Here is a 57,671-nt window from a genome sequence, read left to right as displayed (position 1 = left end):
CTCCCCCCATCGAGGCCTTTTCAGCAAAGTTGCTGAGATCAAGCAACTGATCTGGAGACAGACCTGTAGTGCCTATGACCGGATGAACCCCATAGGCAAACGCCGCCCTGGTGTGCTCGTAAACCACTGAAGGATGAGTGAAATCAACAAGCACAGCACCTTGTCCAAGGCCAGTCCTATGAAAAGACTGGCTGACAGAACAAAGACAAGCCTCAATGTCGGACGTCAAAGCAACATCAAGAACACCAATTCCAAGCTCCTCCCCTACCTCCACGCCTTCCTTGCCTGGCGTTGTGTCCACTGCACCAACCAACTCACAATCCGAAGCGAGATGAACAGCTTTGATGACCTCAGCCCCCATGCGGCCCAGTGCGCCAGCAACCACAACAGGAATCAACTCTGGAGGGACTGAGGTCATGGGAGGGCGATCGCTGAATAAAGCCTATGGGTCGACTCATGTAACACCCAGGCAGCGAACTTCACTCTGAGCCCCAGACAACCTAGGCTTCATCAAATTACTTTGCAGTACGCCAATGTTCACGCAGGTTCGCTCAGCCGATCGCCGAGTTGCTCCTGCTGAGAACCACAGCCATCAAGCTGTCATGAAAGCGGTGTATTTGGTACTCGAGCCTCAGTACCAAAGTGCGCTTTCCCAGGCCGCAAACAGCCTCAATGCACAAAATGGAGCCATTGGCGTTGAACTGAGTGGCTACCTCATCGAAGAACTGCGCGATCCAAGCAACTTTGCAGACTTCCAAGCCGATGTAGCCGAAGCCGATGTTTTTATCGCCTCGCTGATTTTCATTGAAGACCTAGCTCAGAAAGTGGTAGACGCTGTCACACCCCATCGCGAGCGGCTCAAAGCCATTGTTGTTTTTCCTTCCATGCCGGAGGTGATGCGGCTCAACAAGCTTGGCACCTTCACCATGGCCCAGCTGGGACAGAGCGATAGTGTTATCGCCAACTTCATGAAAAAGCGAAAGGAATCAAGCGGTGCTGGATTCCAAGACGCAATGCTCAAACTATTAAATACACTCCCCAACGTTCTTAAATATCTGCCGGTTGATAAAGCACAAGATGCAAGAAGCTTCGTGCTCAGCTTTCAATACTGGCTAGGAGGTACGCCAGACAACCTGCGCAACTTCCTATTAATGCTGGCGGATAAGTATGTCTTTCCAGCGACAGAAGGGGAAGATCGTCCGAAACTAGACATCGTGGAGCCAGAGATCTTCCCGGACCTGGGCATCTGGCATCCGATGGCCCCTTCGATGTTTGAAGATCTCAAGGAATACCTCAACTGGACGACCAGCCGCACGGATCTCTCAGAAGAAGCCCGCAAAGGCCCAATGATCGGTCTTGTCCTGCAGCGAAGCCACATCGTCACTGGTGACGATGCCCACTATGTCGCTGTCATTCAAGAGCTTGAATTCCGTGGTGCACGTGTCCTCCCCATTTTCTGTGGTGGGCTTGACTTCTCTAAGCCTGTCAATGCTTTCTTTTTCGACCCAATTAACCCTGACCAACCTCTAGTCGATGGGGTGGTTTCCCTGACTGGATTTGCCCTTGTGGGTGGCCCTGCCAGACAGGATCACCCCAAGGCTATCGAATCTCTCAAGCGCCTTAGCCGCCCTTATATGGTGGCGCTCCCGCTTGTCTTCCAAACAACTCAGGAATGGGAAGTTAGTGACTTAGGCCTGCATCCAGTTCAGGTTGCACTACAAATCGCCATCCCAGAATTAGACGGAGCCATCGAGCCAATCGTGCTCTCTGGTAGGGATGATGCCACCGGCAAAGCCCACACACTTCAAGACCGGGTTGATGCGATTGCTGAACGAGCAATCCGTTGGTCATCTCTAAGAATCAAGTCAAGAGCTGAGAAGAAATTAGCAATTACTATTTTTAGTTTCCCTCCAGACAAAGGAAATGTTGGGAGTGCTGCCTACCTCGATGTTTTTGGTTCCATCCATCGTGTTTTGGAGGAAATGAAGGCTCAGGGCTACGACATCCAAAACCTCCCAAAAGACTCCAAAGCACTGATGGAGGTGGTAATCAATGATCCTGAAGCACTAGAAGGAGCACCAGAACTGGCCATTGCACACCGTATGAGTGTGGCTGAGTACGAGCACCTGACACCTTATTCAGAGCGCCTTGAAGAAAACTGGGGCAAGCCGCCAGGAGAACTCAATAGTGATGGTCAAAACCTACTGATTTATGGACGTCACTTCGGCAACGTCTTTGTAGGCGTTCAACCCACCTTCGGCTACGAAGGAGACCCAATGCGCTTGCTCTACTCAAGAAGCGCCAGTCCTCATCACGGCTTTGCTGCTTACTACACCTATCTCGAAAAAATCTGGAAAGCTGATGCTGTGCTCCATTTTGGCACCCACGGCTCTCTCGAATTCATGCCAGGCAAGCAGATGGGCATGAGTGAAACCTGCTATCCAGATTCATTGATCGGAGGGCTGCCAAATCTTTATTACTACGCAGCGAATAATCCCTCCGAAGCAACGATTGCAAAAAGGCGTGGTTATGCCTCCACAATCAGCTACCTCACTCCTCCAGCAGAAAATGCAGGCCTCTATAAAGGCCTCAAAGAACTGGGCGAACTGGTGGGGTCCTACCAGCAACTGCGTGAAGGCGGTCGTGGTGTGCAAATCGTCAATACCATCATTGAAACCGCACGCCAATGCAATCTTGATCGCGACGTAGACCTACCAGAACAAGACTCGGCAGAGCTAGATCTCGACCAACGGGATGCCGTTGTAGGCGCGGTGTATAGCCAATTGATGGAAATCGAGAGTCGCCTTCTTCCATGTGGACTTCACACGATCGGCAAACCACCCACGGCAGAAGAGGCGATAGCAACTCTGGTAAGCATCGCCGCACTTGAACGTGAAGACGATGGTCTTCGTTCGCTTCCTGGGCTGTTAGCAGAAGCGATAGATCGCAAAATAGAAGATATCTACAAAGGAAATGATGACGGCAATCTTGTTGATGTAGAGCTCAATCGCACTATCACTGAGGCATCTCGTGTCGCCGTTAGAGCGATGGTGCAATCTCTCACGGGACGAGACGGACGCGTCAATATGAAAGATAATTCCAATTGGTATTTGGAATGGTTTTTTAATCTACTTCAGCGTTTTGGTGTAACACGCCCCAATGCATGGTTGCAAGCCTGTAGCAAAGCTGGATTCGGCAAAATTGATTCCATTGAGCTTGACAAACTGTTTGCTTATTTGCGCGGTTGCCTTGAAAAGATATGCGCAGACATGGAAATGCAGAGCCTCATTCGCGCCCTTGATGGAGAATATGTACTTCCTGGTCCAGGTGGAGACCCAATTAGGAATCCAGGGGTTCTGCCAAGTGGCAAAAACATTCATGCTCTCGATCCACAGGCCATCCCTACCAGAGCTGCCGTTGCTGCAGCAAAAGGAGTCGTCGATAAATTAATTGAACGTCAACGCCAAGAACAGGGCGATTGGCCAGAAACAATTGCCTGTGTTCTTTGGGGTACAGATAACATCAAAACCTACGGTGAATCACTGGCGCAAATCCTCTGGTTTATTGGTGTAAACCCAGTACCAGACTCTGTAGGTCGTGTTAACAAGTTAAAACTCATTCCCCTTGAAGAGCTTGGTCGACCAAGGATTGATGTGGTCGTGAACTGTTCAGGAGTATTTCGAGATCTGTTTATCAACCAAATGGCATTAATCGATCAAGGCGTCAAGATGGCAGCTGAGGCCGATGAACCACTGGATCAAAACTTCGTACGCAAACACTCCCTTGAACAAGCAAAGGCACAAGGCACAAGCCTTAGGGATGCAGCCTGCCGTGTATTTTCCAATTCAAGTGGAAGTTATAGCTCAAACGTAAATCTTGCAGTTGAGAACTCAACATGGGAAGAAGAGAATGAACTTCAAGAGATGTATCTTTCACGCAAGACATTTGCCTTTAATGCTGACAACCCAGGAGAGATGAACCAAAACAGAGAAGTGTTTGAATCTGTCATGAAAACAGCAGATGTCACATTCCAAAATCTTGATTCTGCTGAAATTTCGCTTACTGATGTCAGCCACTACTTCGACTCAGACCCCACAAATTTAATCAAGGGTCTTAGAGATGATGGCAAAGCTCCAACGAGTTACATCGCAGATACAACAACAGCAAATGCGCAGGTCCGCTCTCTGAGCGAGACGATTCGATTGGATTCCCGTACAAAGTTACTCAATCCAAAATGGTATGAAGGCATGGTCAACTCAGGCTATGAAGGCGTTCGCGAAGTCGCCAAGCGCCTGAACTTTACCCTCGGCTGGAGCGCAACTAGCGGACAGGTAGATAACTTTGTCTACGAAGAGTCAAACGAAACCTTCATCAATGATCCAGAGATGCGTAAGCGTCTCATGGAACTTAATCCGCATAGTTTCCGTCGTATTGTTGGTACCCTCTTAGAAGTCAATGGCAGAGGATATTGGGAAACATCTGATGAGAACATCCAGCAATTGCAAGAGCTTTACCAGGAAATAGAAGATCGAATTGAAGGAGTAACAACTCCAGACAACCAATCATCTGGCGAATGATTAAATAGTAACTAAAGCCCCTATTACCACAGCCTTCTAGCCATTTGAAGGGTCTGATGGATTGGGCCCACATCATGCACTCTCACCATTGCCGCCTTCGCCTGCAGACAACGGCAGGCCACGGCGGCAGTACCCCATAGACGAGCCTCTGGGTCCGGTTGGTTCAAAACATCTCCGATGAAGCGTTTCCTTGAGGGGCCAACTAAAACAGGGAAGCCTTCAGAGCAAATCCTCTCTAGATGCTTCAACAAAATCAGATTTTGTTCAGTGGTTTTAGCAAAACCCAAGCCTGGGTCCCAAATCAACTGTTCAGATCGGATACCAGCCGCTAAAGCCTGTTCCGTTCGACGAAGTAGTCCAAGACGAACCTCTTCAATCACATCGCTATAAGTGGCGAGTTGATCCATGGATTGACTGTTGCCACGGCTATGCATCAACACATAGGGACATCCTGCTTCAGCAACAACCCGCAGCAACTCTGGATCACGCCTGCCGCCACTGACATCATTGATCCAATCTGCACCTGCTTGCAGAGCTGCCTCCGCCACCTCAACCAGGAATGTATCCACAGAGATCAACGCCTGCGGGTGAGCTGCACGTATTGCATGAAGAGCAGGCATCATTCTGTTCAACTCCTCTTGCCAGCCAACCTCCTCGGCCTTAGGCCTCGTGCTCTGGGCACCAAGATCAAGGACATCAGTTCCTTGCTTTAAAAGAAGAGTTGCCTGTGCAAGGGCACTAGCAGGGTCTAGATAATTGCCACCATCGCTAAATGAATCAGGAGTGATATTAATCACCCCCATCACATTCGTTCGCTGTCCCCAACCCTGAGGCCAAGGAGATTTAACTGGTTTGATAATTGGCAATGCGAGCAAAACTCTCTGGGTCAAGGGAAGCACCACCCACCAACACTCCGTCGATATCACTCATCGCCATCAACTCATCAATATTTCCTGGTTTGACCGATCCGCCGTACTGAATGATTAGTTCTGAAGCCCCGACCCAACGACGAATGAGGCCACAGATACGATTCGCCTCCGATGCTTCGCACGTCTTGCCCGTGCCAATGGCCCAGATGGGCTCATAAGCAACCACAAGTTTGTCTGGATCGGTGTCTTCCAGTCCCTGTTCCACCTGTCGTCGAATCACACGCTCAGCCTCTCCTCGTTCACGCTGCTCATCACTTTCACCCACGCAGACAATCGGGATCAGACCATGCGCTTGGGCTGAACGAGCACGACGGTTGATCTGTTCGTCGCTCTCACTGAAGTATTTGCGCGGTTCACTATGGCCAACAATCGCGTATCGCACTTGATGCTCCAGAAGCATCGTTGGCGAAACCTCTGCGGTATAAGCACCATCATCCTCCCAATGCACATTCTGGCTTGACAATTCCAGACGACTGCCGCCAACGGACTCTGCCATTGAGGAGATGGCGGTGAATGGTGGGGCAATCACTACATGACGGTCATTGGGAGTGGCTTCGATTAATGGCAGGAACATGGCCGTGTACTCCCGTGCCTGAGCACAGGTCATGTGCATCTTCCAGTTGCCAGCGATCACGGGTTTACGCACGCTCGGGTCCTCTGAAGTTCCGCAGGGGCTAACTTACGGCCCTGTCGAAGCATTGCCGACAAAGACCGCCTCATCTGTGCCCAATCGAACCCGGTTGCCTGAACTCAAATGGCGGCCACGCCTTGTTTCAACGGTTCCATTGACAAACACTTGCCCTGACTGGATCAGCTGTTTCGCCTCGCCTCCAGTGGCCACCCAACCCTGCCATTTAAGAAATTGATCCAACTTCATGGAATAAGCAGAGGGTTCACGCAACTAGTGTGACTCGATGTTTTCCTCCTCAGAAGCCGGCTTCCGCAGACTGCTTCCCCTCTTACGCCCTCACCTGCGCAGGCTGATCTGGGGAGGTGCGTGCATGCTGATTTACGTAGGCTGCTGGCCGCTACTGGCATGGCTTGCTGGGCAGCTGATTCCAGCGATCGGGGCAGGCAAGCTGGCCCAGGTTGTGCAAGTGATTGCCATAGCACTCACTGTTTTTCTGGTTCAAAAACTGGCTCAATTCGGCCAGGACACGATGCTTGCCGGGCCAGCATTGCGAGTGAGCCAAGACCTGCGTCGTGATTTGTTTGCACAGCTGCAACAAGTCGAACTAGGAGCCCTCGAGAAACTGTCTTCAGGAGATCTCACCTATCGGCTCACTGAAGATGCCGATCGCGTGGGAGAAGTGATTTACAAGACCATTCAAGACACCACACCAAGTGCTCTGCAATTGGTAGCGGTATTTGGCTACATGGTTTTTCTTGACTGGCAACTATCACTAGCCACCCTGCTGCTAGCGCCGATGGTGGCGATCTTGGTAAGCCAGTTTGGAGCAAGGGTCATGAGAGCTGCCGAACGCAGCCAACGTCAAGTGAGCGATCTTGCAGGGCTACTTGGTGAAGCAATCCAAGGCTTGCCATTAGTGAGAGCCTTTGCTGCGGAACCCTGGCTTCAGAAGCGCTTTGATGCCGAAGTTGATCTTCATCGTCAAGCGCGATACCAAACCCTGCGTTTGCTCGCTCTGCAACATCCTGTCGTGGGCTTCATCGAAGCCGCTGGCATCCTCACAGTCTTGGCGATTGGTGCCGCTCGAATTCAAACCGGCGGAATGGATGGGCAAAGTTTCAGCAGCTATGTGGCTGCCTTGCTGATGCTGATCGATCCCATTAGCCACCTCACCACGAATTTCAATGAATTCCAGCAAGGACAGGCCTCACTACGCCGCCTGCGAGAAATTGAACGCGAACCACAGGAACCTCCTGACATTGACCAGGCTGAACCACTAGGGCGCTTAAAAGGTGATCTAGTGCTTCGTCACGTCAGTTTTGCCTATGTCAATGAGCAGCAGGTGCTACACGATCTATCTCTAGAAGTGAAGGCTGGCCAAGTCGTGGCACTCGTGGGTCCATCTGGTGCTGGCAAGAGCACTCTGTTTTCATTACTTTTACGCTTCAACGCGGCCCAGCAAGGAAAGATTCTTCTAGATGGCCATGAGCTCGGCAAGGTGAAAGCCCAGGAGCTGAGACGTCAAGTGGCCTTGGTGCCGCAACGAACAACAGTCTTCTCTGGCAGCGTCGAGGAAGCCATTCTTTTCGGTCGAAGTGCGAGCCAGGACGAGGTCAAAGAAGCAGCAAGCCTTGCCAACGCTCACGATTTCATCGTGTCATTACCGGAAGGATATTCAACTCAATTAGAAGAACGAGGCACAAATCTTTCTGGTGGCCAACTTCAACGCATCGCAATTGCCAGAGCCGTGCTCGGCAACCCAGCCGTACTGCTGTTGGATGAAGCCACTAGTGCACTAGACGCAGAAGCAGAAGCAGCGATACAACTTGGACTACGTCGTGCCATGCAAGGACGAACGGTTATTGTCATTGCCCATCGTCTGGCAACTGTTCAGGAAGCCGATCAGATTGTTGTCCTAGAAAAAGGACGTATCAGTGATCGTGGAAGCCATGACGAACTAATGGCCCGTACGGGTCGCTATAGAGAGCTCTGCGAACGACAGTTCATTCGTGATTTGCAGAGTGTCTCAAAGAGAGACTAAGAGATGGAACGCATCCCATAGAATGAAGATCCAATCTTTGCTTCAATGCTAAAGGTAATGCTCTGTTTCCCCTGAAAATGGCTCCGAAATGGCCCTTAGGTAGGTCCAAAAGTACCAATGACACTCAAGAACAGAACTCAAACACGATGACTGACTCTGCAGCTAACAAGCCTGACCCTGTACTCACTTTTGAAGGTAAGCGTTACGACCTGAATTCACTACCAGATGAATTGAAGGAACTGGTCCGTGGCATGCAAGTTGCTGATGCCCAACTACGCATGCACGAAGACACACTCAAAGTGCTTGCATTGGGGCGTCAGACTCTGGCAATGCAATTGAATGAAAAACTCAAAGACGTCACCCCTCTACCAGACGCATCTTGAAGTGACGTTTTGCAGCCTCACGTCTACCCCCATTCAAATCGGTAGTTTTTACTGGGACCAAAGAATATTCGCAATCGCACTCACTAGAAAGCCAATCAGGCGAAGAACAACCATGAGCCCATAAGGGTATGAGCAACAGCCCAGACAAACCCTCGATCAGCAAGAGAGATTGCACCAGCGAAACCTGAAATAGTGCCAGTGTCATGTCCATGGCCATGGTGGCCAAAAGTTGATATCAGCAAAGTCTGCGAACTATTGTTCTAGCCTCATAAAAGCTAAGGCCAAATGACCCGCATGATCAACATGCAATAACAGTGGCGTATCAAGGGCATAAAGCCCACCCCATCATCATCAAGCTGGCTGTAAGCAAGATAAGGATGACAATTGGTCAACCACAGATGAAACTTTTATTCGAGTCAAAACAATCTTAATTGCGCCTAGAAATAGACAGCCTAAAAAGAATTGATTGGCTTTTTCAACAAAATCAACGCTGTCATCACTGACAATCAAGCAAAGACTGCCTATATTAATCTCAAATAAATTGACAACCATTATCATTTATTTCAAAGTTGTTCAAGTTCTACAAACTTAAACAACTGCTGTTCAGCAGCCGTTCCAGCAAAAGCATCTTTTTTCACTAACCTTTCACTCAATACCCATAAGCCATCATCAGCCAAGGGCACAAAAGTATCAGTGAACTGACTCATACCACTGGTAGGCTCATTTGTTTTTGGGTCGTGGTATTGACTGCTATAAGTATGACTTAGGTAGCCATAACCTGTATTCGTCGTACTTTTTGTAAAAATGGTCACCACTGTTCCGTGAATATGGCGATGAACCATCGTCACCACATCATTTTTGATGCGATAACGATCACCAAGATTTTTACCTCCAACGATCACTTCTAAGCCAACATCATCGTTGTTACCTGCGGTAAAAGTGTTTTCACCATGGGTCTTTTCAAAACTGCGTCGTACTCGATGTATGGCAACTTCCCATAGCTGGGAAGAGACAGCCTTAGCGATCAATTCATCTTCTATACCATCAACATGGGCCTTGAGATCTGCTCCCAACTCAAACTGCCCTTCCACGACGCGATCATCCTTGACCCAGAGACACCGACCCCGATAACCAGAAAAGACCGGATCCCAGGTGTAGCGATTCTCATAAGCCGCCTGAAATAGTTCTCGACAATCACTACCAGGAGCCAAAACAATAGGAGAAGCGTTAGCGATCACAGCAAGAATTTCAGTTGAGCAAGCCTAATGGGAGATCAAACATGGATGTCTTGAAGGGCCGCTACGGATAGTGACTGTTGCTGGAGTGCCGTGATTCCCTCGACAGCAGCTCGTGCTCCAGCAATCGTCGTAAGGGTAGGAACGGAGTAATCAAGAGCTGCTCGTCGCAAATATTTGTCGTCATGAGCGGCCTGACGGCCAATAGGTGTGTTGATCACCAACTGAATCTGACCAGAGCGAATCAAATCTTCGATATTGGGACGTCCCTCATGAACCTTGAGTACTGGCTGAACGTTCAATCCAGCCTGATTAAGGGCTTGAGCAGTTCCGGAAGTGGCCGTGAGATCAAAGCCAAGTTCAATCAGCCTTTCAGCCACAAGTAGTAGCGCTGGCTTATCCCGGTCATGAGTAGAGAGAAAGACAGTTCCATGAATTGGCAGGGGATCACCAGCTGCAATTTCAGACTTGGCAAACGCCATGCCAAAACTGGAGGCTGAACCCATCACTTCTCCAGTGGACCGCATCTCCGGGCCAAGCACCGAATCGGCCCCAGGGAAGCGACGGAATGGCAATACGGCTTCCTTGACAGACTGAAGAGGTGGTTGAGGCTCATGCGTAAGTCCAACAGCCGCCAACGTCTCTCCTGCCATGAGCCTAGTTGCGATCCTGGCCAGGGGTACTCCTGTGGCTTTAGCCACAAAAGGAACGGTACGAGAAGCACGAGGATTGGCCTCGATGATGAACACTTGCTCATCACCCGCTTCATCCCGCTGGACAGCGAACTGCAGATTGATCAACCCCTGAACTTTGAGCGCAAGGGCCAACGCTTCACTCCAGAGACGAATCGTGCGAAGGGCTTGCTCACCAAGAGAGATGGAGGGAAGGCAGCAAGCGGAATCACCTGAATGAATTCCAGCAGGCTCAATGTGTTCCATCAAACCGCCAATCACGACAACTCCATCAGAGTCACAGAGAGCATCAACATCAACTTCCACAGCATTTTCCAGATACTGATCGATAAGCACTGGATGATCGGGTTCGACCTGAACCGCTTCAGCCATATAGCGATTCAATTCTTGTTCATCAAACACCACCTCCATGGCTCGGCCTCCAAGCACATAAGAGGGACGAACAACAACGGGGTAACCAATGCGAAGTGCTACGGCTCGGGCATCTTCTTCACTGCGAGCTAAGCCATTACGAGGCTGGCGAATTTGAAGCTGCCGCAGGATCGCCTCGAACTGTTCACGATCTTCAGCCTGATCAATTGATTCTGGTGATGTACCCCATATACGTGTGCCTGTTGACTTTCCGATCGAACTCTCTAGCCAACGAAGCAAGGGAATCGCCAACTTGAGTGGGGTCTGACCACCAAACTGAACGATGACACCATTAGGCCGTTCAGCCTCGATCACATTGAGTACATCCTCAAGAGTAAGAGGTTCAAAATAAAGTCTGTCACTAGTATCATAATCAGTGGAAACAGTTTCGGGATTACTGTTAACCATCACAGTGACAAATCCCTTGTCCTGAGCTGCAAATGAAGCATGGCAACAGCAATAGTCAAACTCAATTCCTTGGCCGATGCGATTAGGACCACCGCCAAGAATCATCACTTTTGATCGCTCATCCGCAACGACCTCGCTTTCCGGCTCAAGTTTATACAATTGGTCATCAGAATCAAGACGGTACAGGGGTCGCTCATAAGTTGAGTAATGATATGGAGTAGTAGATGAAAATTCGGCAGCGCAAGTATCGACTGTCTTAAAAACAGGTTTGATATTTAACAGTTCACGACGAGCACGTACAGCGAGCTCCTCAGAACCTGTCGCCCAAGCAATCTGACGATCGGAATAGCCAAGCTGCTTCAAGCAGAGTAGAGACTCCTCATCCAATTCATCTAATGTGCGGCCATGCAGATGCGTTGTCTCAATGTTGATCAAATGGCGTAATTTGGCTAAAAACCAAATGTCAATTTTGCTCAAAGCGTAAATATCTTGGTCACTGCGTCCTGCCAACATCGCTGTTCTCACTGCCATGATCCGTTCAGGAGAAGGTGTGCGTAACAAACGCTCAATTTCTGTAGGAGTCAATTCTGGCTCCTGCCGATCACAACCCCAACCAGACCGCCCGATTTCCAGAGAACGCATCGCTTTTTGAAAAGACTCTTCGAAACAGCGACCGATCGCCATAGCCTCCCCCACAGACTTCATTGCCGTAGAGAGAACAGCAGGGCTGCCTTTAAACTTCTCAAACGCAAATCGCGGGATCTTCGTGACGACATAATCAATTGTGGGTTCGAAACAGGCTGGTGTCTTACCTGTGATGTCGTTAATAATTTCGTCAAGGGTATAACCCACAGCAAGACGAGCAGCAATCTTGGCAATTGGAAACCCCGTGGCCTTACTTGCCAGCGCTGATGATCGACTAACGCGCGGATTCATTTCAATAACAACCACCTCGCCATCATCTGGATTGATCGCGAACTGAATATTGCTACCCCCCGTAGCAACACCTATCTCACGAATAATGGCAATGGACTGATCTCTAAGCCTCTGATACTCACGATCGGTGAGAGTTTGCGCAGGAGCAACAGTGATGGAATCTCCTGTATGAACACCCATTGCATCGAGATTTTCAATGCTACAGACGATCACAACGTTATCCGCCAAATCACGCATCACCTCTAACTCGAACTCCTTCCAACCCAACAACGACTTTTCGATCAAGATCTGAGAAACCGGGCTGGCATCAAGACCGCTTTTGCAGATCGCTGCAAATTCTTCAGGGTTGTAAGCAATGCCACCACCACTGCCGCCAAGAGTGAAGGCCGGTCGGATGATGCGCGGAAAGCTATTAATCACTTCACCAACCTCTTCTGCCTCCTTGAGGCTGGAAGCAATCCCTGAAGGACAAACGTTGACTCCTATACGCTCCATCGCCTGCTTAAACAGCTGGCGATCTTCGGCCTTTCGGATTGCAGCTAGATCTGCACCGATCAACTCAACGCCAAAACGTTCGAGTGTGTGATTTTCAGCCAATGCCACCGCCAAATTAAGAGCCGTCTGGCCGCCCATGGTTGGCAGCAACGCATCAGGACGCTCTAACTCAATGACACGAGCCACTACCTCGGGTGTGAGCGGCTCGATATAGGTGCGATCAGCCATCTCCGGATCCGTCATGATTGAGGCCGGATTGGAATTCACCAACACCACCTCAAAACCCTCATCCCGCAAGGCCTTGCATGCTTGAGTGCCGGAATAATCAAATTCACAGGCCTGGCCAATCACGATCGGACCTGACCCCAGCAGCAGGATGCGACGCAGATCAGACCTACGGGGCATGGAATTTCAGGTATTGGCCAATCGCGACTAGCTTCCCACGCAACGTCAGAGATAGCTCAGGGAAAACACCCAGGCGCCATGTAGTCGCTAGCTTTATGAGTACGGAGAGAGATCAAGACCATGAGCGAACTCCAGCGCCTTAAGGGGCAGCTGCCGCCAGAGATGCAGAGCTGGGTGTTCGTGGAGGCGGCAGCAGCGGTTGATCCACCGCTCATCACCCTCGAGGAAATCGGACGCGATGAGGTCGAGATCCAAATCGATCTCGAACAATGGGACAATCTCGCGCTCGACCATCGCAACTTGCTCTTTTGGCATGAAGTCGGTCGAGTCCAGAACGACACCATTCCTCGCGATGGCTGGGAAATGGCTGCTCTAGCCATCGGCCTCGGCGGTGCAATTGGTGAACTCTGGGTTCAAGACGGATTGTTGCTACTAATGGCCCTAGGACTTTCTGGCTTCGCTGGATATCGGCTCTATTTAAAGAACAACTCTGAAAAGCGGCTTCAGGATGCAATCGCTGCCGATGAACGGGCCATCGATCTGGCCTGTCGTTTCAATTACAGCGTGCCGAATGCCTACAAGAGCCTCGGAGGTGCTCTAAAGGAGCTTGTGGAACAAACTCGCAAAAAGAAGAAGCGCAGCTTCTATGAAGATCGATTGGAAGCCCTTAGAAAAAGTGCTGGAAAAGCTCGAGCAGAGATGGCTGAACAGGAAGGATCTCGCCAATCCGTAAGCAGTGAGAACGTCTATGGATAGTGAACAGCTAGCAGAAATGGCCGCTGAAGCCTGCGACGATCGCAAAGCTACAGACATTCAACTGATCCGAATCGATGAGGTCTCCAGCCTGGCGGACTGGATGGTGATTGCCGGAGGACTGTCTGAAGTGCAAGTACGAGCAATTGCCAAATCTGTGCAAGATCGCCTTGAGGTAGAAGCCGATCGATTGCCATTGCGAAGCGAAGGTCTTAATGAAGGGAAATGGGCTCTGCTCGATTACGGCGAATTAATCGTGCATGTTCTACAGCCAAGCGAACGAGGCTTTTACGATCTGGAAGCCTTCTGGAGTCATGGAAAGCATCACGGCTTCATAAGCTCGAATCTCTCTAAAGCATCCTGAGACTTAAAAACACCACTTTGAATGAGTAGCAATTAACACCAACTCGAAGTTCCATTACTTGGTTATTTGGCACGAACCATGGACTTCATCACAAGCTTGTCATCAAAGGGGGCGAGTCTCTGCCAGGCTCTCTGAAGCCCAAAAGTCTGCTTGAGCATGAATCTTCCAACCTGGTTCGGAAGCTCCCAGCGTTCGAGCACAACGCCTCTTGAAGTAAGCCTTAAGCGTGGCTCCAGCGTGGAGTCGATCCATCGCGTGCATGCTGTGGTTTGCGATGGGCGAGGGCGCGTCCTGATGCGAGCGGGCTGTGCAGACTTTGAAACCTTCATCCGTTCAGCTCTAAAGCCCTTTCAAGCACTGCCATTTTTGAGTAGTGGTGCAGCAGAGCAAATGAACTGTGGGGAAAAAGGATTAGCAATCTGCTGTGGGTCACATTCAGGGACAGCCACCCATGCCCGCGAAGCCTTCAGGTTGCTTTGGAATGCCGAGCTAGACCCAAGCCTGCTGCAATGCCCGATCCCAACAGGAGGCACGAGCCCCCTAGAGCACAACTGCTCTGGGAAACATGCTGGTTTTCTTGCGACGAGCAAGAAAATGGGTTGGCCCCTTGATTCATACCTGCAAGGCAACCATCCTCTGCAAGTGGAAGTGAATCGACGCGTAGCCGAACTGCTTGGGCTACCGGCCGACGAGCTCGTAGCTGCCAGGGATGACTGTGGAGCACCAACCCTTCGCCTACGACTAGACCAAATAGCACTGCTCTATGCCCATCTCGGGGCATCACGTCAGGCAGAAATCGAACAAGTGATTAGGGCAATGTTGGCCCATCCTGAACTCGTAGCAGGGGAAGGCCGATTTGACACTGAGCTCATGCGACGAGCTCACGGACAAATCGTGAGCAAGGGTGGAGCAGAAGGTGTCCAATGTCTAAGTCGCGTTGGTGAAGGGATGGGTGTGGCGATCAAAGTAGAAGACGGATCCAAACGAGCAAAACATGCTGTAGCGCTCCACCTACTTCGCCAACTTGATTGGCTCACACCAACCGGACTGCAAGAATTAGAGGAACAGGTGTTGCTCATTGCTCCAGGTGTGCAGCTGGAAGTGGCCGGAGCTCTTCGATACCAGGAAACCTAAACAAAGACCAGGTTGGACAAGCCTCAAAAGGTATGCTTTGAGGGTCACCGCGGGGTAGAGCAGTCTGGTAGCTCGTCGGGCTCATAACCCGAAGGTCGGGAGTTCAAATCTCCCCCCCGCCACCACTTAAAAGCCCCTCTCTGAGGGGTTTTTTAATGTCCTGGACTAGGAAGTTCTAAAACTGACAGGAAGGCCCAACCTGTTCTAGTTGCTCCTATTTGCACCCAGTTTTAACGTTTACGTGGGCACTTAGTGCCCACGTACGGAAAGCTAAAAAGGGGCTTTAAGAGGCACATGGCAGTAGGACGACCAAAAAGATCTCAGAGCACTTGGGACCGCTGTGTGGCCGATTTAGCGGCCAGGGATGCTCAATTCCGCATGAAGGACCGCTATCGGTCGAACATCATCAGCATCCGTGAGATCAAGGACGGAAAGGTAGTTCGTGAGTTCAGCTCGCAGGTCTACAAGAAGACTGAAGACGAGGACATCGAAACCCTGTATCGCTTGTGCATACGAGCAAGTGAGGCGGGAAGTTGGGAAGCCGTCATTGGAGGGACAACCACTGACGAGAAGATGACCTGGGCTGAGTTCGCCAACAGGGTCAAAGCGAACGTGGTTTCACGGGTTGCAAGGGAAGCAAGCCGAAGGGACGTTCAGGGCCACCTGAAGGAGCACATCTCCAAGTTCCGAGGAGAAGTCACTTCAAAGAGATTGTTCAAGTGGGCCTGCGAGGAGGACCCTGTCACTCGGTTCTATCCGTTCAGAAAGCGGATCGAGACGCTTGCTCAGATTCAGGCGAGTGGCCTGCTCGATGTCCAGAAAGAGATTGCTGAGCTGAAGAAGATGAAACCCAAGGGCTCGGCCAAGAAAAGGCAGGAGCGTCTGACTGAGAAGCCGAGGGCTATCCCAAAGGATTCGGAGCTTGAGAAGTGGCTGGACGAAATCGAGGACGACTTAGTCCAGTGGGTTTTTGCGTTGATTGCCACTTACGGCCTTAGACCATCTGAGGCATGGCATGCAGAAGAAATTGATGAAAAAGGATTGATAACAGTCCCAGGCGATGGGCTGACAAAAACTGAATTGCACTACGCGCCACCTGTCCCAAGGGAATGGGTTGATCGATACAAACTCAGAGAGAATTTTAGAGAGATGTCCGAAAGACTTAACGACCGTTGGAAGATCCGCTGGGAAGAACGTGACGGGGTATTGATCCCGGTAAATAACTCACAAGTCTCGAATTCTCTTTGGCGCAATGTGTACAGAACAACAGGGAATGTGACCAAGAAGTTGTTTGCAGCTGCTGCAGAAGGAGACGGACAGGACTGGGTGCGACCTTATGACTTGAGACACAGTTTTGCAATCAGGTGTTTTGATTCAGAGGAGGTGCGTGACTATCCGACCGAGCAGTTCGCTCAATGGATGGGTCACGGTGTGGAAGTTCACAAGCGCATTTACTTGAAGTGGATGCCAGCGGCAAGACGCAAAGAAGCAGTCCAGGGTCGGTTCGATCACTTCGGAGCAAAAGAAAAGGCCCCCATCGAGGAGGCCAAAGAAGAAACGTTTGAACTACCAGCTGACATTCTGAAAAAACTCAAGAAGCTCGAAAAGCTTGAAAAGCTGCTGGGCGACAACGACTAACCGATTGCCCCTATTTTCAGCATGACCTTATGCGAGTGCCAGGTGAAGTCGCCTCTAGGTGAAAGAGGGTTGACCTTCCTGTAGTGCTGGCCTTCACGGAAGAAGCCCGTCTGCTTTAGACGGCTGAGGGTGTTGCGGTGACAACCGAGTAGCTCGGACGTCTCTAAGTTGTTGAACAGCTCGAGAAGCAAATCGCCGAATTGCAGCTTGCACTCCCAGAGGCCAATCCAGACAAAGAGTTAGCGGCCACCAAAGAGTGTCCGCTAGCGCCGGGTGGTGCGGAACCTATCCGGAATGATTTCTAGGGATACAGCGGGGCGGGCAAAGCCCGCTTAAAAACGAAACGCCCAGCTGCCCGCCCATCCCGATTCAGGGGGGGGTCTTTTTTAGGTTCTTAGAAGCAAAAAATGCTTTTGCGAACCAGCCATTGATTGGTGCGAAAGGGTAGTGCTGGGGCGTTCAGAGACCCTTGATCGAAAGGAGCAATTCTTCCTACTGACGCCTTTTTCCTGCCTGCATAGACCTAGAATAGGAGAGCGAAGAAGTTGAAACACTAAAAACCTGCCCTGGACTTGAGGGCAGCCAACGCGGGCGCCCTTCTTATAGCCAGATTTTGCGTCGCCATCAGAGGGAACTCATCACATCCGCAGCATGTGTTCTGGCTCACCAATGGCATTGAAACAGGACACTGCGTTTTGGAAGAGGTTGAGAGGACCTTTCGATAGCGGTGAAGAATGAAAACAAAGGATTTTTAGGATTTCATGGATCGCTTGTATTAATACAATTTAAAATCCAGCAATCAAACATGTTTCAATCATTACTACCTTGTAAATGCCTATAACAGAACAAACCGGCAAGTCACTTCTTGCCAATAATGGTCAAGAGGTCACTGTGCTTAGCATCCAATATAAGAAAAGAGAAGACAAACCTACGTGGAAAGGTAGACCTTATATAGTATATAGGTTGAATTCTACAAATAAAGAAAAGTGTGAGGAATTTGTAGGGTACATCCATTCACAAAGCCTTGACTCAATAAAACAATGTGGAGTACCAAATTTCAAGTCATTGACACCTGGTTCTCAAGTTGAATATCTGAAATATATTTGTACTTCAAACTACTATACTGAGGATTCCAAAAAAATAGCATTTCCATTGGAGTTTTGCAAAGAAGAGGATGGAAAAGTAGTATTTAAATACCTAGATGGAAGATTTAAAGGTTTTTTGGGGAGAAAGCGGTTAGCCGAGTTAAAAGACGGGGTAACTGAGAATGATCCCAGGCCGCTTCTTGAGCGAATGAGGTGGCTCAAACAGGTCCTTCTCCCTGGATGCAAAATAATAACCACTTCATTTCCATCAGGAAAAGGAGGAAGACAGCCCATTAAGTATTTTTGTCCAGAAGGACATTATCAGGAACGTAACATCGGATATGTGTTGCAAAGTTATGGCGGGTTAATACCATGCAATATATGCAACCAACACAAAGGTCAAGAGAAGAGAATGATGGAGGACCCTATATTTGCAAGTGAAATAGTAAATTTATATATTGCCTATTCAAAGGTTCATGGGTACATGGATGAAAGATGCTCATCAATAAAAGAACCTAGTATTTCATATGCCTACAAAATTGGCTTTTATGAAAACGACCCAAAGTTTAGATCTCGAAAATATAAATACTTTATCATGCCCCACAAGCGCTTATCAAGGATGCATGCATATTTAGTTGAGCAAAAAGTTCTTGACCATGATAAGGCTCGTCTTATTTATTCGACTTTGAGCAAAGAAGGACATAAATGTGATGGTTACATGGAAATGATTAACATTGAAAAAGTGTCAAAGTCAGAGCTGGTAAATGAGGTTTTAGCACATATAGAAAGAATAAATAAATTAAACAATGATCAATGCATAGAACAATTTAAACATTCAAGACGGGAAAACTACGATAGATCCAATAGTCAATGAAATTAATAGAGCTTTACTATCTATAAATATTGCATGAATACCTTGAAAATAATTCAGGGCGTAATTCGATCAAATCTTTCTCTCACGCAATAACTGACCACCCAAAACTATAATGTATTCAATAGTTCTCTACTCATTCCCATTGATAAAAAGATCGTTTAGTTGCTGATAAGAGGCTGTAAGGTTTGGGGTAAAACCCTACAATGGAAGCGTTTTTAGAAAGGGAATACTTGCATGACCTCCCAATCCAGATTGGGGGGTTCTTTTTTAGGTTCTTAGAAGCAAAAAATACTTGTGAGATCCAGCCATTGATTGGAGAGAAAGTAAAGTGCTGGTGCGTTTAAAGTCCCTTGATTTTTTATTGAATGATAACTTCTAGACTTCAAGATAAGCGTTATAGGTAGTGGGCAGATGAATTGATCGCACTTTCCCGACGAAATAAATGATCAGTCACAAAGCATGCCAATCGGGATAGCCTTCTCAAGGCGTAGCGGACTGTTCAACAGGCATATCGTCGATCAGGGAAGACGTTGAGCCTTCGAACATTCAACGAATAGTCCCGGTATCTGAGGCCATTGACTTGTTGCTGAAATGCGTTCGACTAGTACTGGCACAAAACCACCATCGTTCTGTTTTGGTGCTGTGATGTAGCTGGACAAGCTCTACAGGTTGAACATGAGACCCTGAAAGGAGCAGGCTTAAAGACATTGGCGTCGATATCGACCCAAAGGCCCAGTTCGCCTATTGCCATACAGGAATAAATACTTAATTCGCCTAAATCGACTGGCAGTACTTCTTGTAGATCAAATGCTTTAAAAATTGACAATGGGAGGGCCCTTTGCAGGCTCAGCGTCTCGCTGGGATCACTACCTAGTGACTGAAAAGACCAGACTACGCTTGTCGCGAGCCAGCTGAGTCTAGGCATGACCACCAAATCCAGTTCGCCAGGATACCGAACTCTCTTTACATCTCTACAACACGCATAACCGAACAATCTCAAGGGTTGATCGAAAGGCAGGTTGCATGGGAAGTTTGAGAAATCCCGACAAATGGCTTCGTGCCATTTAGCCAAGGGCCCCATTTAAAAGGGCCCAGGAGTTAGAAGCTCCCAGGCCATGACGGGATTCCGCTGAAGAATCACCATGAATACGATTCTGCCCTCTAGGGCCTCAAAAACGCAAGCAGGTGTTTCCCTCTAGGGACGTACCTGCCTGTAGTGCTTCTGTTGGATGGGCTTAACCAACCAATGAAGGTGAGCGTTTCATGGTGATTTCTCATTCCGATTGCAGCTCAATTTGCGCTCAATCCTTTTTTCCTTAAATGGAACTTAACTCTATTCAAAGACTTACCATGAAACAACCAACAATTTCAGACAAAGAGTTGCTTGAAGCAGGCTGGCGTTTTTACGACCATTGGGAAGATCATTGTCTAGATGAGGACATTCAAATCCTTTTGTGGAGAAACCCATGGGTATTTAATGCTGTAGGTGTCTACCAGGAACCTGATGAATCAGACCCATATCCAAGTGGATTTATTCAATGGACTGAGCCAAATGGATTTGACAAGGATTCTGACGTTAGAACTAGCGATGGCTGGTGCGGTATGAGCTTTGATGAAAAATGTGAAGAAGTTATTTGTGATGATATTCAAAGTCCTTGGATAAATGGGTGCTGGGGTATTGGAGATTCTGCCCCACGACTTCATGATTTTATAGAGCGGTTAGAAACCCTTTTGTTACTACCACAAAGAATTTGGCCTCCAGAGGTAATAGCACGAGGGTATTCGCGTTTAACACAGGCTCGTCATCTGCAGCGAATGTATCGTTCAGGAGAATTGCCAAAAGAGATGGTTATGGAGGCCATGTTCGCATCGCAAGCATGGGATCCAGAAAGCTTGCTTTCTTCAGATGCTAAACAAGTCATTATTACAAATAATGGTGTCAAAAGTAGCATTGATGTTGAAGTGCCGTAAGGCTCAGAGGTTCAGCAAATGACTAGACACTCAATTAGTAAAAAAGAAAGAGCTAATGAAGAGAAGAGAGCCACTATCAAGAGACTTTCAAGCATCAAAACAGATAATTGAGCAATTTAAAACCTTATTTTGAAATACCCTAATTGAGGGATTTCAACAACTGCTACATAGCAGAAACCAAACAACAACACCATCTTTTCGTGAAATGACCGAAGTAATTTGTCCAAACTGCAGCAAGCCTTTTAAGATAAATGAGGATGAATATGCAAATATTTTAAAGCAAATCAGAGACGTAGAATTTGAGAAGGACTTGCAGTCAAGAATCCAGACCTGCCAGCAAATCCATGAAGCAGAAATTACAAAATCTGAGGCAAAAGCAGAACTGAGTTTGCAAAAGATTTGTGGAGATAAAGATGTCGAGATTGCTGGTTTAAAACAGCAGCTATCAAATGCAGATACTGAGAAGCAGTTGGCCATCGAGAAATCGATAAAGAATATCAATCAAAGCCTTTTAGAGCTTGAGAAGGCTAAGGCAGAGTCAGAAAGAGACTTGAAGCAAAAAAGTAGCGAAAAGGATATTCAGATTAAAGGTTTAAAGGAGCAGGTCTCCAATAGTGATCTAGAGAAAGAACTTGCTATTGAAAGGGCCACAAAATCTATGGATGAAGAGATTTTTGAGCTAAAGAGTGAATTAAAGACTAAGGGCATTGAGGGTGAGTTAAGTGAAAAGATGGTGAAAGAAAAGTATGAGTCAATAATTTCCGATAAGGATGAAGTCATTGAACGACTAAAGGATATGAAGATACGGATGTCAACAAAAATGATCGGGGAGTCATTGGAGCAACATTGTGAAAATGAATTCAATAAAATCCGTGCACTAGCCTTTCCATCAGCTTATTTTGAGAAGGACAATGACGTGTCTTCGGGCAGCAAGGGGGATTATATCTACAAAGAGAAAACTGAAGAAGAGGAGGAATTAATTTCTATTATGTTTGAGATGAAAAATGAAAATGATATGACTTGCACAAAAAAGAAAAACGAGGATTTCCTCAAAGAGTTGGATAAGGATAGAACTTTAAAGGGCTGTGAATATGCGATCCTTGTTTCACTACTAGAGAAGGATAGCGATCTTTACAATACTGGAATTGTTGACATGTCTCATAAGTACCCCAAGATGTATGTTGTCAGACCTCAGTTCTTTATTCAAATTATTACTTTACTTCGCAATGCTGCACAGAATTCTATTTATTACAAGCATGAGCTTGCAAAAGCCAGATCTCAACATATTGACATCACAAATTTTGAGACTGAGCTTGAAGATTTCAAGAGTTCTTTTGGCAGAAATTATGACTTAGCCTCACGTAAATTTCAAATGGCGATCCAAGAGATAGACAAGTCAATCACACATCTAGAGAAGACTAAGTCCGCTCTTATTTCCTCTGACAATAATCTCAGAATTGCCAACACTAAGATAGAGAAAGTTTCTGTTAAAAAGCTTGTAAGTAAAAATCCTACCATGAAGGCGAAATTCGAAAATCTTTCTTCTGAGGATTCCTCTCATGCCTGACTATAGGAAGGAGGAATGCCGAAATTGTGGAACACCCTTTAAGCCTCAATAGGACCCTCAAAATAACGATGCCACAGCTACCTTTGTCTATCGCCTTTACAAAAGAAGAAATCGATTTGCTGACGGATAAGTGGTCGGACAGTGAGATCTCGTCTCACACCGGCTATGCCTACTCACGAGTCTGGAAAGCCCGTCGGCACCACGGAGTTAAAACTTTTACTCAAAAAACAGGCAACATAAAAATCGGCAAGACTGGCGAAATCAGGAAGAAAGGCAGTGTTCGGGGAGCAATCAGGGAAGACAACCTTGACGACCACTATTTTGAGAATATTGATTCACCAGTCAAAGCATATTGGCTTGGTGTTTTATTAGCAGACGGATGGTCATCCCTTCGTGGAGGAGTACCCAAGGAGGTCGGACTTGCCTTGAAAGTGAAAGACGAAGGTCATCTAGAAACCTTTAAGCTTGATACAGGCTATTCGGGTCGGATCACTCGCAAACTAAACGAGAATTCATTGTCTAAAGATGGGAAATCAATAATGTCCTCTATTCGAATCACATGCCAAAGATTCACGAAATATGCCATAAAGGCGGGTATTAAACTTAAGAAATCGGGTCAGTTGGAGATCCCTATAGGTGCATACAATTTCCCTTCTGATTTCCTCAGAGGCTTTGCCGATGGTGATGGATCAATCGGAACTAAGAATTTCACAATCATCTGCGGTTCTCCAGATTTCCAGACCCAGTTGATGTTATTCATCTCTGACCATACTGGTCATGACCTTTATCCTGAGGCACCTCTTAGCCCTACGACTGGAAAGCCTTGCGAACGGCTGACAGGGTACAGGAAAGACAAACCCGTGCTTGATTGGATGTATAAAAATGCAGAACGATATTTACCCAGAAAACTAGATAAATACTATAAATATTGGAAGTAGTTCTCGCGGAAGGGAGATCTAAGTAAAGCACAAAAATAAATGTCTCTACGTCGCTATTCTCTTTCAGCTCAGCAATTGAGTCTTCTCCAATAACGGTGAACCAATTCTCTATAGTACCAGGGTCAAGCCCAATTTATAAATTTTTTGGAATAGTCAAATAAAGCTTTCTTGCTTAAAATCTGCCCATAATTTCCCAGAGTTAATCTTTTCAAGTAGGCTAACTGAGCAATTATGCTTTTCAGCAATTTGCCTTTGAGTAAGATTTCGTTCTTTTAGTTCTCGCAAAATTATAATTTTCTCTTCATCTTTGAATACATTGCTTTGACTGAGCACTTTTTATCTTTTCGTCGGTGCAGAGTACGCACGTCAGATTCGCCAAGGGACTGTTGATTTCCATCGGTCGACCTTAGATCACTTCAATGTGGCGTTCCAGGTAACTGCGACCAAGGACATCTTTGAACTTGAAATACCAATAACCTTCAGGGTCAGATAGCCAGTGCGTCTGGCCATGTCGTGCAGCCCCCAGCATCGAGCGTCATCGATCAGTACTTATGTTCTATAGCAAGAGCCTCGGAATAGCTAAGGCAAGAGAGCTGATCCCCGGGCCAGAGTGGGGAGGGGGCTCGTATCGCATGGGCACTTAACGTGGGCACCTATATTATTGCATCAGTCATGCCAAGGGGTTTAGGCATAGTTCTTCGGGCTCATAACCCGAAGGTCGGGAGTTCAAATCTCCCCCCCCCCCCGCCACCAAATAAAAAACCCCTCTCTAAGGGGTTTTTTAATGTCCTGAACTAGGAAGTTCTAAAACTGACAGGAAGACCCAACCTGTTCTACTTACTCCTATTTGCAGCCACTTTTAGCGTTAATTCCCCCACCAGTGGGGGTGTTCGGAAGGCTAAAAATGAACGGCAAGGGCGTCATAGGAAAAGGCAGGGCCAGATCTACCGAAAGCACCTGGGACCGCCTTATAGCCAAGCTGGGGGCCAGGGGTGCTCAATTCCGCATGGAAAGCCGGACGGTCTAAGGAAAGGAGTCCTCACGCCGTTAAGTACAAGAATAGCCAGATTATTTACCTAGGAAAAATATTATATAAAACCATATTATCTACCCACACTTACAAAATAAAAGCTCAAAGAATTGCATTTACCTCATCTACGAGCTGTTTTTTTAAGAGCTTCCACCCAAAAGACAAAAGCCACACCTAAATCTCAAAACAAGACAGAGTGGATTTACTCAGAACCCTTGCCAGCAAAAGGTTTAAAGATCTAAAGAGATTGGATCAAGCTACAAACTAAAGGTAAAATAAAACTATAGGCCTTTCCTACGGCTGATCCAAGCCCAAACTCCTTCCCCTGGTTGAGGAGGTTTTCATGGCCACAAACACACCCCAACCCAAAACGACCACAGGCGGCGACTGGACAGTAGGCAAGTCAGGGACAAGCAGCACCAGTTGGTGGACGGGAGAAGCTGAGACGGCGACTGTCAATAACTGGGAAGAGTATGTAAATACAATGAGCGACTTACGGCTTGAAGTCGACGTAAGCGGAACGGACGATTTACCTCAATGGGCCAGAGGGGGCTTGAACTTCTCCTACGGCAACGAGGATGGTACCAGCCAATTGCTCCAAAGCACGGAATGGTTGCATTGGCATCCCAACGAAAGAGGGGCAAGTGCACAATATCCGCTACAGATGTCTACAAGTGGGTATGAATTCACCAGTAGTCTACGAGATTTAGTCTTTCAATTCGGCACTGGACTGATATCTGTACCATCAACGGAATCCTCCCACTGGGTTGGAGACGCCAGTGGGCTCACCTCAGGTGAGAGCGTGTTTATGAATATTGACCCGATACAGGCCAGTCTTAACGAATTGGGTCTATCAGGGAGTCCCCAAGCGAATGCCCATCAGGATTTTTTGCCTGCTGAAGTAGACTATGATTTTTTAAGGTATAGTCCAGATGTCAAAATTGAATTAACATCAGATTTTGTAGAGAGCCTTACTCAATACACAAGCCAAAATCTAAATGAGAGCTCCACGCAACTAAGCTGGGCAAGTGGCCAAACTAATGGGACACGCGAGGTTAGCCTGGATGTCTTGGTCGATGAATCATTAACTCAAGAGGAAAAATATAACTATCTTCGAGAAAAACTCGATACCAATCTAGAAATAGATGCCGATATTATAGGCATAAGGTGGGGAAATCTTAGATTCCGAGGTCAAGAATATGACAATCCTGGCCAAAAAAACTTCTACTTACATTTAATTGCTGGCGACAACGACAACAACGACTGGGCAGCTGGCTCATCCGGCATAGGTGGTCAATCCCATCCAACAGATGATTTGACCAGGCTTGAAGACGCCGTTAGCGAAACAGCTAATGGAACCAATGTTGAATTCGCGATTAATCATTCCACCATCCAAAATCTGGTAAACGATGCAGGTCGTTACTTTGATGAATGGGGCCATGACACATATTTCAGTACAAATGTCGAATTAGAGCTTGATCACACAGACCTCGATGCATTTCTCGCTGGAAACTACAATAATCATGGAGACAACTCACTTGGCTTTAGGTTGGTTGGCTCAATGGAGGCATACGAACTTGCCGCCGCCGCCGCCGCAGGGGAAGGTGGATTAAGCTTTGATTTCACTTCTGATCCAACTGACACTGTTTTTGATTTTGGATTAGAACAGACAGTAGATGTTTTCGATTTAATTGATAAGTCAGCTTTTAATATAGCAATTGACACTGGAGCCGTCATTGATGGCTACGAAGACACATCACAAGGCAGTTCATATCTTGGTGTTAATTACAGTTTAACTATTGACGGCACAGAATACAGCACAAACGGTCAAATGGGCCTCTACACAAGCCATTGGGCAGGTAACGACAGCGAAAGTGTGTATGTCGACAACGTCGCATTAGCACGTCTACGCAATCAAAACGAGAATCTTATTGGTACAGATACGACTGTCAGTGCAGAGGTAACTCAAATCAATACTGGATTCCACTATTACATTGATGGCCTTGATGCCTTTCAAACTTGGGACTACGATGCAGTTAGCGACTCATGGTCAACTTCAAGCGGTCATGGAGATTGGGGAGATGTTGATCTAGACACTATTCTAGATCAGATCGTAGACGCAAAAAGTCTAAACTATACGATCGAGAATCTATTCACTGATGACTTACCTGATATTCAAATCGCTTCTGTTAAAGCAAACCTAAATGGTTTTGGTGACGGTCGCGGCTACCCATCAGATGCAATTGCAGCCTTCACCTACGAGCTATATGAAGCTGGTTCCAATACTGCCCTTGATCAACTTGGTGTTTTAGGCCAAACCGTAGGCAATCAACGCTTCGGCGGTATTGATTACAGCAAGCGTTATGAACTTCAGGTCACTGGTGAAACTCTCGCCGATAATTACAGCCTAGAAGGTGCTGACATCACCATTGCCTTTGATCCAGTTATCTTCAAAAATATTACAGCTGAAGACATTCAAATTGGCAAAAACTTCAATGTTGCTAATGCCGTTGAGATTGATAACGAAGCTGGAACCATCCGAATTGCAGCGGCAAGCCTTGGTGATCTTGGAGAAGGTTCTCCCATTACCAATGAAACCGTTCTCGCTTCGATTGCTCTCGACTTCGATGAGCAGAGCCTTGCAAATCCAGCTCCTGGTGAAAGTGAATACAACAATGCCGATGGAAGTCTATTTGTAAGTCCTCTCACATTTAATATCACAGCCAACCAGGAAGAAACCGTCTTCTCACGTAAGTTCAACGATGGAACTGGTTTCACCAATAGAGAAATCAGCAGCCTTAGTGATCTCGGTGGAGCAATTGCCGTTGAGGGGCAAGACGTCACCCTCTATCAAGCATTGATCAATATTGAGGAGCAAGGTGATGGCCTCATCATTGGTACTGATCGTGTGATTGGTAGTGATGCAACGTTCACCAATCTCATCCGCTCTGGTGACACCGTTTCGGCAACATCAGAATGGCTCAATGTCGGCAATACCGATAGCAATAACCTCGTAGTCTCTGCCTACGGCAATGCCAATGCCGAACTTGTCGGCCATAGCTTTGTCGATGGCAAGACTTCACTCAATAGTGGCAACTTTAAAAATGGTGTGTTTATAGAAGATGATCGCGAATCAACCAAGCTTGTTGCTGATATCAAAGTGACTGGTGATGCTGGCAAGGTCGTTGATCTTGCTGATGGCATTCTCAGCATCACGGCAGATGACTCTGATGTCTTTATCAATGAAAAAGGCTCCAGCAACCTGATCACCTATCAAGGTGACCTCAACTACGACGGCCGGGTCTCAATGAAAGACCTCGCTTACCTCAACGCTGGTGCAGCAAGGCAACAAAGCACCTCGCAGAACACTGGGGAAGACCTTGATAACAATGGTGTTGTTGATGCCAGCGTTGCCCACGACGTTGATGCCGACTTCAACGGCAAGATTGATCTAGCTGATCTATCTGTACTTGACGCTGACTGGGGTAAATCACTGCACGACGGCGATCAAAACTTTGTTGGATCCGGTGATGTCTCTTGGAACGAGCTTGATAGCCAAGGCACAACAGGTGATGCAGCCTGGGATAACGACTCCTTTAAAAATCAAAATGCCATCGAATCTTCTCCTGATTACGTTGGCTCCCTGGAAGCTCCTGGAACTACAGGCGTGATCGGTGCTGATGGCAACGAAAATGCCAACGATGACGACATGCAAGGTGATGCCTTTCAAGATCCTCTGACGCTCTAGAGATAAGGAATACCAAGCAAAAGGATCTAAATCAAAACAACTCAAAAGAACTCAAGGGCTCCATTGCTCTGCAAGTGGCTGTTTTGCCCTGCAACTAGCGGTAGCTGACTGCAAGCAGTTACCTGACTTTCGTTGTATGCAACTTGTTGGATGCAAATTATTGGTTGCAAATCGGTCCCTTAAGTGTTGCTTGCTATTAGTAATGATCTCTTTATCCCTATGGAAAAAACAATTCTCTCAACCTGCTCTGAAGGGGAAGGGGTCTTTCTACTGAGCAACTTAGGTGAGCCACATAAAAAAATGGGTCAGTGACCATTTCGTCGGGCTTTCCCCCCGACGAGCTGCGGGTACGGTTTGGTAGTACGGCTATATTTTGAGCCCTGTCATATCAAGTGTTTTCAGGGAAATCGGCCGGGCTCATAACCCGAAGGTCGGGAGTTCAAATCTCCCCCCCGCCACCAAATAAGACCCCTGTTCAGCAGGGGTTTTTTAATGTCCTGGACTAGGAAGTTCTAAAACTGACAGGAAGGCTCAACCTGTTCTACTTACTCCTATTTGTACCCACTTTTAGCGTTAATACCCCACCAGTGGGAGTGCACGGAAGGCTAAAAAAGAGCTACAAGAAGGACAATGGCAGCAGGTCGACTAAAAGATCGCAGAGCACTTGGGGCCGCCTTGTGGCCAACCTAGGGGCAAGGGGTGCTCAACTACTCATGGAAAACCGGACGGTCTAAGGGAAGAATTCCTCAAGCCGTTAAGTACAAGAACAGCCAGAGTATTTGCCTAGGAAAAATATTATCTAAAGCCATATTATCTACCCACACTTACAAAATAAAAGCTCAAAGGCTTGCGTTCATCTCATCTACGAGCTTTTTTTTAAGAGCTTCCACCCAAAAGACAAAAGCCACTCCTCAATCTCAGAACAAGACTGAGTGGATTTGCTCAGAAACCTTGCCAGCAAAAGCTTTCAAGATCTCAAGAGATTGGATCAAGCAACAACCTGAAGGTAAGATAATGGTTATGCCTTGCCTACGGCTGACCCAAGCCCAAACTCCTTCCACTGGTTGAGGAGGTCTTCATGGTCACCTCCAATCCAAATCAAAACGACCTGAACCTAGACGGGCCACAAGCTAATGGCGATGTCACCAAAACTTGGACCCAGCAATTTGGTTCAAATGCCAGGGATGAAGCCCGTGCCCTAACAACAGGAAGCGACGGATCCATCTATATCGCTGGATCGTCATGGGGTGACCTTGATGGTCAGAGCAATGGTGGTGGCAGTGATGCCTTCCTAACTAAATATGATGCTGATGGCAATCAGGCTTGGACACGGCTGTTGGGCACCAGTAGTGCTCAGCGAACAGATGAATGGGGCTCTGGCCTAACAACAGGCAGTGACGGCTCTATCTATATCACTGGCTACACAGAGGGTGACCTTGATGGACAAGAAAATAGTGGTCTTAATGATGCCTTCCTAAGTAAATATGACTCAAATGGTAATCAGGAATGGACCGAACTCTTGGGTACAACTAAAAATGATATGGCCGTAGCCCTAACAACAGGCAGTGACGGCTCCATCTATATCGCTGGCAGGACATGGGGTGACCTTGATGGTCAGAGCAATAGTGGTGACAGTGATGTCTTCCTAACTAAATATGGACCTGATGGCAATCAAAAATGGACCCAACTCTTGGGTTCAACTACATCTGCTCTCGCAAAAGCCCTAACAACAGGTAGCGACGGCTCCATCTATATCGCTGGCATGACATGGGGTGACCTTGATGGACAGGAAAATAGTGGTGGCTCAGGTTCAGATGCCTTCCTGAGTAAATATGATCCTGATGGCAGCAAGGAGTGGTCGCAGCTTTTTGGAACAACTAGGGAAGATAGTGCCTTTGCCCTAACAACAGGAACCGACGGCGCCATCTATATCGCTGGCAGGACATGGGGTGACCTTGATGGTCAGAGCAATAACGGAAATACTTTTGATGCCTTCCTGAGTAAATATGAGCCTGATGGTAATAAAGATTGGACTCAGCTATTAGGTACAACTTCAGTTGACATTGCCCATGCCCTAACAACAGGCAAAGATGGCTCCATCTATATCGCTGGCCACACAACTGGCAACCTAGATGGTCAGGAGAATAGTGGTGGCGATGATGCCTTTTTAACGAAGTATAATGCTGATGGCACCAAGGATTGGACACAGCTGTTAGGTACACCTTCAACTGACGTTGCCCATGCACTAACAACAGGCAGCGACGGCTCCATCTATATCGCTGGCTGCACAGGTGGTGACCTTGATGGAGAGAGCAATAGCGGAAAAGATGATGCATTCCTAACTAAGTTTGAAGTTACTGGCAGTACAACACAAAGTGGATCGCCTACTGATGGAGGCTATCTAAGCCTTTCAGGAAATAATAGTGAACCATTTGAATATGTAGTTATAGAAGACAGCCCTTCCCTTTCTATAGAAGGTGAAATCACAATATCCTCCTGGATCTATCGCTCGGACAATGCAGGCGATGACTGGAGAAATTTATATGACATACCTGATGCACACCTCTTTGAATTTGATCCAAGTGGTGGATTTAACTGGCGAGCAGAGAATAATAATATTGACTTTAATATAAACGGCCCTGTCATCCAATTAGAGGAGTGGGTACATGTTGCTGCAACTATGAGCAAAAACGCTGATGAGTCTGGAGGCTTTACCGCAGATGTATTTGTCAATGGCCAATTGGCAAATAGGCAACTCAACTCTGTTAATGTCGAAACCGGTGTTCGAGACGTAGACTCAGATCTTTACCTTGGAATTCTTTGGAGCCAACAACACAATCCTGATGCTTGGGCTGGAGGAATTGATGACTTCAAAATCTGGAATACAGCTCTTACTTCAGAGCAGATAGCCGCGCTGTACGACAAATCAGATAGCGTTGCAAGAGATAGTCTCGTTGCGGAATACAAATTTAATACTCTCACAGATGACATCATTATTGATAGTAGTGGGCATGAAAATCATGGTCGTTTAGTTGGTGGAGAAATTATAAATCCAATAAATAGTGGTGATTCATATCTAAACCTCGACTACAGCCTCACATCTAATACAACTGGAGATCCATTAACTCAGCTTGCTGTTTTAGGTGATCCTGTTGATCACAGTAATCGCTACACACTCGATATCACAGCTGAGTCATTAAAAGATGGCTTTGACATAGAAGCTGCTGATATCACGATCAGCTTTGATCCAAAGCTCTTTAACAATATTTCTATCTCTGATATCAAAATCGGTGATGACATGCCGATTGCTAATGCCGTCAGCATTGATAACGAATCCGGCACCATTCGACTTGCTGCTGCAAGTCTTAGTGATCTATCAGCAGGCACCTCGATATCAGCAGAGCGTGCCCTTGCATCTATCGCCCTCGACTTTGATGAAAGCCAACTAGAGACGATCACCAGAGATCAAATCGGCAGCCTTGATGGCAACCCTCTGGCCTTCTCAATTACAGCCAATAGCGATGAAACGATCTTTTCACGTCAGTTTGACGATGGCACTGGACTGTTTAACCGCGAAATCCAGACCCTTGGTGATCTAGGTGGATCCATTTCTGTAGATGGAACCGATGTCACCCTCTATGAGGCGATGATCAACCTAGAAGAGCAAGGTGATGGTCTTGTCCTTGGTACTAACAGGGTCATAGGTAGCGATCAATCCTTTACTAACTTGATCCGCACTGGTGACACAGTTACAGCCACGAGTGAGTGGCTCAATGTTGGCAACACTGACAGCAACAATATCCAGGTCACTGGCATAGCCAATGCCAATGCATATCTAGAGAGCCATAGCTTTGTTGATAACAAAAACAGCCTGGTTAGTGGTTCCTTCATTGAAGGTGAATTCGTCAAAGACGCACGGGAATCCACAACACTCACCGCTGATATCAAAATCACAGGTGCTGCAGGCAATGTGGTGGACCTCTCCGATGGCATCCTCAAGCTGCAAGCCGATGGGTCGAATCGAACCTTCACCAATACAGAAGGCTCCAGCAACCTGATCACCTATCAAGGTGACCTCAACTACGACGGCCGGGTCTCAATGAAAGACCTCGCCTACCTCAATGCTGGGGCTGCAAGGCAACAAACCAGCTCGCAAAACACAACAGGGCAAGACCAAGACGGCAATGGTGTGGTGGATGCCAGCGTTGCCCACGACGTTGATGCCGATTTCAACGGCAAAATCGATCTAGCTGATCTATCTGTTCTTGATGCCGATTGGGGTAAATCACTGCACGACGGCGATCAAAACTTTGTTGGATCCGGTGATGTCTCTTGGAACGAGCTTGATAGCCAAGGCACAACAGGTGATGCAGCCTGGGATAACGACTCCTTTAAAAATCAAAATGCCATCGAGGCCTCCAGCGACTACGTCAGCTCCCTTGAAGCTCCTGGTACTTCAGGGGTGATCGGCGCTGATGGCAACGAAGATGCCAACGACAATGACATGCAAGGCGATGTCTTCCAAGATCCCTTGAGTTTAAGTTGAGGTGAATAATATGAATAACATCCTATCTGACGATTTAACAATAAAGGTAGAAAAGAATAATCTCTTAGAGCACAGTCGTCTATGCCAATGCCAAGGCTGCACTGGGAGTGAAGATACAGGGAAGGGGATCACATTTAATTTTGACAGTTTAGAGTCAACAAGCAACAGCAATGATGTAAACAATGACAGATCTAGTCTTTTCATAGACTTTGACTATCAAGGGCTAAGCAGCTCAACCACATGGAGCTCAATAGATGGAACAAATCCATACATTGTTGGCCTTGTTTATGGTACAAAATGGGCGACTGAAGATCCCGACTTAGACACCACAGCTGAATTTAGTTTTCACTTCTTCAGCAATGAAGAAACCCTTGATGGCACATGGGGATACACACCATCAGAAGCAGAGAGAAGTGCAGCCATAAACGCGATGAACTCTTATGAAAATGTAGCAAATATTACATTTACTGAGAGTACTTCCGAGGGCAATATTGAATGGGCGATCTTAGACAACTTGGACTCTGGGAATGGAGTTCTAGGATATGCCTATTTACCTGGTTCTGTATATCCGGAAGGGGACTATTCTGGGCTAACAACAGTTAATTGGGAGGCGTACCCTGAAGGAGAAGAGGCACTACAACCTGGTAGTTATTTTAACCTTACCTTTACACATGAATTAGGGCATGCATTAGGTTTAAAACACCCACATGACAGCGATTTTGGAGTAAACCCTGCATTCCCAGGGGTTACAAGTCCATGGGAAGGAGGGGATAACGGATTAAACGCCTCACCTTGGACAGTAATGACATATAATGACATTAATGCTAATGAATACACTCCGGCATCTCCAGATTTTGAAGGTTATCTAACTGGTCTAGGAGCTTTTGATATTGCAGCAATACAGTATCTATATGGAGCAAATAAAACCAATGCTACAGAAGATAATATATATTCTCTAAGCAATGATTTAGACGGATTCAATTCGATTTGGGATGCGGGTGGAACCGACATAATTGATGGATCTACAGCCAGTGGCTCAGTCACGATAGATCTACGCAATGCAACACTTGAAAATGAAATCGGTGGCGGAGGATTTGTTTCCCAACTTGATGGTGAACTGAAGGGATACACGATTGCCTATAACTCAACTGGTGATGCCGTAATCGAAAATGCAAAAGGGTCTTCTTTTGATGATTACATCGTAGGCAATGAATATAACAACAGCCTTCAGGGAAGTCATGGTAATGACACGATTAATGGCGGAAAAGGTGAAGATGTAATCGATTCTGGCAAAGGCCATGACATGGTTGATGCCGGGGAGGGGGACGATATTATTTATGCCGGACAAGGCAGTAATACAATTACTGGCGGGAAAGGCAACGACACAATATCTGGAGGCGAAGCATCAGATATTGCAGAATACAGTGGAGACATAAAAGATTATGTATTAAGCCTAAATACAAACAACAATGAATTTGAGGTTTCTGATAGCATTTCTAATCGTGATGGCATTGATAACTTATCAAGCATAGAAAGCCTCAAGTTTAATCAGGTTAAGTATGACTTCCCCACAAACATTAACCTTTCATCAGAAAGTTTTGATGAGAACCTGACTGCAGGATCCACAATTGCGACACTAACAGCGACTGACCCTGACTCTGAGAATGGCCATAGCTTCTCTTTCGCATTAGGAAGTGAGAATGGCGATAATTCCTTTTTTAGTATCATCGGTGATCAACTAAATATCAACGGTCCAGCAGACTATGAGACCAAGTCTGATTATTCAATCAGGCTTCAAGCTACAGATAGCGATGGATTGGCAATAGCAAAGTCGTTTACACTTGCTGTCAATAATCTAGACGAAACCCCAACATATTTACTCAATACGACGAGTAATTACCTCAACGAGGGAGAAAGCCTAACAACAAACATCAGCACTACACATGTTGATCTCGGCACGGAACTGTTCTGGGCGCTTCAAGGTGACAACATCACTGCAGATGATTTAGCCAATGGCCAACTCACTGGTTCTAGTTATGTCGGCTCTGATGGCAACTTCTCCTTATCTCATACCTTCGCAGAAGATCTCACAACAGAAGGTCTAGAGAGCCTGATCGTTAAACTCTTCTCTGATCAAGTAGGCAATGAACTGCTTGCTCAATCATCCACTGTTGAAATCAACGATACTTCAACGACTCCTTCTACTTATTCACTAGACACATCAACCAATTATCTCAATGAAGGCGAGACCCTAAGCACAACAGTAATCACCACAGATGTTGATCTCGGCACTGAACTGTTCTGGGCCCTACAAGGTGACAACATCACTGCAGATGATTTAGCCAATGGCCAACTCACTGGTTCTAATTATGTCGGCTCTGATGGCAACTTCTCCTTATCTCATACCTTCGCAGAAGATCTCACTACAGAAGGTCTAGAGAGCCTGATCGTTAAGCTCTTCTCTGATCAAGTAGGCAATGAACTGCTTGCTCAATCATCCACTGTTGAAATCAACGATACTTCAACGACTCCTTCTACTTATTCACTAGACACATCAACCAATTATCTCAATGAAGGCGAGACCCTAAGCACAACAGTAAACACCACAGATGTTGATCTCGGCACTGAACTGTTCTGGGCCCTACAAGGTGACAACATCACTGCAGATGATTTAGCCAATGGCCAACTCACTGGTTCTAATTATGTCGGCTCTGATGGCAACTTCTCCTTATCTCATACCTTCGCAGAAGATCTCACAACAGAAGGTCTAGAGAACCTGATCGTTAAACTCTTCTCTGATCAAGCACGCCAACAACTCCTTGCTAAATCATCCACTGTTGAAATCAACGATACTTCAACATCTCCTCCTACTTACTCGCTAAATACATCAAGCAATTCCCTCAATGAAGGCGAGACCCTAAACACAACAGTAAGCACCACAGATGTTGACCTCGGCACCGAACTGTTCTGGGCTCTAGAAGGAAACAACTTCACACAAGAAGATCTACGCATAGGGGCTTTAACTGGATCTAATCAAGTCGGCGCTGATGGCAACTTCTCCGTCTCTCATACCTTCGCAGAAGATCTCACTACAGAAGGTCTTGAGAGCCTGATCGTCAAGCTCTTCTCTGATCAAGCACGCCAGCAACTCCTTGCTGAATCATCAACTGTTCAAATCAACGACACCTCAACAACATCAGTAGATGGTTCAGGGGCCGTTGCCTTTAACTACAAGCTCTTTAGTGATGAATCCAACGAGGCCCTTGATCAACTAGCTGTCTTAGGCCAAGGCGTTGATGGCACTGATCGCTACAGGCTAGACATCACTGCTCAATCGCTTACCGATCAATACAACCTTGAAAGTGCTGATGTCACTCTCAAGTTCAATCCACTGATCTTCCAAGCCATCAATGCCTCCGATATCCAAATCGGCACTGATCTTCCTCTAGCCAATGCTGTCCACATCGATAACGAAACAGGTGCTGTTCGCATCGCTGCTTCTAGCCTCTCTGATCTAGCGCAAGGCGATGGCATCTCCTCAGAGCGCATCCTTGCGTCTTTAACTCTTGATTTTGATGAGGGCACTCTCAAAACCTTAGGCATCCAAGAAGACGGCAGCCTTGCTGCTAGCCCACTGATCTTTGAAATAGAAGCCAATCAAGATGAAACCGTCTTCTCTCGCTCCTATACAGAAGAAGATGGCAGTGGATTGCTCAATCGTGAGATCAAGAGCCTTAGGGATCTCGGTGGAGACATTCATGTTGATGGCACTGAGGTCAAGCTCTATTCCGCTGGTATCAACATCTATGAGGTCGATGATGGTTTGATTCTTGGTAGTCAGAGGGTCATTGGTTCTGATTCTTCCTACACCAACCTGATTCGCTCTGGTGACACGATCACTGCAACAACCGAATGGCTCAATGTTGGCAATACAGATGCCAACAACATTCAAGTGAAGGCCTACGACAACGCCAATGCTCAACTAAGCGACTATCACTTTGTTGATGACATCAGCAGCGTTAAAAGCGGTAGGTATGTCAAAGGCCAATTTGATCAATCTGATCGTGAATCCTTCCAACTTGTCACTGATATCGAAATCACAGGTGCTGCAGGCAATGTGGTGGATCTCTCCGATGGCATCCTCAGCCTGCAAGCCGATGACTCTGATGTCTTTGTCAATAACAAGGGCTCCAGCAACCTGATCACCTATCAAGGTGACCTCAACTACGACGGCCGGGTCTCAATGAAAGATCTCGCCTACCTCAACGCAGGGGCTGCAAGGCAACAAACCACTTCTGAAAACACAACCGGGCAAGACCAAGACGGCAATGGTGTGGTGGATGCCAGCGTTGCCCACGACGTTGATGCCGATTTCAACGGCAAAATCGATCTCGCCGACCTGTCCATTCTTGATGCCGATTGGGGCAAGTCACTGCATAACGGTGATCAAGACTTCCACGGTTCTGCTGATCTTTCTTGGAGCGAGCTCGATCAGCAAGGCACAACAGGCGATGCAGCCTGGGATAACGACTCCTTTAAAGATCAAAATGCCATCGAATCTTCTCCTGATTACGTTGGTTCCTTGGAATCACCAACATCAACAGGCGTCATCGGTGCTGATGGCAACGACAATGCCAACGATGACGACATGCAAGCTGATGTCTTTCAAGATCCCTTGAGTTTAAGTTGAGGTGAATAATATGAATGACACTAATATAAATCTAGATAACAGCAAAAAGGTTACAAAAGACTGGACAAGATTAATAGATATAAATGAAGGCAGAGGAATATATGAGCCGAAGGTTTATGCGAATAACCCAATAACGGCAAGTGACGGCTCTACATATATGAGCGTAGAAACAGGAAGTGGCTATGGAACAGTTAAGTCTTCTCTGGTGAAATATAATTCTAGCGGAAGCAAAGAGTGGAGCAAAACATTATGGGACATCGACAATACCAAAACTTATGTATACGACATTGAGACTGGCAGTGATGGTTCGGTTTATATTGCCGGAGGAGTAATAGGATTAAAACACTTTGTAGTAAATAATTCAGGAAGTACATCCTACACTTCTCCTGGTAGCGATCTATTCTTAAGAAAGTATAATTCGGATGGAGATCTAAAATGGCAAAGTATTTCGGGCTCTGCGAGAATCATTACCAATGATGATTTCATCCAAGCAATACCAGAATTTAACTGGTCCTCAGCTAACGCCATAAGTGTTGATGAGGAGCATTCTGTCTATATCACTGGACACACAACCCTTGATTTGGGTGGGCAAGACAACAAAGGAGAATGGGATACATATATTAGAAAGTATGACTCGAACGGCAATAGTGAGTGGACAGAAATGTTTGGTACTAGTGGGGATGATTCTGCAAACAGCATAACAACCAGCAGCGATGGTTCAATTTATATCACTGGAGTTACGGATTACTCAAACTACGTTGGCGACACCTTTATAAGCAAATTCAATACCAATGGAGACAATGAGTGGACCCAGCAACTTTACAATGACACAAATCAAATAGAAAATCACATAACCACAGACAGCGAGGGATCCCTCTATGTTGCAGATAGAGGCAATGGCTATAGCACGCCTTCATTGAATAAATATTCTTCTGACGGAAGCAAGGAGTGGACAACAGAAATTGGAGCCAATTCGGATACATTCATCGCAGACATCACAACAGGTAGCAATGACAATATATATATCGCAGGTGAAACATATAGTGATTTAGATGGAAATTTGAATAAAGGGCATAGCGATGTCTTTATTAGTGAGTATAACAATGATGGCAATAGGGGGTGGAGTGATCTCCTGGGGTCAAGTTGGGGGGATTATGCTTTAACAGTTTCCTCCTATAGTGATGGGTCAATCTATCTCACTGGAGATACGTTCGGCGGTGATGATTTCGATGGCCTTGCGACAGATGAATGGTATCAAGTCTTTGTAAGCAAGTTTTCAGTACCGCAGGCGGAGCCAACATACAGTGTAAATACTTCTAATACAGAAATAGATGAAGGTGAGTGGATTACCACAATGGTTAGTACAACAGATCTTCAGGAGAGCACGGAACTGTTCTGGGCTCTTCAAGGAGAAAACATCACTGCAGATGATTTAGTCAATGGCCAACTCACTGGTTCTAATTATGTCGGCTCTGATGGCAACTTCTCCTTCTCTCATACCTTCGCAGAAGATCTCACAACAGAAGGTCTAGAGAGCCTGATCGTTAAACTCTTCTCTGATCAAGCAAATTCACAACTCCTTGCTGAATCATCCACTGTTCAAATCAACGATACTTCAACGACTCCTTCTACTTATTCACTAAACACATCAACCAATTACCTCAATGAAGGCGAGACCCTAAACACAACGGTAAACACCACAGATGTTGATCTCGGCACTGAACTGTTCTGGGCGCTTCAAGGAGAAAACATCACTGCAGATGATTTAGTCAATGGCCAACTCACTGGTTCTAATTATGTCGGCTCTGATGGCAACTTCTCCTTCTCTCATACCTTCGCAGAAGATCTCACAACAGAAGGTCTAGAGAGCCTGATCGTTAAACTCTTCTCTGATCAAGCAAATTCACAACTCCTTGCTGAATCATCCACTGTTCAAATCAACGATACTTCAACGACTCCTTCTACTTATTCACTAAACACATCAACCAATTACCTCAATGAAGGCGAGACCCTAAACACAACGGTAAACACCACAGATGTTGATCTCGGCACTGAACTGTTCTGGGCGCTTCAAGGAGAAAACATCACTGCAGATGATTTAGTCAATGGCCAACTCACTGGCTCTAATTATGTCGGCTCTGATGGCAACTTCTCCTTCTCTCATACCTTCGCAGAAGATCTCACAACAGAAGGTCTAGAGAGCCTGATCGTTAAACTCTTCTCTGATCAAGCAAATTCACAACTCCTTGCTGAATCATCCACTGTTCAAATCAACGATACTTCAACGACTCCTTCTACTTATTCACTAGACACATCAACCAATTACCTCAATGAAGGTGAGACCCTAAACACAACGGTAAACACCACAGATGTTGATCTTGGTACTGAACTGTTCTGGGCTCTTCAAGGAGAAAACATCACTGCAGATGATTTAGTCAATGGCCAACTCACTGGTTCTAATTATGTCGGCTCTGATGGCAACTTCTCCCTATCTCATACCTTCGCAGAAGATCTCACTACAGAAGGTCTAGAGAGCCTGATCGTTAAGCTTTTCTCTGATCAAACAAATTCTCAACTCCTTTCTGAATCATCCACTGTCCAAATCAACGATACATCGAAGACTCCTCCTACTTATTCACTAGACACATCAACCAATTATCTCAATGAAGGCGAGACCCTAAGCACAACAGTAAACACCACAGATGTTGATCTCGGCACGGAACTGTTCTGGGCCCTACAAGGAGAGAACATCACTGCAGATGATTTAGTCAATGGCCAACTCACTGGTTCTAATTATGTCGGCTCTGATGGCAACTTCTCCTTCTCTCATACCTTCGCAGAAGATCTCACAACAGAAGGCCTTGAGAGCCTGATCGTTAAGCTTTTCTCTGATCAAGTAGGCAATGAACTGCTTGCTCAATCATCCACTGTTCAAATCAACGATACATCGAAGACTCCTCCTACTTATTCACTCAACACATCAAGCAACTCCCTCAATGAAGGCGAGGCCCTAAACACAACGGTAAACACCACAGATGTTGATCTCGGCACGGAACTGTTCTGGGCTCTTCAAGGAGAGAACATCGCTGCAGATGATTTAGTCAATGGCCAACTCACTGGTTCTAATTATGTCGGCTCTGATGGCAACTTCTCCTTCTCTCATACCTTCGCAGAAGATCTCACAACAGAAGGCCTTGAGAGCCTGATCGTTAAGCTTTTCTCTGATCAAGTAGGCAATGAACTGCTTGCTCAATCATCCACTGTTCAAATCAACGATACATCGAAGACTCCTCCTACTTATTCACTAGACACATCAACCAATTATCTCAATGAAGGCGAGACCCTAAGCACAACAGTAAACACCACAGATGTTGATCTCGGCACGGAACTGTTCTGGGCTCTTCAAGGAGAGAACATCACTGCAGATGATTTAGTCAATGGCCAACTCACTGGTTCTAATTATGTCGGCTCTGATGGCAACTTCTCCTTCTCTCATACCTTCGCAGAAGATCTCACAACAGAAGGCCTTGAGAGCCTGATCGTTAAGCTTTTCTCTGATCAAGTAGGCAATGAACTGCTTGCTCAATCATCCACTGTTCAAATCAACGATACATCGAAGACTCCTCCTACTTATTCACTCAACACATCAAGCAACTCCCTCAATGAAGGCGAGGCCCTAAACACAACGGTAAACACCACAGATGTTGATCTCGGCACGGAACTGTTCTGGGCTCTTCAAGGAGAGAACATCGCTGCAGATGATTTAGTCAATGGCCAACTCACTGGTTCTAATTATGTCGGCTCTGATGGCAACTTCTCCTTCTCTCATACCTTCGCAGAAGATCTCACAACAGAAGGCCTTGAGAGCCTGATCGTTAAGCTTTTCTCTGATCAAACAAATTCTCAACTCCTTGCTGAATCATCCACTGTTCAAATCAACGATACATCGAAGACTCCTCCTACTTATTCACTCAACACATCAAGCAACTCCCTCAATGAAGGCGACACCCTAAACACAACAGTAAACACTACAAATGTTGATCTCGGCACTGAACTGTTCTGGGCTCTAGAAGGAGACAACTTCACAAAAGCAGATCTAAGAACCGGACAAATCAGTGGTTCCAGTCAGATTGACAACGATGGCAATATTGCTTTATCCCACACCTTCGCAGAAGATCTCACTACAGAAGGCCTTGAGAGCCTGATCGTCAAGCTCTTCTCTGATCAAGCACGCCAACAACTCCTTGCTCAATCTGAGGCTGTTCAAATCAACGACACCTCAACATCATTAGAAGATGGTTCAGGGGCCGTTGCCTTTAACTACAAGCTCTTTAGTGCTGATTCCAACCAGGCTCTTGATCAATTAGCTGTCTTAGGCCAAGGCGTTGATGGCACTGATCGCTACAAACTCGAAATCACGGCTCAATCTCTGCTCGATCAATACAACCTTGAAAGTGCTGATGTCACTCTCAAGTTCAATCCACTGATCTTCCAAGCCATCAATGCCTCCGATATCCAAATCGGCACTGATCTTCCTCTGGCCAATGCTGTCCACATCGATAACGAAACAGGTGCTGTTCGCATCGCTGCTTCTAGCCTCTCTGATCTAGCGCAAGGCGATGGCATCTCCTCAGAGCGTTTACTTGCCTCTTTAACTCTTGATTTTGATGAGGGCACTCTCAAAACCTTAGGCATCCAAGAAGACGGCAGCCTTGCTGCTAGCCCACTGATCTTTGAAATAGAAGCCAATCAAGATGAAACCGTCTTCTCTCGCTCCTATACAGAAGAAGATGGCAGTGGATTGCTCAATCGTGAGATCAAGAGCCTGGCTGATCTCGGTGGAAATATTCATGTTGATGGCACTGAGGTCAAGCTCTATTCCGCTGGTATCAACATCTATGAGGTCGATGATGGTTTGATTCTTGGTAGTCAGAGGGTCATTGGTTCTGATACGGCCTACACCAACCTGATTCGCTCTGGTGACACGATCACTGCAACAACCGAATGGCTCAATGTTGGCAATACAGATGCCAACAACATTCAAGTGACGGCCTACGACAACGCCAATGCTCAACTAAGCGACTATCACTTTGTTGATGACATCAGCAGCGTTAAAAGCGGTAGGTATGTCAAAGGCCAATTTGATCAATCTGATCGTGAATCCTTCCAACTTGTCACTGATATCAAAATCACAGGTGCTGCAGGCAATGTGGTTGATCTCTCCGATGGCATCCTCAGCCTGCAAGCCGATGACTCTGATGTCTTTGTCAATAACAAGGGCTCCAGCAACCTGATCACCTATCAAGGTGACCTCAACTACGACGGCCGGGTCTCAATGAAAGATCTCGCCTACCTCAACGCAGGGGCTGCAAGGCAACAAACCACTTCTGAAAACACAACCGGGCAAGACCAAGACGGCAATGGTGTGGTGGATGCCAGCGTTGCCCACGACGTTGATGCCGATTTCAACGGCAAAATCGATCTGGCTGATCTTGCGGTCCTTGACGCTGACTGGGGCAAGACACTGCATAACGGTGATCAAGACTTCCACGGTTCTGCTGATCTTTCTTGGAGCGAGCTCGATCAGCAAGGCACAACAGGCGATGCAGCCTGGGATAACGACTCCTTTAAAGATCAAAATGCCATCGAATCTTCTCCTGATTACGTTGGTTCCTTGGAATCACCAACATCAACAGGCGTCATCGGTGCTGATGGCAACGACAATGCCAACGATGACGACATGCAAGCTGATGTCTTTCAAGATCCCTTGAGTTTAAGTTGAGGTGAATAATATGAATGACACTAATATAAATCTAGATAACAACAGCGAGGTCTCCAAAGCAAAGACTTGCGTTACCTCATCCTCGAACTGGGCTTTTAAGAGCTTCTACCTAAAAAAGACAAAACCATTGCTCAATCTCAAATCAAGACTGAGTAGAACTGCTCAGATGCCTTGCTAGCAAAAGGTTTCAATGTCTCAAGAGATTGGGTCAAACAACAACATTAAGGCATAATGAAAACAATAGGTCTTTCCTACGGTTGATACAGGCCCATACGCCATCCCCTGGATGAGGAGGTCTTCATGGTCACATCCAATCCAAGTCAAAATGTCCTCAACACTGATAATGAATTATCAGGTAGCGACTGGACAATAGGGCAGTCCGGGACAGGCAGCACCAGTTGGTGGACGGGAGAAGCTGAGACGGCGACGGTCAACAGCTGGGAAGACTACGTAAATACCTTGAGCGACTTACGGCTTGAAGTTGACGTAAGCGGAACGGACTCATTTCCTCGATCGGCCGGCGGGAGCGTGGCCTTCTCCTTTGGCAACGAAACTGGATCCAGTATTCCCCAAGGTCATCAATGGATGAATTGGGATATGTATGAAGACTATAGAGGGGCAAGCGATGAATATCCGCTGCAATTATCGACTAATACTAGTCATGAATTCAATAGGTATCTCGTATCTTTAGTCGGGCAGCTCGAGAGTGGGGGAACCTCCCACTGGTTTGAAGGCGAAAGTGGGCTCGCCTTAGGTGAAAGCGTTTTTATGAATATTGACGCGAGAGAGGCCGGTATTCACCAATTGGGTCTATCAGGTGATATCTATGCAAGAACAAGCGAAGATTTTCCTGGCCAAGAAGCAACTCTTCTAAAAGATAGTCCAGATGTCAGAATTGAATTAACATCAGATTTTTTAGAGAGCCTTACTCACAGATTCACAGACCAAGATCTAAACGGTAGCGACTATCAATTTAACTGGGCGGAGGGTTCAGCTGGTCCACGCGAGGTCAGCCTGGATGTTTTAGTCGACGCATCACTAACTAGAGAAGAAAAGTATAATTATCTTCAAGAAAAGATTGATCTAAATCTAGATATAGATGCCGATATCCTGGGCGTAAATAATGGAAGTATACATTTCAGAGGCCGAAACAGTGATGGTCAAGGCAGCTTCTGGACATATCTGAACGTTGGTGACAACGATAACAATGATTGGGCACCAGGAATATCCGGCGGCATACCCGGCATGAACATAGATGCCGTCAATACAACACCTGATGGAACCAGTATTGAATACGCGATTGGTAAATGGACAGCCAATGACTTGGTCGCGCTTGCAGGTCGTTACTTCGATGACTATGGAGAAAACGAAAGTTTCGAAACAACCATCAATTTCCAGGCTGATTCCACATATCTGAATACAATTTTTGCTGGCTATTTCAACCAGAATTCTAATAGTGGAATAAATGAGCTTTCGCCAAGCTTTAAGTTGGTTGGCTCATTAGATGCCTACGAACTTGCCGCAGGAGGAGGAAAAAGTGAATTAAGCTTTGATTTCACGTCACCTGGTGACACTATTTTTGATTTTGGATTAGACGCAACAGTAGATGTATTCGATTTGCTTAACAAGAAAGCTTTTACAGAGCAACTAGATATTGACCTTGGAGCCATCATTGGCGGCTACACAGACACAGAACATGGCAATTCGAATCTTGTTGTTAATTATAATTTGACTATTGACGGAGCTGATAATTACAACAGGCATGCTCGCATGAACGCCAACAAGGGTAATTATTACGGCGACGACTACGAAAACGCTTACTTCGACAGACATGCATTAATTGAAACACGAAATCAAAACGAGGAGCTCATTGGCACAGATACTCTTGTCAGCGCTCAGGTAACAAGCATTACTACTAATATCAACTATCGAGAGAATGGTATTGAAGCCCATGCGAATTGGCATTTAAACCAAGCGACTGGCGATTGGGAGACTTCATACAGCCATGGCAATGCTTGGGGAGATGTTGATCTAGACACTATTCTCAATCAGATCGTAGATACAAATAAACTAAACTTTAAGATTGAGAATCTATTCACTGATGACTTACCTGATGTATCAATATCTTCTGTTAGAGCAAACTTAAATGGTTTTGAAGATGCAGCAGCAGCCTTCACCTACCAGCTATTTGAGGCTAATTCCAATACTGCCCTTGATCAACTTGGTGTTTTAGGCCAAACCGTAGGCAATCAACGCTTCGGCGGTATTGATTACAGCAAGCGTTATGAACTTCAGATCACTGGCGAAACTCTCGCTGATGATTACATCCTAGAAGGTGCTGACATCACCATTGCCTTTGATCCAGTTATCTTCAAAAATATTAAAGCTGAAGACATTCAAATTGGCAAAAACTTCAATGTTGCTAATGCCGTTGAAATTGATAACGAAGCTGGAACCATCCGAATTGCAGCTGCAAGCCTTGGTGATCTTGGAGAAGGTTCTCCCATTACCAATGAAACCGTTCTCGCTTCGATTGCTCTCGACTTCGATGAGCAGAGCCTTGCGAATCCAGCTCCTGGTGAAAGTGAATACAACAATGCCGATGGAAGTCTATTTGTAAGTCCTCTCACATTTAATATCACAGCCAACCAGGAAGAAACCGTCTTCTCACGTAAGTTCAACGATGGAACTGGTTTCACCAATAGAGAAATCAGCAGCCTTAGTGATCTCGGTGGAGCAATTGCCGTTGAGGGGCAAGACGTCACCCTCTATCAAGCATTGATCAATATTGAGGAGCAAGGTGATGGCCTCATCATTGGTACTGATCGTGTGATTGGTAGTGATGCAACGTTCACCAATCTCATCCGCTCTGGTGACACCGTTTCGGCAACATCAGAATGGCTCAATGTCGGCAATACCGATAGCAATAACCTCGTAGTCTCTGCCTACGGCAATGCCAATGCCGAACTTGTCGGCCATAGCTTTGTCGATGGCAAGACTTCACTCACTAGTGGCAACTTTAAAAATGGTGTGTTTGTTGAAGATGATCGCGAATCAACCAAGCTTGTTGCTGATATCAAAGTAACTGGTGATGCTGGCAAGGTCGTTGATCTTGCTGATGGCATTCTCAGCATCACGGCCGATGACTCTGATGTCTTTATCAATGAAAAAGGCTCCAGCAACCTGATCACCTATCAAGGTGACCTCAACTACGACGGCCGGGTCTCAATGAAAGACCTCGCTTACCTCAACGCTGGTGCAGCAAGGCAACAGCACACGGTTGTACCAGGAGGGCAAGGACCAGACGACACGATGATTGATGCTGCCAGCGTTGCCCACGACGTTGATGCCGACTTCAACGGCAAGATCGATCTAGCTGATCTATCGGTCCTTGACGCTGACTGGGGTAAATCACTGCACGACGGCGATCAAAACTTTGTTGGATCCGGTGATGTCTCTTGGAACGAGCTTGATAGCCAAGGCACAACAGGTGATGCAGCCTGGGATAACGACTCCTTTAAAAATCAAAATGCCATCGAGGCCTCCAGCGACTACGTCAGCTCCCTTGAAGCTCCTGGTACTTCAGGGGTGATCGGCGCTGATGGCAACGAAAATGCCAACGATGACGACATGCAAGCTGATGTCTTTCAAGACCCGTTGACTTTGTGAGTCAAAAAAAACTAAGAACCAAGAATTGTATTGCGTTCAATTTAGCTTTAGGTGACTTAAAATAGTTAGCTTAAAATCTATGGTGACAAATCACTGGGGGAATTCATTCAGGCGATTTACGCCTAAGCAGCATTAGATTACTGGCTGAAGATAGACATAAAAAAAGACACCACAACCCCCTTCAAGAACACATAAAACTGATCTGGCATTATTCAATTACTCACCTTAATCACCTATCAGTGATTGTATTGGAAGATTATGTTTTTTCCTAAGATATTCTATAGTCTTGTTGTGAGATTCATGATCAGCCAAATGACGCTGCAACATTGAAACTTCTCTTACACGATACTCAAATGCTGGCACTGGAACATAGCAACTTTTCATTCCTCTTCTTAAACCTGAAAGCCAAAGATCCCAGTCTTCAAGAGCCTTAAGGCGTTCATCATAACCTCCACAACTAGCCCACAGGCTACGACGTATAATTGCGCATGCATCTACAGTGTTTACCTTTACCAATTGATCGGATTTTAATGCACCTGGTCGAAAACGCTGATGATGTGCACCAAAATCAATTCTATCACCAAAAAGCAAATCAATCTCTGCGTTCTTGAGCATATACTGTAGCCCATCATTTAAATATAAAGATAACAGACGATTGTCATCATCTAAGGGCAAGATTAGCTCTGCTTTAGATGCTCGGATTCCAGAGTTACGTGCTGCTGCAAGTCCTGAATTTTTCTTTTTTAGCACTTGGAATCCAGCCGAACTTAATTGTTCAAGAAGATGTATTGAATGGGGCAATTTTGATCCATCATCTACTATGATGATCTCGATTTGGGTATCTACATTTCTATGCCTTTCTACGCTAGCAATGGCTTCGACTAGATAGTGACAGGGGTTAAAAGTTGGAATTACTATGCTTAAAACAGGCTGGCTAGGTGCTTTACATTTCAACAAAGGCATATCATTTTTATCCTTAGAGGCTTGAATGTTCCCCATATCTGCTATGTCCTGCAGTTGCAGCCATACATGCATAATATCTGGATAAAGTAATTGATATAACGTTTCTATTGGATCAGGTAGGTTTATTTTCTGCAAGCGATCAGAGCGAATTAATGCTTTAAGGTCTATCTTGATTTCACTCTCATCTATTATCCATCCCCAACGATCATGAAGAATCGAAGTCAATTGTTCTGGATTTGCAGCAAGTGCATCAGCAGATACAACAATACTTCGTTCTGGCTCTGCCTCTAAATAAGCAATTAATCTTTCATTATATAGCTTCCATAGTAAATGAATTATCTCTGGATCTTTTCGAAACTTTGGGTGACGAAGTCTTTGTAGAGCATCGCTGATATCCCATGGTGTTCGATAGATGCCAATTAACTTTAGCTCCGGAGAAAGTTGACGCCAAAATGGCAATAGCAAGGTAGTTCTTGGATCCTTCCAACCCCAGCGACTATCAGAAAAGCATAATTGGCGCTTCTTTAATAATTGATCGGCTTGGCTTTTCCATCGTGATTTACCAAGGCTACTAATAGATTGAATTGGGTTCCAACCCCAATCACGCCATCCTTTTGAATTATTATCTAATGAGGAGGCAAACCAATTTCTTTGTAATTCTAAAAAAGCAGTATCCTCATAGTAACCATCAGGATTGTCATCATCCTCAGAGAGTAAATGCGTTCCAAATGATACTCCAAGCCTACTCAACATTCTAGCCAGTAATGAAGTGGCGCTACGATGCATTCCAACTACAACAATTGGTGAGTTTATTTTTTTTGTTAGGGTGATGGTCTCTGTTCTTAATGAGTGAATTAACTCATGACTTGAATCCATTCCTCTACGAGTCAATGCTTCTCGTACAGACTTAACAGCCTCTTGATGAGTAGCATGCCTTTTTCGTTGTGATTCACTATTAGTATGGACACGATATCCGTAAAGTGGTTCCGCTAAATGTTGAGGTTTGCCAAGCTCAGCTAGTCTTAAACTGAGGTCATAATCGCCAGCAAAATAATAGTTACTATTATATCCACCTACTTTTAAATATGCCGATCTTCTAATCATTCTCATATGGAAAGAAATAAATTGCACAAGATCTGCATTTTTCTGCCATGTTCTTAATGCACGCTTATCTAAGCCTAGTTCCATTCCTTGATCATTAATCAACATGCATTGGCTATAAAGGAACGGACTTTTTTTATGTCGGTCAAGATGTTGAACTGCCTTTAGCAGTGCACTTGGGTGAAGGATATCATCGGCATCAAGTTGAACCAGGTATTTTGCTTTGGATTCACTAAAAATCAATCGGTAACTACCGAAAGTACCATTGCATTCATTGCCAGGCAAAACACGTAATCGAGGATCTCGACTCTCCAACTCTTGAAGCAATTCAAGATTGCTTCTTGATATTGCCTTGGGACCATCTGGGCGAATTAGCAGCTGCCAATTACTATATGTCTGGTTTCTAACAGAATCCACTGCGGCCTTAATCCATTCCAAGGGCTGACCGTAAATCGACATCCCTAGACAGACTTTGCTCTCATTGCTTGAATTAACAAACCCTGCCCCTGATTTCATCTTAAGAAAATAATAAGCGAATGACCATAAAGCCTGTTGTACATTCTAATCGTATCGCTGGCTGAACAGGCAAGGAATTTCAGCTCCTTTCAAGGAAGTAAGAAATAGATCCTTCAAGCACTCTATTGACAATAAGCTTGCTATAAGCCGAGACACTAATCAGTGCTAATACTTATGATTACCTTGGATTGCAGAGCTAAGCATAAATAATTCCACTCTGTAAAAAGCTTCCTCAACTTAGCAGGAATCTCTTAATCCCTATTAAAAAGGAACTTCTCTAACACCTGCGCAGACGGGGAGGTGGCCTGCATGAACCAAACTTAAGAGAAACACCCATATATTTTATGTCTCTCATAGCAAGGGGTTTAGGCATTGTTCTTATGACTCATAACCCGAAGGTCGGGAGTTCAAATCTCCCCCCCGCCAAGAAATAAAAACCCTCTCAAAGGTTTTTTAATGTCTAGGGCCTTTCTCAAGGGAATCTAACGAGATAAATTTCTCGCCTAAGATTGGTAACAAAGAGAGAGAAAAATCCCGGTATGGAGGTTTTGGATAAGCGGTAATGGTGACTTGAACGACTGATCTATGGCATCCTGAGCCAGAATAAGATGAGTTCTTCACATCTCTAAGTACAGACCATATATTTTTCCTAACCACTTAAGTAAGGAGATTTTTGTGGAGGAATTTCAAATTGATTGCAGCCCTAGGTAACACAAACAACCTACTCCTTTGCCAGCTTAGGCGTATATAAATAAGATTCTTGATCTATTGATCGATACTGATTACTCTGGCACCAAAATAGGAGGCATGATTAATGAAATACGTTGAACGGTGAATGACGGTCCAACGCTGCACCTCCTACTCAGCATCACTGCTGCTGATGGCCGCACTGATGCCCTGGCCGGGTGCTGCGCAGATCGCCAATACCCCGCGTCCAGATGCCAGCGGTAATTTCGTCAGCTCCCATTTGCAGGGCACCCGTCAGAGATATCACCAGTTGCTCTGGCTGGTAGTCACCCATGATCCTGACGGTCTCAACTGCCGTTTGGCAGCTGATGACGAAGATGCTCCGGTGAGCCTCGACTACGGAACCATTCTCGAGTCTTTTGTCACGGATCCAGCCGGTGATGCGATCGTGATTCACAGCGGTAAGCCCTGGTTGAATACAACGGTGACGGACAGTCACATGGGTCGTCGTCAGATGGCATCGCCGATCACGGTGCACGACAGACGGCCACCTTCAATGCGCAGCAAGCCGTTCACCTGCATGGTGCGGGCCAATTCGGCTTTCATTGCGCCAATCAACATGAGTTCCTTCCTCGAACAGCAAGAGCGAGGTATTTCCTTCATCGCTGTGCCGCGATAAGAGCGTTCCTCCACGTATTGCTTCAATAAAAAGCGTTCCGCCAATGAACGACAACGACACCCACGCACTACCAAACGGAAGCAGTTGTACAGAACCAGTCAGGTGAGTGAGTTAAAAACATAAGTCAGTAACTCACTGGGATCTGGGCCAATACATTCGGCCTCATAACCAGAAGGTCGGGAGTTCAAATCTCCCCCCCGCCACCAAATAAAAGCCCCTCGCTGAGGGGTTTTTTAATGTCCTGGACTAGGAAGTTCTAAAACTGACATGATTCAGGAAACTGTCGCTAATCGCACAGGATGACCCCTAGTGATCTTGGTAGGTCTGGTGGTTGCAAAATCAAGACCAAGCAATCCCCGGTACACTTAAGCAAGGACAGAGATCCATAAAAAGGTTCACTTACGACAACCTTTATGAGGGACTCCAGACATTTGCCACGAGCAACATCATTTCGTGATCGTTGTCACAACATCGGCCAAAAAAGTTTGGCTGAATAGGGTCAACCAAAGGAGAGTTATGAGCGTTGAGATGGGATCGGCGACCTGCCTGCATCTGATCGAATCCAAGAGCCACATCGAAGCGGCAATGGTTGGTGTTGCTCACCTAGAAGACGCTGAGTCTCTAAGGCATCAATTGCGTTGCATCCATCGCCAGCTGGAAGGCATGCACGAGATGGAAAGAATCCACTCTGCCACTAGGCGGCCCGTGGTTGAGGTACTTAAGCCCAGACCCATCCGCTGACACCACACAGCTCCCAGCATCGAGATCCGCGAATCAGCACCTGACTTCTACAGCAAAAAAACTAGTCAGTCGTCTTCCCTGCTGAATCACCATCTTGTTTTTTTGTCCAACGATACCAATTCGGCTTTTGATTGATTTTTTCTTTGATTCTTTTTCTTATTAGCGCAATGTCTTTTGCATTAGGCTCCCAGTCTTTATAAAATTCACTTGGCCACTGTTCTTTTTTGAATTGACGTTCTGGATCTGGACGCATGCCTCTGCTTTTCATTTCATTTATGAGATCTAAATATCTTTCATGTAAATACTTACCTTTGTTATAGAAGAACTTAACGTGTCCAACATTTAAAGTAAATTCTTTGGGTAGCTGTTCTTTGGTTCTCTGCCAGTTCTTCGACTTGATTGAGCGTTGGAGTGCTGAGCCAACCATAAAAATTTCTCTATATTCCGCTACTAAATGTTGATCAGATAATTCTCTTGGCCTGACCAAGTTGATTCTTGTCATGCAAAAGATCTTATATGTAAAAGGTGTCAGTTATTCGAGCTCTCTAAAACTTTTGCCTTAGAAGCATCGTTGCTTGTCTTGCTGGTTCTGTCTGGGGACTCAGACGTCTTCTCTGTTGAAGCACCGTCATGCTTGTGAGAGTTGTCTCCAGAACATCCCATCGCATTCACGGGAGTACAAAGCAATATAGCGGCAAACACGGTAGCTAGAGGATGGATCATTTTTGTTGATTGTCAGTACCCCTTTTCTACTAGATCAATGACCGAACTGACTAAGCGCGCTCCAAGAGACTGTTGATTTCCATCGCTCAACCTTTGAGTACTTCAATATGGCGATCCAGTTTAATGAGACGTAAAACATCATTGAACAGAGGAGCCAAAAAACTACAGGGTCAGATGGCCAGTGCGTCTAGACATGACGTTCAGCTCCCAGCAAGGAGAGCCATGGATCAGTACTTAGCTTCTAAAGCAAGAGCCACGAAATAGCTAAGGCAAGGAGAGCTGACCCCACGGGCCAGATTGGGGAGGGGAATTTATCGTGGAAATCAAGGAGTGATAGTCCGTTTAAAATCTCTAGTGACTGGAAGGGAAAACAGCCATATTTGCCGAACTCAAAACTCGAAGGCCGGGGGGTCAAATCTCCACCCCGCTACCACCACTTAAAAGCCAGGGGAGGAGGTTGATGTTGACCTACAAATGAGATCGGCAAATGACAGGAGAGGACAAACTTGCCGAGTTTGCTGTATTTCCACCAACTTTTAGAATTAGTTGCAACACGGTCTGTTATTGCGCTGAATCCTAAAAAGGTGCTCAAATGTTCCACGGTGTTGGAGTTCATCGGCGCTCCCACTTGAAGTGGAGGCCGCAGGCGAAACGGAAGGAAGCAATCAACGCAATTTCGATCACTTCGGCTCAAAAGAATGCCCACCCGAAGTGCCAGAACTTCCTGATGGCGTTCAGGCAAACTAAAAAACTGAGCAACTCAAGAAGCTGATGGTCTAGTAGACCACTTCCGTCTTCTGCATGACTTTCGTCTGATGAAAGGTGAACTCAACCAATCCAGCCAGCCAGGTGGGAGGCAGCGTTGGAACGCACCAAACTGCGAGCAGCCGGCAATGCCGGTTCAAGGCACTTACTAGAAAAAGGCGGTAACGCACGGCTGCGCAGCCAGGTTCCCCAGCGAAATTCGTGATATGGGATCAATGGTTCAGGGCGTATCAGCCCTTCCCTTTTGAGCTTCCAAGCAAGGCTCCGGTACGGGTCGTCCTCAAGCTTTAACAAGCTCTTGGGTAAACCCTGCGGCAAAAGGGGGCCATGGCCACGTCCGTTGTAGAGATACAACCAACCACGGTCGGCCAAAAGGTGAAGGCTCTCTAAATCATCCTCTGCAGGACAATTTTCGATCAGATATCCGTAGGTGGTGGCGTCTTGGTCAAGATCCAATAGTGCTCGTAGACGGTGATGACGATCAATCATCCACATTGAGCCTGAACGATTACGTACAAGAGGGACGGGCTTGCCCTTCAAATACTTCTTCTTTTCCTTAGGGCTTTGTCCACGGAAATCGAGCTGACGACTCTTCACTTCCGCTAAGCCCACGCACCACTGGGTGGGCTTGAGTTGAGCTACGGCAACCTCAAAAAGCTCAAAGCCTTCATCAGCACTGGGGATCCGCTTAGAGCTGGGCAGATGAGAGGACAAGCACCTAAGGCAGGTGCCATCATCCTGACAAAGCCAAAAAAAGACGACTCTGGACTTACTCAGCTAGGCAGGCAAGGAGCTCTCAGACTGAGTTAATGAGATGAAAGTGACATAAGCATCATTTGTCAGCACAAATTCAAAAAATCAAAGAAGTTCAGTATTGTCCACCAACATCATCTTGACGAATTCATGAGATGTTGCGACTATTAATCCGTTTATATAGTAGGTTGATCCTTATTAGTGGGAAAAACCATCGGAATATGTAAACCATTAGTAGAGGAGCTCACAAGAGGAGTTAGGTTGTTTGTAGTTCAATGAGCAAACGCCCGGCAAATCACACTAACATCCTTGTGTGGAAGGGTCCCCTCTATTTATTTTTCAGTCAATTTCTGTGTCTGATGGATTGTCACCCAGTTAGAGCCTCACGACGCATAACAGTCTCTTGATACGTTTTTACATCTGTTATTTATGATGATATATTGCTGTGAATAAAGCTCCATGGTTGTTGGTTCCCCAAAGTGTATCAAATGAGCATAAACGAAGAATTCAAACAGGAGATCAATCAAAAGAGCGTCGGCATCATTTTTTTTGAGGGAACGATCACTGGCCTTCTAGTGATCACAGTGGCCATGATGCTCGCCCGCTTCATGACGATCGATAGCTACGGACTCTACACCTCTTCGATCGCATTGTTGACGATCTGTTCGCTTTTTTGCAATCTGGGATTACCTAATGTTGCAACCAGGCTTTATCGCTCATTGCTGCAATATCAAAATCAATATAAGCAAGAAGTCAGGGGGCTTAACCACTCAGCCCCATTGATGATCTGCTTGGTGTCACTCACCACTTTGATTATCATTTTTATACTCAGATTAGCGGACAGCCGAAGTGGCTCGATTTTGGAAATGTGGGGCTTTGCAGGAATTTTAATTCTTTTACCGTTGGTCTGCATCAACAGTTATCTGTTCAATTGTGCCAATGCTTCTGGGGGAGGAATTAGAAGCAATCTAATCCAGGGTTGGGCTGGCCAGATGTTATCAATCGTGACAGTGCTGCTTGCATTTTTTATCATCAAACCTCCTCTTGATGTCATCACCGTGGCTGGCCTGCATGGGTCTGTCCTGATCACTCAATTAGTCTTTCTTTACCTGTTGCTGAAAAAAGTCGAACCGCAATACTTAAAAACTGGAACCAAGATCTACAAAGTCAAGAAATGGCTCAAGGAAGGACTGCCTTTCTCGATAGCAGCTCTTGGAACAAGCTTCTTCTTCAGTGCTGGTGTTGTGATCGTTGGATTTGCGATGAATGACCCACAATCAGCAGCGAAGTTATCTGCAGCATCAACATTTGCAGGAATCCTAATCTCAATAGATCAAGGAGTCTTCAGCATTTTTTTTCCACTCTTCGTTGAAGCGACAACTCTAAAAAACAAGGCCATTATCGCTAGGCTCAATAAAAGATGGAGACGTGCCTGGTTACTTTTCAGCATTCCTTACCTGATGATCAACATAATCTTTGGCAAGACATTGTTGAGAGTCTTTGGCGATGAATATGTGACAGCTTACCCAGCCATGATAATTCTACTGATCGGATATATCGTATTTGTATTTGGTCAGCCTTCACAAGCTGTATATCAATTTTCCGGGAACAGTGTGACATTCTCAAAATACACTTATGTTTTTGCTGGTGTTGCCACCGCAGGAATGTTCATTGCCGGAAGATCCTCGCCAATCAATGGTGTTGCCATCATTTCTATGCTCGTTCTCAATGCAAGAACACTATTTGTTGTACTTCAATCCAGAAAGATATTGAGAAGTTGGATCACGTGACCGGCCATGCTTGCGAAATCAATCAGTGCTGATAGACGTCATCACAAGAAATCGGAAAGCCTCATGAAAGCTGAGTCCTTGATGCTTGGCTCATTTGGCAAGTTCACCTGTTCACGCCACTCGGAGATGGGCCGATCCCAACCCTCCTCGAATTTGAAACTCATGAGAGGGGGAGCTTTTACTCCCAAGGTGAACCCCCTCATGATGGCAGACAGTATGATGTCAAAGGCTTCAACATTGGAATCGCCAGCTTTAAACAGCGTCGCAGTCATGATGAATAGATGCATTGGCTGTCTACAATTCGCAAAAGAATATGCCTGAAGGCCGAGTTCTCCAAGTGTATTGACATTAAAACCTGTAAGAGTATGAAGGATATCGTGCGTCTGCCAGTTTCTGTGCAAAAGATATTCCCTGTCACTATTGATGGGATAGGGATCGATCTCAGTGAGCTCCTTCGGATCGAATCCCTCTTCAAGCAGGTTGGTGGCAAAGATTTTACCTAGACTCCCTTCCGGCATCTTTGACAACTGATCAAGATCAATAGGTTCGGGGCGCCATTGTTCCTGAATCAAGGCATTCATCTCAGGTTGTTCTATGAGCCAATTCAGTTGCTTCTTGCCTCTTGGAGTTTTATAAAGAGTTTCGCTAAGAGAGAAAAGGTCCTGTAAAAAGTGCGGGTTCATATTTAATCCGCGTGTTAGTTTTTTAATCACAAAGGCTGACTCAATATATCCTTCGGTGTCCGTCAAAGTAGCCCAGGGGTCAAAACGCATGACGAAAAAAGCCTAAAGACAAATACTACAACCAAAGCAATGAAAGGATTCACCGCTACATCGACCTCGATGCCAACAACCTGCAACCTGTAACAGGAGCACCTCTCTATGGCCGAGACCCTGGCTATAAATCCACCAACGCTAGACACAGCGATGGAACTATTACTAGCTTGCAAATCTGTCTAATAATCCAAAGTCAACCATTCAGATCCGATTGAAATTACGATTTCAAGAGCTCTAGAATTACTAAATAAAAGAGATAGTACTCACCCAGGACTAATGGGAGGGGTCCGAGGTTAGTAGTCTTTGTCTGGTAACTGGTTAGGAGACTCTTTTTGGGGATTACATTTATGGAGAATGACTCGGGCTGAGAACAAGAAGGTACGGAGTTGCACTCTACCTTACGCTAAAACTGAAAACCACTCACTGCTAGAACATTTATAGTCCACTAGGAATACTTTTATATGGTCAGTCAAATTAAAAGCAGGGCAATTCAGCAAGCAAGTGCAAATAGGTGAATTTAGGATCATAATATTAACCAGTAAATAATAGTTAAGTAGAATTTAATCTAAACTTACGAAGCCATTGTACTAAAGAAATGTCTATCTTAGCTGAAGTATAGTTTTATCAATCAAAAGAAAGAATACAGTTCGAATGATGGTATCAGGAGTCTAGCCTGTTTGACAAATTCAGCAATCTGGATTGAAGCAACTGCTGCTCGCTGCCCATTACTCACTGCACGGTAATGATCGGCAACGGCCCAAGCAGTGGTATTAAGATCAACCTGGAAGCGAGGGATCAGATGCAAATGCAAATGATGAGCTCCTTCTCCAAAAGCAATGGCATAAACCCTGTCGCACTTGGTAAGCCGTTGTACAAGTGCACTACCAATTTGAATTGCCTGTCCCCAAGAAGCTGCTTCATCGGGTTTGAAATCAATAGGTCCTGCAAAGTGACGACGTGAATCGAGCAGTAGCCAGCCAACCAGAGGAGCTGGTACTGGGTGATGGCGAAAAACCCAATAAGTTGTGCGAACAATTTCATAGTTTAATTGATCACTAATGCTGCGATGGTGGTCACAGACTCCACAATTTTGCATAAATAGAATCAAATGCTTTTTTAAATAAAATAAGTTCAAATCGAAGGCGGATGAGATCATACAAAGCTTGAATATAGTTGTTTATTCACTAAAAAGAATTCACAGCAGAGATAGACCTCCTGATAGTTCCTCAACAATAGATCCGCACC

General features: G+C 46.0%; 30 protein-coding genes, 1 tRNA gene and 1 pseudogene (1 of these 32 only partly in view). 21 read left to right on the top strand and 11 right to left on the bottom strand.

Features of this window, described 5'->3' with window-relative positions; genetic code table 11:
• On the bottom strand, nucleotides 1–418 hold the beginning of the coding sequence (gene dapB / locus SIB74_RS04710; protein WP_063395959.1) for a 4-hydroxy-tetrahydrodipicolinate reductase. It extends 434 nt beyond the left edge of the window; 418 of the gene's 852 nt are visible here — the first part of the coding sequence; its start codon is at nucleotides 416–418; its stop codon lies off the left edge, out of view.
• A 115-nt stretch (nucleotides 419–533) separates the two neighbouring features.
• Here dapB and SIB74_RS04705 point away from each other — a divergent pair, with 115 nt between their 5' ends.
• Nucleotides 534–4,577, top strand: coding sequence for a magnesium chelatase subunit H (locus SIB74_RS04705; protein ID WP_063395960.1), 4,044 nt, complete (start codon nucleotides 534–536; stop codon nucleotides 4,575–4,577).
• A 23-nt stretch (nucleotides 4,578–4,600) separates the two neighbouring features.
• On the opposite strand, the gene folP is transcribed toward SIB74_RS04705, so the two are convergent.
• Genes folP through SIB74_RS04690 form a run of 3 tightly spaced genes read right to left on the bottom strand, consistent with a single transcriptional unit; the run spans nucleotide 4,601 to nucleotide 6,383 of the window.
• Nucleotides 4,601–5,467 (bottom strand): dihydropteroate synthase, encoded by an 867-nt coding sequence (gene folP / locus SIB74_RS04700; RefSeq protein WP_156486114.1) that lies wholly within the window; start codon nucleotides 5,465–5,467, stop codon nucleotides 4,601–4,603.
• The gene (tpiA, locus tag SIB74_RS04695) at nucleotides 5,421–6,152 is read right to left on the bottom strand and encodes a triose-phosphate isomerase (RefSeq protein WP_063395962.1); all 732 of its coding nucleotides are present in this window, start codon (nucleotides 6,150–6,152) and stop codon (nucleotides 5,421–5,423) included. The genes folP and tpiA overlap by 47 nt, the downstream gene beginning before the upstream one ends.
• 33 nt (nucleotides 6,153–6,185) lie before the next feature.
• On the bottom strand, nucleotides 6,186–6,383 hold the full coding sequence (locus SIB74_RS04690) for an RNA-binding S4 domain-containing protein (protein WP_036914615.1): 198 nt from the start codon (nucleotides 6,381–6,383) through the stop codon (nucleotides 6,186–6,188).
• Nucleotides 6,384–6,420: 37 nt separating this feature from the next.
• On the opposite strand from SIB74_RS04690, the gene SIB74_RS04685 reads away from it, so the two are divergent.
• Complete coding sequence (locus SIB74_RS04685; protein WP_063395963.1) at nucleotides 6,421–8,178, top strand: ABC transporter ATP-binding protein; 1,758 nt, start codon at nucleotides 6,421–6,423, stop codon at nucleotides 8,176–8,178.
• Nucleotides 8,179–8,324: 146 nt separating this feature from the next.
• A complete protein-coding gene (locus SIB74_RS04680) occupies nucleotides 8,325–8,561 on the top strand; it encodes a DUF6447 family protein (RefSeq protein ID WP_197463291.1) in 237 nt (78 codons plus the stop codon).
• Nucleotides 8,562–9,124: 563 nt separating this feature from the next.
• On the opposite strand, the gene SIB74_RS04675 is transcribed toward SIB74_RS04680, so the two are convergent.
• Nucleotides 9,125–9,799: a DUF3386 domain-containing protein gene (locus tag SIB74_RS04675; RefSeq protein ID WP_063395966.1), complete on the bottom strand. Its 675-nt coding sequence runs from the start codon at nucleotides 9,797–9,799 to the stop codon at nucleotides 9,125–9,127.
• A 35-nt stretch (nucleotides 9,800–9,834) separates the two neighbouring features.
• Nucleotides 9,835–13,143: a carbamoyl-phosphate synthase large subunit gene (gene carB / locus SIB74_RS04670; protein ID WP_063395967.1), complete on the bottom strand. Its 3,309-nt coding sequence runs from the start codon at nucleotides 13,141–13,143 to the stop codon at nucleotides 9,835–9,837.
• A gap of 120 nt (nucleotides 13,144–13,263) precedes the next feature.
• Between carB and SIB74_RS04665 the strand changes: the two genes are divergently transcribed.
• The 15 genes and pseudogenes from SIB74_RS04665 to SIB74_RS04595 all read left to right on the top strand — a co-directional run bounded on the left by SIB74_RS04665 (nucleotide 13,264) and on the right by SIB74_RS04595 (nucleotide 46,932).
• Nucleotides 13,264–13,899 carry a DUF3318 domain-containing protein gene (locus SIB74_RS04665; RefSeq protein WP_011826028.1) on the top strand — a complete coding sequence of 212 codons (636 nt, stop codon included), beginning with the start codon at nucleotides 13,264–13,266 and terminating at the stop codon, nucleotides 13,897–13,899.
• On the top strand, nucleotides 13,892–14,260 hold the full coding sequence (gene rsfS, locus SIB74_RS04660) for a ribosome silencing factor (RefSeq protein WP_063395968.1): 369 nt from the start codon (nucleotides 13,892–13,894) through the stop codon (nucleotides 14,258–14,260). The genes SIB74_RS04665 and rsfS overlap by 8 nt, the downstream gene beginning before the upstream one ends.
• A gap of 156 nt (nucleotides 14,261–14,416) precedes the next feature.
• The gene (locus SIB74_RS04655) at nucleotides 14,417–15,394 is read left to right on the top strand and encodes an asparaginase (RefSeq protein ID WP_063395969.1); all 978 of its coding nucleotides are present in this window, start codon (nucleotides 14,417–14,419) and stop codon (nucleotides 15,392–15,394) included.
• 48 nt (nucleotides 15,395–15,442) lie between these two features.
• Nucleotides 15,443–15,519: transfer RNA gene (locus SIB74_RS04650), tRNA-Met, on the top strand.
• A 217-nt stretch (nucleotides 15,520–15,736) separates the two neighbouring features.
• A complete protein-coding gene (locus tag SIB74_RS04645) occupies nucleotides 15,737–17,032 on the top strand; it encodes a site-specific integrase (protein WP_082818478.1) in 1,296 nt (431 codons plus the stop codon).
• A gap of 831 nt (nucleotides 17,033–17,863) precedes the next feature.
• Nucleotides 17,864–18,991, top strand: a complete 1,128-nt coding sequence (locus tag SIB74_RS04640; protein ID WP_063395972.1) for a hypothetical protein — start codon at nucleotides 17,864–17,866, stop codon at nucleotides 18,989–18,991.
• Nucleotides 18,992–20,311: 1,320 nt separating this feature from the next.
• Nucleotides 20,312–20,962, top strand: a complete 651-nt coding sequence (locus SIB74_RS04635) for a hypothetical protein (protein ID WP_197463285.1) — start codon at nucleotides 20,312–20,314, stop codon at nucleotides 20,960–20,962.
• Between the two features lie 205 nt (nucleotides 20,963–21,167).
• A complete protein-coding gene (locus SIB74_RS04630; RefSeq protein WP_063395974.1) occupies nucleotides 21,168–22,529 on the top strand; it encodes a DUF2130 domain-containing protein in 1,362 nt (453 codons plus the stop codon).
• Nucleotides 22,530–22,612: 83 nt separating this feature from the next.
• Nucleotides 22,613–23,467: a hypothetical protein gene (locus SIB74_RS04625; protein WP_413681791.1), complete on the top strand. Its 855-nt coding sequence runs from the start codon at nucleotides 22,613–22,615 to the stop codon at nucleotides 23,465–23,467.
• A gap of 1,373 nt (nucleotides 23,468–24,840) precedes the next feature.
• A complete protein-coding gene (locus SIB74_RS04620) occupies nucleotides 24,841–28,245 on the top strand; it encodes a hypothetical protein (protein ID WP_063395976.1) in 3,405 nt (1,134 codons plus the stop codon).
• Nucleotides 28,246–29,323: 1,078 nt separating this feature from the next.
• Entirely contained in the window at nucleotides 29,324–32,791 is a 3,468-nt protein-coding gene (locus tag SIB74_RS04615) for an SBBP repeat-containing protein (RefSeq protein WP_063395977.1), read from the top strand.
• 10 nt (nucleotides 32,792–32,801) lie between these two features.
• Nucleotides 32,802–33,497: pseudogene (locus SIB74_RS04610) on the top strand (matrixin family metalloprotease); the annotation flags it as partial.
• A gap of 96 nt (nucleotides 33,498–33,593) precedes the next feature.
• The gene (locus SIB74_RS04605; protein WP_413681803.1) at nucleotides 33,594–37,481 is read left to right on the top strand and encodes a cadherin domain-containing protein; all 3,888 of its coding nucleotides are present in this window, start codon (nucleotides 33,594–33,596) and stop codon (nucleotides 37,479–37,481) included.
• 157 nt (nucleotides 37,482–37,638) lie between these two features.
• Entirely contained in the window at nucleotides 37,639–43,263 is a 5,625-nt protein-coding gene (locus tag SIB74_RS04600) for an SBBP repeat-containing protein (protein ID WP_413681790.1), read from the top strand.
• Nucleotides 43,264–43,563: 300 nt separating this feature from the next.
• Nucleotides 43,564–46,932, top strand: a complete 3,369-nt coding sequence (locus SIB74_RS04595) for a hypothetical protein (RefSeq protein WP_413681789.1) — start codon at nucleotides 43,564–43,566, stop codon at nucleotides 46,930–46,932.
• A 225-nt stretch (nucleotides 46,933–47,157) separates the two neighbouring features.
• Here SIB74_RS04595 and SIB74_RS04590 read toward each other — a convergent pair whose 3' ends face one another.
• Nucleotides 47,158–49,455 carry a glycosyltransferase gene (locus SIB74_RS04590; protein WP_063395144.1) on the bottom strand — a complete coding sequence of 766 codons (2,298 nt, stop codon included), beginning with the start codon at nucleotides 49,453–49,455 and terminating at the stop codon, nucleotides 47,158–47,160.
• Between the two features lie 892 nt (nucleotides 49,456–50,347).
• Between SIB74_RS04590 and SIB74_RS04585 the strand changes: the two genes are divergently transcribed.
• Both SIB74_RS04585 and SIB74_RS04580 read left to right on the top strand, forming a co-directional pair.
• Nucleotides 50,348–50,878 carry a hypothetical protein gene (locus tag SIB74_RS04585; RefSeq protein WP_063395145.1) on the top strand — a complete coding sequence of 177 codons (531 nt, stop codon included), beginning with the start codon at nucleotides 50,348–50,350 and terminating at the stop codon, nucleotides 50,876–50,878.
• Nucleotides 50,879–51,394: 516 nt separating this feature from the next.
• Nucleotides 51,395–51,619, top strand: coding sequence for a hypothetical protein (locus SIB74_RS04580; protein WP_063395146.1), 225 nt, complete (start codon nucleotides 51,395–51,397; stop codon nucleotides 51,617–51,619).
• A gap of 61 nt (nucleotides 51,620–51,680) precedes the next feature.
• Here the strand turns inward: SIB74_RS04580 and SIB74_RS04575 are convergent, their stop codons facing one another.
• Nucleotides 51,681–52,121 carry a pyrimidine dimer DNA glycosylase/endonuclease V gene (locus SIB74_RS04575; protein WP_063395147.1) on the bottom strand — a complete coding sequence of 147 codons (441 nt, stop codon included), beginning with the start codon at nucleotides 52,119–52,121 and terminating at the stop codon, nucleotides 51,681–51,683.
• A 1,049-nt stretch (nucleotides 52,122–53,170) separates the two neighbouring features.
• Nucleotides 53,171–53,821 (bottom strand): ParB-like protein, encoded by a 651-nt coding sequence (locus SIB74_RS04570; protein ID WP_063395148.1) that lies wholly within the window; start codon nucleotides 53,819–53,821, stop codon nucleotides 53,171–53,173.
• A 527-nt stretch (nucleotides 53,822–54,348) separates the two neighbouring features.
• Here SIB74_RS04570 and SIB74_RS04565 point away from each other — a divergent pair.
• Nucleotides 54,349–55,650 (top strand): oligosaccharide flippase family protein, encoded by a 1,302-nt coding sequence (locus SIB74_RS04565; RefSeq protein WP_063395149.1) that lies wholly within the window; start codon nucleotides 54,349–54,351, stop codon nucleotides 55,648–55,650.
• Nucleotides 55,651–55,691: 41 nt separating this feature from the next.
• On the opposite strand, the gene SIB74_RS04560 is transcribed toward SIB74_RS04565, so the two are convergent.
• Together SIB74_RS04560 and SIB74_RS04555 are read right to left on the bottom strand one after the other, a co-directional pair.
• Nucleotides 55,692–56,423, bottom strand: a complete 732-nt coding sequence (locus SIB74_RS04560; protein WP_082818434.1) for a Coq4 family protein — start codon at nucleotides 56,421–56,423, stop codon at nucleotides 55,692–55,694.
• Nucleotides 56,424–57,054: 631 nt separating this feature from the next.
• Nucleotides 57,055–57,522, bottom strand: coding sequence for an HIT family protein (locus SIB74_RS04555; RefSeq protein WP_063395201.1), 468 nt, complete (start codon nucleotides 57,520–57,522; stop codon nucleotides 57,055–57,057).
• Between the last annotated feature and the right edge of the window lie 149 nt (nucleotides 57,523–57,671).

The sequence above is a fragment of the Prochlorococcus sp. MIT 1306 genome, assembly GCF_047304515.1.
Taxonomy (GTDB): Bacteria; Cyanobacteriota; Cyanobacteriia; order PCC-6307; family Cyanobiaceae; genus Prochlorococcus; species Prochlorococcus marinus_D.
This window is presented reverse-complemented; position numbering and strand designations above follow the sequence as displayed.

What these genes read in the sequence shown, in the direction of transcription:
- SIB74_RS04585 (WP_063395145.1), top strand. Translation starts at nt 50,348, where the DNA reads ATGACGGTCCAACGCTGCACCTCCTACTCAGCATCACTGCTGCTGATG.
- SIB74_RS04665 (WP_011826028.1), top strand. Translation starts at nt 13,264, where the DNA reads ATGAGCGAACTCCAGCGCCTTAAGGGGCAGCTGCCGCCAGAGATGCAG.
- SIB74_RS04600 (WP_413681790.1), top strand. Translation starts at nt 37,639, where the DNA reads ATGAGCGTAGAAACAGGAAGTGGCTATGGAACAGTTAAGTCTTCTCTG.
- SIB74_RS04640 (WP_063395972.1), top strand. Translation starts at nt 17,864, where the DNA reads ATGCCTATAACAGAACAAACCGGCAAGTCACTTCTTGCCAATAATGGT.
- SIB74_RS04635 (WP_197463285.1), top strand. Translation starts at nt 20,312, where the DNA reads ATGGAACTTAACTCTATTCAAAGACTTACCATGAAACAACCAACAATT.
- SIB74_RS04595 (WP_413681789.1), top strand. Translation starts at nt 43,564, where the DNA reads ATGGTCACATCCAATCCAAGTCAAAATGTCCTCAACACTGATAATGAA.
- SIB74_RS04630 (WP_063395974.1), top strand. Translation starts at nt 21,168, where the DNA reads ATGACCGAAGTAATTTGTCCAAACTGCAGCAAGCCTTTTAAGATAAAT.
- SIB74_RS04685 (WP_063395963.1), top strand. Translation starts at nt 6,421, where the DNA reads ATGTTTTCCTCCTCAGAAGCCGGCTTCCGCAGACTGCTTCCCCTCTTA.
- SIB74_RS04690 (WP_036914615.1), bottom strand. Translation starts at nt 6,383, where the DNA reads ATGAAGTTGGATCAATTTCTTAAATGGCAGGGTTGGGTGGCCACTGGA.
- SIB74_RS04655 (WP_063395969.1), top strand. Translation starts at nt 14,417, where the DNA reads ATGAATCTTCCAACCTGGTTCGGAAGCTCCCAGCGTTCGAGCACAACG.
- SIB74_RS04620 (WP_063395976.1), top strand. Translation starts at nt 24,841, where the DNA reads ATGGCCACAAACACACCCCAACCCAAAACGACCACAGGCGGCGACTGG.
- SIB74_RS04565 (WP_063395149.1), top strand. Translation starts at nt 54,349, where the DNA reads ATGAGCATAAACGAAGAATTCAAACAGGAGATCAATCAAAAGAGCGTC.
- SIB74_RS04680 (WP_197463291.1), top strand. Translation starts at nt 8,325, where the DNA reads ATGACTGACTCTGCAGCTAACAAGCCTGACCCTGTACTCACTTTTGAA.
- SIB74_RS04605 (WP_413681803.1), top strand. Translation starts at nt 33,594, where the DNA reads ATGACATATAATGACATTAATGCTAATGAATACACTCCGGCATCTCCA.
- rsfS (WP_063395968.1), top strand. Translation starts at nt 13,892, where the DNA reads ATGGATAGTGAACAGCTAGCAGAAATGGCCGCTGAAGCCTGCGACGAT.
- SIB74_RS04615 (WP_063395977.1), top strand. Translation starts at nt 29,324, where the DNA reads ATGGTCACCTCCAATCCAAATCAAAACGACCTGAACCTAGACGGGCCA.
- SIB74_RS04580 (WP_063395146.1), top strand. Translation starts at nt 51,395, where the DNA reads ATGAGCGTTGAGATGGGATCGGCGACCTGCCTGCATCTGATCGAATCC.
- carB (WP_063395967.1), bottom strand. Translation starts at nt 13,143, where the DNA reads ATGCCCCGTAGGTCTGATCTGCGTCGCATCCTGCTGCTGGGGTCAGGT.
- SIB74_RS04575 (WP_063395147.1), bottom strand. Translation starts at nt 52,121, where the DNA reads ATGACAAGAATCAACTTGGTCAGGCCAAGAGAATTATCTGATCAACAT.
- SIB74_RS04705 (WP_063395960.1), top strand. Translation starts at nt 534, where the DNA reads ATGTTCACGCAGGTTCGCTCAGCCGATCGCCGAGTTGCTCCTGCTGAG.
- SIB74_RS04555 (WP_063395201.1), bottom strand. Translation starts at nt 57,522, where the DNA reads ATGCAAAATTGTGGAGTCTGTGACCACCATCGCAGCATTAGTGATCAA.
- SIB74_RS04560 (WP_082818434.1), bottom strand. Translation starts at nt 56,423, where the DNA reads ATGCGTTTTGACCCCTGGGCTACTTTGACGGACACCGAAGGATATATT.
- SIB74_RS04590 (WP_063395144.1), bottom strand. Translation starts at nt 49,455, where the DNA reads ATGTCGATTTACGGTCAGCCCTTGGAATGGATTAAGGCCGCAGTGGAT.